The 55883-nt window shown below is 73.5% G+C and carries 53 protein-coding genes and 1 riboswitch (1 of these 54 running past the window's edge); of the genes, 20 read left to right on the forward strand and 33 right to left on the reverse strand.

What is annotated here, in order from left to right; genetic code table 11:
• Window positions 1-96 precede the first annotated feature (96 nt).
• The 4 genes from ACFY7E_RS20940 to ACFY7E_RS20955 all read left to right on the forward strand — a co-directional run bounded on the left by ACFY7E_RS20940 (window position 97) and on the right by ACFY7E_RS20955 (window position 1905).
• Window positions 97-456 (forward strand): hypothetical protein, encoded by a 360-nt coding sequence (locus tag ACFY7E_RS20940; protein WP_389486927.1) that lies wholly within the window; start codon window positions 97-99, stop codon window positions 454-456.
• Between the two features lie 99 nt (window positions 457-555).
• On the forward strand, window positions 556-1029 hold the full coding sequence (locus ACFY7E_RS20945; protein ID WP_389486929.1) for a hypothetical protein: 474 nt from the start codon (window positions 556-558) through the stop codon (window positions 1027-1029).
• 55 nt (window positions 1030-1084) lie between these two features.
• On the forward strand, window positions 1085-1612 hold the full coding sequence (locus ACFY7E_RS20950; protein WP_389486931.1) for an SMI1/KNR4 family protein: 528 nt from the start codon (window positions 1085-1087) through the stop codon (window positions 1610-1612).
• Window positions 1609-1905, forward strand: coding sequence for a hypothetical protein (locus ACFY7E_RS20955; RefSeq protein WP_389486933.1), 297 nt, complete (start codon window positions 1609-1611; stop codon window positions 1903-1905). Before ACFY7E_RS20950 ends, ACFY7E_RS20955 begins: the two co-directional genes overlap by 4 nt.
• A gap of 122 nt (window positions 1906-2027) precedes the next feature.
• Here ACFY7E_RS20955 and ACFY7E_RS20960 read toward each other — a convergent pair whose 3' ends face one another.
• Window positions 2028-3227 (reverse strand): MBL fold metallo-hydrolase, encoded by a 1200-nt coding sequence (locus tag ACFY7E_RS20960; RefSeq protein ID WP_389486935.1) that lies wholly within the window; start codon window positions 3225-3227, stop codon window positions 2028-2030.
• Window positions 3228-3415: 188 nt separating this feature from the next.
• Between ACFY7E_RS20960 and ACFY7E_RS20965 the strand changes: the two genes are divergently transcribed.
• On the forward strand, window positions 3416-4063 hold the full coding sequence (locus ACFY7E_RS20965) for a TetR/AcrR family transcriptional regulator (RefSeq protein ID WP_389486937.1): 648 nt from the start codon (window positions 3416-3418) through the stop codon (window positions 4061-4063).
• Between the two features lie 33 nt (window positions 4064-4096).
• Here the strand turns inward: ACFY7E_RS20965 and ACFY7E_RS20970 are convergent, their stop codons facing one another.
• Complete coding sequence (locus ACFY7E_RS20970) at window positions 4097-4870, reverse strand: SIMPL domain-containing protein (protein WP_389486939.1); 774 nt, start codon at window positions 4868-4870, stop codon at window positions 4097-4099.
• Between the two features lie 372 nt (window positions 4871-5242).
• Here ACFY7E_RS20970 and ACFY7E_RS20975 point away from each other — a divergent pair, with 372 nt between their 5' ends.
• Genes ACFY7E_RS20975 through ACFY7E_RS20995 form a run of 5 tightly spaced genes read left to right on the forward strand, consistent with a single transcriptional unit; the run spans window position 5243 to window position 10432 of the window.
• Window positions 5243-6199 carry an STM4015 family protein gene (locus tag ACFY7E_RS20975; RefSeq protein WP_389486941.1) on the forward strand — a complete coding sequence of 319 codons (957 nt, stop codon included), beginning with the start codon at window positions 5243-5245 and terminating at the stop codon, window positions 6197-6199.
• Window positions 6196-7362, forward strand: a complete 1167-nt coding sequence (locus tag ACFY7E_RS20980; RefSeq protein ID WP_389486943.1) for an STM4014 family protein — start codon at window positions 6196-6198, stop codon at window positions 7360-7362. The genes ACFY7E_RS20975 and ACFY7E_RS20980 overlap by 4 nt, the downstream gene beginning before the upstream one ends.
• Before the next feature lie 11 nt (window positions 7363-7373).
• Complete coding sequence (locus tag ACFY7E_RS20985) at window positions 7374-8213, forward strand: STM4013/SEN3800 family hydrolase (protein ID WP_389487316.1); 840 nt, start codon at window positions 7374-7376, stop codon at window positions 8211-8213.
• A complete protein-coding gene (locus ACFY7E_RS20990; RefSeq protein WP_389486945.1) occupies window positions 8210-9550 on the forward strand; it encodes an STM4012 family radical SAM protein in 1341 nt (446 codons plus the stop codon). The genes ACFY7E_RS20985 and ACFY7E_RS20990 overlap by 4 nt, the downstream gene beginning before the upstream one ends.
• Window positions 9551-9559: 9 nt before the next feature.
• Window positions 9560-10432, forward strand: a complete 873-nt coding sequence (locus tag ACFY7E_RS20995) for an STM4011 family radical SAM protein (RefSeq protein ID WP_389486947.1) — start codon at window positions 9560-9562, stop codon at window positions 10430-10432.
• Here the strand turns inward: ACFY7E_RS20995 and ACFY7E_RS21000 are convergent.
• Both ACFY7E_RS21000 and ACFY7E_RS21005 read right to left on the reverse strand, forming a co-directional pair.
• On the reverse strand, window positions 10410-11213 hold the full coding sequence (locus ACFY7E_RS21000) for an SGNH/GDSL hydrolase family protein (protein ID WP_389486949.1): 804 nt from the start codon (window positions 11211-11213) through the stop codon (window positions 10410-10412). The two genes, ACFY7E_RS20995 and ACFY7E_RS21000, sit on opposite strands and share 23 nt — an antisense overlap.
• 162 nt (window positions 11214-11375) lie before the next feature.
• Window positions 11376-12350, reverse strand: a complete 975-nt coding sequence (locus ACFY7E_RS21005) for a peptidoglycan DD-metalloendopeptidase family protein (RefSeq protein WP_389486951.1) — start codon at window positions 12348-12350, stop codon at window positions 11376-11378.
• A 3-nt stretch (window positions 12351-12353) separates the two neighbouring features.
• A riboswitch (cyclic di-AMP (ydaO/yuaA leader) is annotated at window positions 12354-12513 on the reverse strand.
• A 389-nt stretch (window positions 12514-12902) separates the two neighbouring features.
• Between ACFY7E_RS21005 and ACFY7E_RS21010 the strand changes: the two genes are divergently transcribed.
• Window positions 12903-13724, forward strand: a complete 822-nt coding sequence (locus ACFY7E_RS21010) for a tyrosine-protein phosphatase (RefSeq protein ID WP_389486953.1) — start codon at window positions 12903-12905, stop codon at window positions 13722-13724.
• A gap of 22 nt (window positions 13725-13746) precedes the next feature.
• On the opposite strand, the gene ACFY7E_RS21015 is transcribed toward ACFY7E_RS21010, so the two are convergent.
• From ACFY7E_RS21015 to ACFY7E_RS21100, 18 genes are all read right to left on the reverse strand, one after another.
• The gene (locus ACFY7E_RS21015; RefSeq protein WP_383443644.1) at window positions 13747-13896 is read right to left on the reverse strand and encodes a DUF6126 family protein; all 150 of its coding nucleotides are present in this window, start codon (window positions 13894-13896) and stop codon (window positions 13747-13749) included.
• Between the two features lie 103 nt (window positions 13897-13999).
• Entirely contained in the window at window positions 14000-14626 is a 627-nt protein-coding gene (locus ACFY7E_RS21020) for a helix-turn-helix domain-containing protein (protein ID WP_383443641.1), read from the reverse strand.
• 77 nt (window positions 14627-14703) lie between these two features.
• Window positions 14704-16089 carry an aspartate aminotransferase family protein gene (locus ACFY7E_RS21025; RefSeq protein ID WP_389486956.1) on the reverse strand — a complete coding sequence of 462 codons (1386 nt, stop codon included), beginning with the start codon at window positions 16087-16089 and terminating at the stop codon, window positions 14704-14706.
• Window positions 16090-16096: 7 nt separating this feature from the next.
• On the reverse strand, window positions 16097-17119 hold the full coding sequence (gene hpnH, locus ACFY7E_RS21030) for an adenosyl-hopene transferase HpnH (RefSeq protein ID WP_389486958.1): 1023 nt from the start codon (window positions 17117-17119) through the stop codon (window positions 16097-16099).
• Window positions 17120-17126: 7 nt separating this feature from the next.
• Window positions 17127-17801 carry a 1-hydroxy-2-methyl-2-butenyl 4-diphosphate reductase gene (locus ACFY7E_RS21035; protein WP_389486960.1) on the reverse strand — a complete coding sequence of 225 codons (675 nt, stop codon included), beginning with the start codon at window positions 17799-17801 and terminating at the stop codon, window positions 17127-17129.
• Complete coding sequence (shc, locus tag ACFY7E_RS21040; protein ID WP_389486962.1) at window positions 17801-19891, reverse strand: squalene--hopene cyclase; 2091 nt, start codon at window positions 19889-19891, stop codon at window positions 17801-17803. The genes ACFY7E_RS21035 and shc overlap by 1 nt, the downstream gene beginning before the upstream one ends.
• 108 nt (window positions 19892-19999) lie before the next feature.
• Window positions 20000-21100, reverse strand: coding sequence for a polyprenyl synthetase family protein (locus tag ACFY7E_RS21045; RefSeq protein ID WP_389486964.1), 1101 nt, complete (start codon window positions 21098-21100; stop codon window positions 20000-20002).
• Window positions 21097-22494 carry a hydroxysqualene dehydroxylase HpnE gene (hpnE, locus tag ACFY7E_RS21050; RefSeq protein WP_389486966.1) on the reverse strand — a complete coding sequence of 466 codons (1398 nt, stop codon included), beginning with the start codon at window positions 22492-22494 and terminating at the stop codon, window positions 21097-21099. Before hpnE ends, ACFY7E_RS21045 begins: the two co-directional genes overlap by 4 nt.
• Before the next feature lie 211 nt (window positions 22495-22705).
• Complete coding sequence (gene hpnD, locus ACFY7E_RS21055) at window positions 22706-23656, reverse strand: presqualene diphosphate synthase HpnD (RefSeq protein WP_389486968.1); 951 nt, start codon at window positions 23654-23656, stop codon at window positions 22706-22708.
• Window positions 23653-24564 carry a squalene synthase HpnC gene (gene hpnC, locus ACFY7E_RS21060; RefSeq protein ID WP_389486970.1) on the reverse strand — a complete coding sequence of 304 codons (912 nt, stop codon included), beginning with the start codon at window positions 24562-24564 and terminating at the stop codon, window positions 23653-23655. Before hpnC ends, hpnD begins: the two co-directional genes overlap by 4 nt.
• A gap of 311 nt (window positions 24565-24875) precedes the next feature.
• Window positions 24876-25535 carry a TetR/AcrR family transcriptional regulator gene (locus ACFY7E_RS21065; RefSeq protein ID WP_389486972.1) on the reverse strand — a complete coding sequence of 220 codons (660 nt, stop codon included), beginning with the start codon at window positions 25533-25535 and terminating at the stop codon, window positions 24876-24878.
• Between the two features lie 118 nt (window positions 25536-25653).
• Window positions 25654-26439 (reverse strand): ABC transporter ATP-binding protein, encoded by a 786-nt coding sequence (locus tag ACFY7E_RS21070; RefSeq protein ID WP_383445554.1) that lies wholly within the window; start codon window positions 26437-26439, stop codon window positions 25654-25656.
• Entirely contained in the window at window positions 26432-27361 is a 930-nt protein-coding gene (locus tag ACFY7E_RS21075; protein ID WP_389486975.1) for an ABC transporter permease, read from the reverse strand. The genes ACFY7E_RS21070 and ACFY7E_RS21075 overlap by 8 nt, the downstream gene beginning before the upstream one ends.
• A 50-nt stretch (window positions 27362-27411) precedes the next feature.
• Complete coding sequence (locus tag ACFY7E_RS21080) at window positions 27412-28296, reverse strand: glycosyltransferase family 2 protein (protein WP_389486977.1); 885 nt, start codon at window positions 28294-28296, stop codon at window positions 27412-27414.
• Between the two features lie 8 nt (window positions 28297-28304).
• Complete coding sequence (locus tag ACFY7E_RS21085; RefSeq protein WP_389486979.1) at window positions 28305-29084, reverse strand: CDP-alcohol phosphatidyltransferase family protein; 780 nt, start codon at window positions 29082-29084, stop codon at window positions 28305-28307.
• Window positions 29062-30123, reverse strand: a complete 1062-nt coding sequence (locus ACFY7E_RS21090; RefSeq protein ID WP_389486981.1) for an iron-containing alcohol dehydrogenase family protein — start codon at window positions 30121-30123, stop codon at window positions 29062-29064. The genes ACFY7E_RS21085 and ACFY7E_RS21090 overlap by 23 nt, the downstream gene beginning before the upstream one ends.
• Window positions 30111-30848: a sugar phosphate nucleotidyltransferase gene (locus ACFY7E_RS21095; protein ID WP_389486983.1), complete on the reverse strand. Its 738-nt coding sequence runs from the start codon at window positions 30846-30848 to the stop codon at window positions 30111-30113. Before ACFY7E_RS21095 ends, ACFY7E_RS21090 begins: the two co-directional genes overlap by 13 nt.
• Window positions 30845-32647 carry a DUF5941 domain-containing protein gene (locus tag ACFY7E_RS21100; protein WP_389487318.1) on the reverse strand — a complete coding sequence of 601 codons (1803 nt, stop codon included), beginning with the start codon at window positions 32645-32647 and terminating at the stop codon, window positions 30845-30847. Before ACFY7E_RS21100 ends, ACFY7E_RS21095 begins: the two co-directional genes overlap by 4 nt.
• Window positions 32648-33060: 413 nt before the next feature.
• Between ACFY7E_RS21100 and ACFY7E_RS21105 the strand changes: the two genes are divergently transcribed.
• From ACFY7E_RS21105 to idi, 3 genes are all read left to right on the forward strand, one after another.
• Window positions 33061-34002 carry a cation diffusion facilitator family transporter gene (locus tag ACFY7E_RS21105; protein ID WP_389486985.1) on the forward strand — a complete coding sequence of 314 codons (942 nt, stop codon included), beginning with the start codon at window positions 33061-33063 and terminating at the stop codon, window positions 34000-34002.
• A 200-nt stretch (window positions 34003-34202) separates the two neighbouring features.
• The gene (locus ACFY7E_RS21110; protein WP_389486987.1) at window positions 34203-35531 is read left to right on the forward strand and encodes a GNAT family N-acetyltransferase; all 1329 of its coding nucleotides are present in this window, start codon (window positions 34203-34205) and stop codon (window positions 35529-35531) included.
• Between the two features lie 152 nt (window positions 35532-35683).
• Complete coding sequence (idi, locus tag ACFY7E_RS21115) at window positions 35684-36304, forward strand: isopentenyl-diphosphate Delta-isomerase (protein ID WP_383439754.1); 621 nt, start codon at window positions 35684-35686, stop codon at window positions 36302-36304.
• Here the strand turns inward: idi and ACFY7E_RS21120 are convergent.
• Window positions 36270-36827, reverse strand: coding sequence for an ATP-binding protein (locus tag ACFY7E_RS21120; protein WP_389486990.1), 558 nt, complete (start codon window positions 36825-36827; stop codon window positions 36270-36272). The two genes, idi and ACFY7E_RS21120, sit on opposite strands and share 35 nt — an antisense overlap.
• Window positions 36828-37047: 220 nt before the next feature.
• Between ACFY7E_RS21120 and ACFY7E_RS21125 the strand changes: the two genes are divergently transcribed.
• The 3 genes from ACFY7E_RS21125 (at window position 37048) to ACFY7E_RS21135 (ending at window position 41443) form a co-directional block, all read left to right on the forward strand.
• Complete coding sequence (locus ACFY7E_RS21125) at window positions 37048-37800, forward strand: enoyl-CoA hydratase/isomerase family protein (RefSeq protein ID WP_389486992.1); 753 nt, start codon at window positions 37048-37050, stop codon at window positions 37798-37800.
• A 260-nt stretch (window positions 37801-38060) separates the two neighbouring features.
• Entirely contained in the window at window positions 38061-38927 is an 867-nt protein-coding gene (locus ACFY7E_RS21130; protein WP_389486994.1) for a hypothetical protein, read from the forward strand.
• Between the two features lie 95 nt (window positions 38928-39022).
• Window positions 39023-41443 carry a Tex family protein gene (locus ACFY7E_RS21135; protein WP_389486996.1) on the forward strand — a complete coding sequence of 807 codons (2421 nt, stop codon included), beginning with the start codon at window positions 39023-39025 and terminating at the stop codon, window positions 41441-41443.
• 50 nt (window positions 41444-41493) lie between these two features.
• Here ACFY7E_RS21135 and ACFY7E_RS21140 read toward each other — a convergent pair whose 3' ends face one another.
• From ACFY7E_RS21140 to ACFY7E_RS21165, 6 genes are all read right to left on the reverse strand, one after another.
• Complete coding sequence (locus ACFY7E_RS21140; protein ID WP_389486998.1) at window positions 41494-41898, reverse strand: hypothetical protein; 405 nt, start codon at window positions 41896-41898, stop codon at window positions 41494-41496.
• Between the two features lie 129 nt (window positions 41899-42027).
• A complete protein-coding gene (locus ACFY7E_RS21145; RefSeq protein WP_383439764.1) occupies window positions 42028-43665 on the reverse strand; it encodes an ABC-F family ATP-binding cassette domain-containing protein in 1638 nt (545 codons plus the stop codon).
• Between the two features lie 94 nt (window positions 43666-43759).
• A complete protein-coding gene (locus tag ACFY7E_RS21150) occupies window positions 43760-44236 on the reverse strand; it encodes a hypothetical protein (protein WP_389487000.1) in 477 nt (158 codons plus the stop codon).
• Between the two features lie 169 nt (window positions 44237-44405).
• A complete protein-coding gene (locus ACFY7E_RS21155) occupies window positions 44406-44708 on the reverse strand; it encodes a hypothetical protein (protein ID WP_389487002.1) in 303 nt (100 codons plus the stop codon).
• Window positions 44709-44826: 118 nt separating this feature from the next.
• The gene (locus tag ACFY7E_RS21160; RefSeq protein WP_389487004.1) at window positions 44827-46140 is read right to left on the reverse strand and encodes a M14 family metallocarboxypeptidase; all 1314 of its coding nucleotides are present in this window, start codon (window positions 46138-46140) and stop codon (window positions 44827-44829) included.
• Entirely contained in the window at window positions 46137-48164 is a 2028-nt protein-coding gene (locus ACFY7E_RS21165; RefSeq protein ID WP_389487006.1) for a Xaa-Pro dipeptidyl-peptidase, read from the reverse strand. Before ACFY7E_RS21165 ends, ACFY7E_RS21160 begins: the two co-directional genes overlap by 4 nt.
• Before the next feature lie 225 nt (window positions 48165-48389).
• Here ACFY7E_RS21165 and ACFY7E_RS21170 point away from each other — a divergent pair, with 225 nt between their 5' ends.
• On the forward strand, window positions 48390-49952 hold the full coding sequence (locus ACFY7E_RS21170; RefSeq protein ID WP_389487008.1) for a M1 family metallopeptidase: 1563 nt from the start codon (window positions 48390-48392) through the stop codon (window positions 49950-49952).
• Window positions 49953-50000: 48 nt separating this feature from the next.
• Here the strand turns inward: ACFY7E_RS21170 and ACFY7E_RS21175 are convergent, their stop codons facing one another.
• Window positions 50001-50864, reverse strand: coding sequence for an oxygenase MpaB family protein (locus ACFY7E_RS21175; RefSeq protein WP_389487010.1), 864 nt, complete (start codon window positions 50862-50864; stop codon window positions 50001-50003).
• Between the two features lie 97 nt (window positions 50865-50961).
• The gene (locus ACFY7E_RS21180) at window positions 50962-51447 is read right to left on the reverse strand and encodes a hypothetical protein (RefSeq protein WP_383439775.1); all 486 of its coding nucleotides are present in this window, start codon (window positions 51445-51447) and stop codon (window positions 50962-50964) included.
• Between the two features lie 125 nt (window positions 51448-51572).
• Between ACFY7E_RS21180 and sph the strand changes: the two genes are divergently transcribed.
• Window positions 51573-52598 (forward strand): sphingomyelin phosphodiesterase, encoded by a 1026-nt coding sequence (gene sph, locus ACFY7E_RS21185; protein ID WP_389487012.1) that lies wholly within the window; start codon window positions 51573-51575, stop codon window positions 52596-52598.
• A 22-nt stretch (window positions 52599-52620) separates the two neighbouring features.
• Here sph and ACFY7E_RS21190 read toward each other — a convergent pair whose 3' ends face one another.
• A complete protein-coding gene (locus tag ACFY7E_RS21190) occupies window positions 52621-53109 on the reverse strand; it encodes a hypothetical protein (protein WP_383439778.1) in 489 nt (162 codons plus the stop codon).
• 295 nt (window positions 53110-53404) lie between these two features.
• Here ACFY7E_RS21190 and ACFY7E_RS21195 point away from each other — a divergent pair, with 295 nt between their 5' ends.
• The gene (locus tag ACFY7E_RS21195) at window positions 53405-54142 is read left to right on the forward strand and encodes a MerR family transcriptional regulator (protein ID WP_389487014.1); all 738 of its coding nucleotides are present in this window, start codon (window positions 53405-53407) and stop codon (window positions 54140-54142) included.
• 28 nt (window positions 54143-54170) lie between these two features.
• Here ACFY7E_RS21195 and ACFY7E_RS21200 read toward each other — a convergent pair whose 3' ends face one another.
• Window positions 54171-55883, reverse strand: the 3' portion of a protein-coding gene (locus ACFY7E_RS21200; RefSeq protein WP_389487016.1) for a 3-hydroxyacyl-CoA dehydrogenase NAD-binding domain-containing protein. The gene runs 462 nt beyond the window's last position; the window shows 1713 of its 2175 coding nt (coding positions 463-2175); its start codon lies beyond the right edge, outside the window; its stop codon occupies window positions 54171-54173.

Consider the following 55883-nt stretch of genomic DNA (forward strand, 5'->3'; position numbering starts at 1 on the left):
ATCACGCCGTACCAGGCGAGGGTCCGCTGCCATCAACGGCTGGACCTCGCGGCATAAAACGGAAGTGTCGGGACCTGAGGGGTCACTTCACCCGAGGTGGGGTCCCAGAACCCTGACATCACATGGAGCACGAAGGACTACGACGGCTGGCAGCACACCCTCGACAGGCACCGGATCGGCGGCAAGGAATACGACCCCGAGGACAAGGGTGCCTTCATCGGCAAGGAGAAGAAGGTCAAGGCTTGGATCCAGCAGGTCGTGAAGAACAATGAGGCGCAGAAGAACACCGACGGCCGTGACGGCTGGGTGTACGAGGGCCGGGTCAACGCCGGCACTGACGGTGTCGGAATTCTCAGCGACATGCAGAGTCGCGGCATGTCCCATAAGACGGCATACGGGATCAAGGTCATCCTCAATCCCGACGGAAGTCTGCGGACTGCACATCCCATTCCGTAGTCGCTCTGCTTGATATCGTCTCCTCATACCTGTGCCCGGCGGGGTTCTGCCGGGCACAGGCGGCCGACCGGCCACAGAATCGAAAGGTTTCACCAAGCGATGTTTCTCCTTGAGTTCGATCACGACTCAGTCAGGGAGCCTTCCGAGAAGCAGGCTGCCGACCTGGCAGCGACGAGCGAGATGAACCTGCGCTACGGATACTTCGAAGCGAGGATCTTCATAGCGGCTACGGGATTCGAAACCGAGAGGCTGAAATCCCCCCTGCTCGACTTCGCTCACTGTGCCCTCCTGGCAGCACAGAACGTCTCCGACGGGCAGCCCGGGCGCATCAGCTTCACAGAGAGCAGCCTTCTGATCGAATTTCTCCCTTCGGGCGAAGGCCTGACGGTCCTGCGGTCATGGGATCCCGTTCCCGGCTCATGCTCAGTAAGTGATTTCCTGGAATCGGCCTTCCGATTCTCCGTCGAGGCGCTGAGCAGCATCGACGAACGTCATCCCGAATTCCGGCGAAACGCTTACCACGAGACCCTGAGCCACATGATCGAGGAAGTAAATCCGGCTTCTGGCCGGTGATGCGTACGAGATCGGGCCAGGCGACACGGCACGACATCACGGAGGAGGAGAGGACATGTCGGGGATCGAGGAACTGGAGACCGTGCTCCCGTCGATGACGCGGTGGCGTGCGCCGGGCGCACACCATGTGGACTGGGCCACCCTGGAGGCGAGCCTCGGGACGGCGCTGCCTTCGGACTTCCGCTCTCTGGCGGAGGCGTATCCGGTCCTGTTCATCGACGACTTCCTCATGGTGTCCGTCCCTCGGTCCGGTACCGAGGCGTTGTGGGCGTCCGAGTCCAGGAACGACGAGATCCTTCAGGACCTGTACGAGATGGGTGACACCGAGGACTACGTTCCCTACCCGCGGCCCGGCGGTCTGCTGGGCTGGGCGGGTTCCACCTCGGGGGACTCCTTCTACTGGAGGACGGAACCCTCGGACCCGGACGCGTGGCCGGTGGTCGTCCGCGGGGACAACGGTGATTGGTCGGAGTTTCCCTTCGGTGCCGTCGAGTTCCTGGCCGGCGTGTACCGGCGGACCATCCGCGTACCCGGTATGCCCGGGGACTTTCCCGGTGTTTCGCCCACGGTGCTGGGTCTGTGAGAACAGGCTCCGAGTGCCTCCCCGTCCTGGGTGGACGACACGTCGCGACGACGGGCGGGCCTCACGAGGTGCTCCTCGTCCCGCCGCCCGATTCGGTCCGCGCGGCGGCCGGATTCCTCGCCGGTGCGGACACGGACGCCCTCCTGGCGCGGAACAGGTCGAAGCTGCGGGTCGTGGGCGGCGCCCCGGACTGGAGGGTCGACCGGCTCGTCGCGCGCGTCGAGGCGATGAGGTCCTTCTACCGCGAGACGGCCTCCGCGGGCCAGGCGGTCACCAAGCGCGTGTACGGCTGACGGCGGCGGCGCGGTGATGGTGCCGTTCGGCCTGTCGTGAGCCGGGGCCCGGCGCACGACAGGCCGAACCGTGATGAGATCCGGTCAGCCCACCCGGGACCGTTCCGGCGGCGCGGCCGGCCTCATCGGTCGCCCGCGAGGTCGAGATCGGGCCCGGGGACCTCGGCCTGGGCCCCGCTCGGTCGGGGCGAGTCCCACGGGCGGGTGATCGGGCGGGACACGGCCCGCCACCAGGGCTCCTCCGGCAGCTTCCCGGCCGGTTCGAAGGGCTCGCCGGGGCGGGGGAACGCCACCGCCTGGCCCGCCTCCCCGGCCGCGTCCCCCGTCCACTCCGCCGGCTCGGCCCACGGGTGCGGGGCGAGGTTGAAGGTGCCCCAGTGGATCGGCAGCAGTACGCCGTGCGGGCGCCCGCCCTGGAGGTCGAGGTGGGCGCGCAGCCCCTCGGCGGGGGTCATGTGGATGTCGGGCCAGAAGTCCGCGTAGGCGCCGAGCTGGATCATGGTGGCGTCGAAGGGGCCGTGCTCCGCGCCGATGTCGCGGAAGCCGGAGAAGTACCCGGTGTCGCCGCTGTGGAAGATCCGGTGCTCGGAGCCCCGCACGACCCAGGAGGCCCAGAGCGTGTGCTGCTTGTTGCGCAGGCCCCGGCCGCAGAAGTGCCGGGCCGGGGTGGCCGTCAGGCGCAGGCCGCCGACCTCGGTGGACTCGTTCCAGTCCAGCTCCCGCAGCCGGGAGGCCGGTACGCCCCAGCGCTCCAGGTGCGCGCCGACGCCGAGCGGCACCGCGAAGAGGGTGTCGGTGGCGACGAGCTCCTTGATCGTCGGCAGGTCCAGGTGGTCGTAGTGGTCGTGCGAGATCACCACCACGTCGACCGGGCCGAGCGCGGCGAGCGGGGCGGGCACCGGGTGGAGCCGCTTGGGACCCGCGAACGGGAAGGGGGAGCAGCGGTCGCCCCAGACCGGGTCGAAGAGGACCCGGTGGCCGTCGATCTCCGCGAGGACGCTGGAGTGTCCCGCCCAGGTGAGGCGCAGACCGGTGGCCGGGGGGCGGGCCAGGTCGGCCACGGTGGTGGGGTGGACGGGGATCCGGCCGGCGGGGGCCCGGCTCGCGCGCCCCTCCTTCTCGAAGTAGACCTTGGCGAACTCGACGGCGGAGCCGGACGGGGTCCGCCGCGCCTCCTCGGGGTTCTGGAAGATCCCGTTCCTGAAGTTCGGAGAACGGCGGATGCGGGCGAGACGCTCGCCGGCGGGCTCCGCGCCGAAGGACTCGGGGCGCAGCGCGCGCAGCCGGGCTCGCGGTGAACGATCCGGTCCTGTACCGGTCACAGGGCCTCCTGGTCTCTGGGGGTCGTCCCATTATGGGCGGCCCGCGCGCGGAGGGACGGTGCCGGACCCCCGGATCCCATGGGGGCGGGCGCCGGTGGACGCCTGCGGTGACGGACCGCGCCGGAGCGCGTACGGGTCGGAGCCGTTTTTGGTCATGCTCTTGTCATGTGCTGTGTAGGCTGCCGGGCGTGACGAGAGTGCGGTTGAGCGTGGCCGAGCGGCGGGCGGAGCTGCTGCGGGCCGCGGTGGAGCAGATCGAGGCACGCGGGGTCGCGGCGGTGCGGATCGCCGACGTGGCCTCGGCGCTCGGCGTGAGCAACGCGCTCGTGCTCTACCACTTCGCTTCCAAGGAGCAGCTGGTCGCGGCCGCCTTCGCGCACGCCGCCGAGGCCGACCTCGCCCAGCTGCGGCGGCTGCTCGGCCGGCGCACCACGGCGGTGCGGCGGCTGCGGGCGGCGGTCCGCTGGTACGCCCCGACCGGTCAGGCCAAGGGCTGGCGGCTGTGGATCGAGGGCTGGGCCGCGTCGCTGCGCGATCCGGAGCTGCGCCGGGTCGCCGCCTCCCTCGACCAGGAGTGGAAGGCGGCGCTGACCCGGGTGATCGCGGAGGGGGCCGCCGCCGGGGAGTTCTCCTGCCCGGACCCGGCCGCGGCGGCCTGGCGGCTCACCGCCCTCCTCGACGGCCTCGCCGTCCAGACCACCGCCTACGCCGGTTGCCTCTCCCGCACCGCGATGCTCCGCTGGGCCGACACCGCCCTCGCCCGGGAACTCGGCCTCCCGAACGGGGAAGGGGTCGGCTCCGGCTCCAGGGCGGACGAGCGGTCCCGAGGGGGCTGACCCGGCGGAACGGGCCGGTGGGGCCCCGGCCCGTCAGAGCAGTTCGAAGACCGCCGAGACCGTGACCTGCTCCTCGATCTCGCCGGGGGCCAGCGGAACGCTCGACTCCTCGGCGGCGAAGGCGGGAGCCGCCCCGCCGGGGCCGGGGCGCACGGACTCGCCCTCGCTCAGCGAGACGAGGCGGCCGAGCCGGTGGCCGCTGAGCCGGGCGTGCTGCGCCGCCTTGTGGTACGCGTCCCGGAAGGCGGCCTCCCGCGCCTTGGCCCGCAGCGCCGACGGGTCGGCCACGTCGAACACGACGCCGTTGATCCGGCCCGCGTCCCGGGTGGACTCGTTGACGGCGCCGACGACCTGCCCGGTCCTGTCGATGTCACGGACCTTCACCGAGAAGGCCTGACCGGCCTGGTAGCCGGTCACCCGGCTCTCCCCCTCGGTGCTCTGGGTGTAGACCGGGGCCAGCGAGAGGCTGTCGGTACGGATGTCCCGCTCGGCGATCCCCTGCTGGTGGAGCACCACGAGGAGGGCCTCGGCCGCGGTCTTCTGCGCCGCCATCGCCTCCTTCGCCGTCGCACGGTCGGCCTCGACCCCGATGGACAGGATCGCCAGGTCGGGCGCGGCGGACGCGCGTCCGTGTCCGGCGACGGTGACCGTGGCGGGCGCGGCCTCCCGGACGGCGGCGGGAAGGGCCGTCCTGCCGGGTGCGGCGGCCAGAGCGGGAGCGGCGGCGCCGAGGAGGAGACCGCCGAGCACGGCGGTGGCGGCGAGGAGGCGGGGGGTGCGGGCGGCACGTGGCCGGCGGGTCGTCACAGGCGGTCCCTTCGGGGGTGGGTGCCGGGGCTCCGGCGGGCACATCCCAGCACCCGGCGCCGCCGCGCCCCGCGCGCCACTCCTGACCGGCGTCCCCCTTACCCCTGTCCGTACCAGCCGGGTACCGCCACCGGGGCACCCGGCCCAGGTCCGGACGAGCGGCTCGTACGCCTCCGGGCGGAGGCCGGAGGTCCGGACGGCGTCCTCCCCCGCGGTCCGGGAACGGCGCCGGAGGCCGGCACCGACGATCGCCCCCGGGCCCGTGCGGCGTCCGGGCCGGGCCGTACGGCACCCGGCGGGAGGGCTGTCGGTGCCGCTTGGTAGAACTCAGGGGTTCAGCGACCCACGCCGTCCGTCCTCTGGAGCACCGTCATGACCATCGGCCACCACCTGCAGGAGTTCCACGGCCTTCCCGTCCTCGAGTTCCCGGACGCGGCCGCGCCGGTCGAACTGCCCGACGCGGCCGGGGTCGCCTGGCGGATCTCCGCGCCGACGTACTCCGACCCCGGGGACGAGCACTGGGGCCCGCGCTTCGAGCGGTTCCTGAAGACGGTCGACGCCTCGCGGGTGCGCGCGCTCGTCGTCGGCGGCTGGGACGAGCCGTACGAGACCTCGTCCGCCGACGTCGTCGCCGCCCTGATGGGCGCCAACAACAGGCTCACCGGCCTGGAGGCGGTCTTCCTCGGCGACATGACCTTCGAGGACTGCGAGATCTCCTGGATCGTCCAGTCCGACGTGACGCCCCTGCTCGCCGCCTATCCGGCGCTGCGCGAGCTGGGGGTGCGCGGCGGCACGGACCTGGCCTTCCCGCCGGTCCGGCACACCGCCCTGGAGACCCTGGTGGTGGAGACGGGCGGTCTCGGCGCCGAGGTCGTGCGCGGGATCGCCGGCAGCGACCTGCCCGCCCTGGAGAACCTGGAACTCTGGCTCGGCACCGACGAGTACGGCGGCGACAGCACCCCCGGGGACCTGGCCCCGCTGCTCGCGGGCACGTCCTTCCCCGCCCTGCGCCACCTGGGCCTGCGGAACAGCGTGATCGAGGACGCGGTCGCCGCCGCCGTGGCGGACGCGCCGGTCGTCGCCCGGATCGAGCGGCTCGACCTGTCCATGGGCGTGCTCACCGACGAGGGCGCGGCGGCCCTGCTCGACGGGCAGCCCCTGACCCACCTCTCGCGCCTCGACCTGTCGCACCACTACCTCTCGGAGCCGATGCGGGAGCGGGTGCGGGCCGCGCTCGTCCCGCACGGCGTGACCGTGGTCCTGGACGACGCCCAGACGGGAGAGGACGACGGCGGCGAGGTCCACCGGTACGTCGCGGTCGCCGAGTGACCTCCGGCCCGCGCCCCGTGGTCGTCGGCGTTCCGGCGGGCCGCCGCGTCGCGTTCTTCCAGGACGCGCTGCGGTCCGCCGGGCTGCCCGGGGCACGGGTCGTGTCCTGGCCGGACGTGCTGCGGGGCCGGGCCCGGTTCGCGGCGGGCGAGACCGTGCGCCTGGACTCGCCGGGCGAGGAACCGGAGACCGACCGGCTGCTGCGCGGAATGGACGATCCGGCCCGGGTCGAGGGCACCGGCCGCTGGTACGCGCGGTTCACCGCGGCCGTGGCCGACCTCGCCCGGAACGTCGGGGAGGCGGGCGCGGTCCTCGTCGACGACCCCGCCGAGCTGCCGGTCCTGTTCGACAAGCGGCTGACCCACGGCCGGCTGCGGGCGGCCGGCGTGCCGGTGCCCGAGTCGCCGACCTCCGGCGCCGCCGCGCCGGCCGTGCGCGGCTGGGCGGGCGTCCGGGCGCTGACGGCCGGGGCGGGGATGCGCCGGGTGTTCGTGAAACTCGCGCACGGCTCCTCCGCCTCGGGGGTCCTCGCGGTGGAGACGAACGGCGCGGGCCGGGTCCGGGCGACCACCTCGGTGGAGCGCGATCCGGACGGGCGGCTCTTCAACTCCCTGCGGGTACGCCGCTACACGAGCGAGCGGGAGGTCGCCGCGATCGTGGACGCCCTGGCCCCCGACGGCCTGCACGTCGAGCGGTGGCTGCCGAAGGCGACCCAGGACGGGCGGGCCGCCGACCTGCGGGTGGTGGTGATCGACGGGCGGGCCACCCACGCGGTGCTCCGCACCGGCCGCTCCCCCATGACCAATCTGCACCTGGGCGGGGCCCGGGGCGACCTGGACGCGGCCCGGGCCGCGATCGCCGCCGCCGGCGGACGCTGGACGGACGCGCTCGGGGTGTGCGAGCGGGCCGCCGCCGCGTTCCCCGGCACCCGGTGCGTGGGCGTCGACCTGCTGCCCGCGTCGGGCTGGCGGCGCTTCGCCGTGGGCGAGGTCAACGCCTTCGGCGACCTGCTGCCCCGGCTGACGGGCCTGCCCGGCGGCGGGGCGGAGGGTCTCGACACCTACGCGGCCCAGGTGGCCGCGCTGTTCCCCCGCACTCCCCGCGACTCAAGCCCCACAAGCACCACCCGCACCACCCGCACCACAGGAACGAGCCCCGCGTGAACCAGCCCGACATGAACGCGATCGTCGGCAGCCACGACCTGCTCCTGGTCACCCTCGACACGCTCCGGTACGACGTGGCCGCCGAGCTGGCGGCCGAGGGCCGCATCCCGAACCTGGCCCGGCACCTGCCCGGCGGGGTCTGGGAGCGGCGGCACGCGCCGGGAAGCTTCACCTACGCCTCCCACCAGGCGATCTTCGCCGGCTTCCTGCCGACGCCCGCCGCGCGGGGGCCCCATCCGCGGCTGTTCGCGGCCCGGTTCGCGGGGAGCGAGTCGACCGCCGACGGCACCTGGGTCCACGACACCCCGGACTTCGTCTCCGCCCTCGCGGCCGAGGGCTACCGGACGGTCTGCGTCGGCGGGGTGGGCTTCTTCAACGGACAGCCGCCGCTCGGCTCCGTACTCCCCGGCCTCTTCCGGGAGAGCCACTGGGAGCCCTCCTTCGGCGTCGCGTCCCCGACCTCGTTCGAGTCCCAGGTCGAGCGCGCCGAGGAGGTCGTGGCCGGACTCCCCCACGAGGAGCGGCTCTTCCTCTTCGTCAACGTGTCGGCGCTGCACCAGCCCAACTGGTTCCACCTGCCGGGGGCGACCCCCGAGGCGGGCGACTCCCGGGAGACGCACGCGGCGGCCCTGGAGTACGTCGACCGGCACATCGGGCGCCTCTTCGCCGCGATGGGCTCCCGGCGCCCCTGTTTCGCGATCGTCTGCTCCGACCACGGCACCGCGTACGGGGAGGACGGCTTCACCGGTCACCGGCTCGGCCACGAGGTCGTGTGGACGGTGCCGTACGCGCAGTTCGTCCTGCCGGGCCCCGACGGACCCGACGGACCCGACGAGGAGGCCGCCGCGTGAAGACCGCCGGAACCCCCGCCCCCCGCCCGTACCGCAGCTACGTCTACGCCTACCCGCACAAGACGGCGTACCGGGAGCTGCCCGATCCCCCCGGGCTCGCCGCACTCTGGGCCGGGGAGCCGAAGGACGCGCTCTCGCTCTACGCGCACGTGCCGTTCTGCGAGGTCCGCTGCGGCTTCTGCAACCTCTTCACCCGGATCGGCGCCCCCGGCGATCTGACCACCCGTTACCTGGACGCCCTGGACCGGCAGGCGACCGCCGTGCGCGAGGCGCTCGGGGACGCCGAGCCGGTGCGGTTCGCCACGGCCGCGTTCGGCGGCGGCACGCCCACCTTCCTGACCGCCGCCGAGCTGGAGCGGCTCTGCGACATCGCGGAGAAGCGCATGGGCGCGGACCTGCGGGCGGTGCCGCTGTCGGTGGAGACCTCGCCCGCGACCGCGACCGCCGACCGGCTCGCGCTGCTCGCCGAGCGGGGCGCGACCCGGCTCAGCATCGGGGTGCAGAGCTTCGTGGAGGCCGAGGCGCGGGCGGCGGTCCGGCCGCAGCGCCGCGCGGACGTCGAGGCGGCGCTCGGCCGGATCCGGGACACCGGCGTCCCGGTGCTCAACATCGACCTGATCTACGGGATCGACGGGCAGACCGAGGAGTCCTGGCGGTACTCGCTGGACGCGGCCCTGGCCTGGCGCCCGGAGGAGCTGTACCTCTACCCGCTGTACGTCCGGCCGCTGACCGGTCTGGGCCGCACGCCCCCGGAGGACGACCGGGAGTGGGACGAGCGGCGGCTGCGGCTCTACCGCCACGGCCGGGACCACCTCCTGGACCGCGGCTACGAACAGGTGTCGATGCGGATGTTCCGGCGGCGGGACGCGGCGCCGCTCGGTCCCGACGACCACGCGTGCCAGACGGACGGGATGATCGGCCTGGGCTGCGGGGCCCGTTCGTACACCTCGGCCCTGCACTACTCCTTCGACTACGCCGTCGACATGCGGGAGATCCGCTCGATCGTCGACGCGTACACGGAGACCGGCGACTTCTCGCGCGCCCGGGTGGGCCGGTGGGTCGACGCCGGGGAGGCCCGGCGCCGCCATCTGCTCCAGTCGCTGCTCCAGGCCGGGGGGATGCCGGTGGCCGGGTACGAGGAGCGGTTCGGGTCCTCGCCGTTCGCGGACTTCCCCGACGAGCTGGGCCGGTTCGAGGCGCTGGGCTGGCTGGACGGGGAGGCGCCGGCGGGGCTGCTGCGGCTCTCGCCCGAGGGGCTCGCGCACTCGGACGGGCTCGGCCCGGAGCTGTTCTCCCCCGGGGTGCGGGCCGCGATGGCCGCGTACGAGCCGAAGTAGGGGGCGGCCGTGGACCTGACGCTGCTCTACCGGGGGCCGCTCTCCTCCTGCGACTACGACTGTCCGTACTGCCCCTTCGCCAAGCGCCGGGACAGCCGGGAGCAGTTGCGCGCGGACCGGGCGGCGCTCGAACGGTTCACCGGGTGGGCCGCCGCGCAGACCGGGGACCGGCTGCGGATCCTGTTCACGCCGTGGGGCGAGGGCCTGGTGCGCTCCTGGTACCGGCGGGCACTGGTCGAGCTGTCACGGCTGCCGCACGTCGAGCGGGTGGCGATCCAGACCAATCTGAGCTGCCGGACCGACTGGCTGGCCGAGGCGGACCGGGAGAGCGTGGCGCTCTGGTGCACGTACCACCCCGGGCAGACGCCGTACGAACGCTTCCTCGCCAAGTGCCACGACCTGGCGGGGCGGGGCGTCCGGTTCAGCGTCGGGGTGGTGGGGCTTCCCGGGCACCGGGAGGACGCGCTGCGGCTGCGGGAGGCGCTGCCGCCGCACGTGTACCTGTGGGTGAACGCGGCCGAGGGGCACACGTACACCGACGCGGAGGCCGACGGGTGGACGGGGCTCGACCCCCTCTTCCCGTACAGCCGGCATCCGCACCGCTCGGCGGGGCTGCCCTGCCGCACCGGGGAGTCGGTGGTGTCGGTGGACGGCGGGGGGACGGTGCGGCGCTGCCACTTCGTCAAGGCCGAACTGGGGAACCTGTACGACGGTTCGTACCGCGCCGCCCTGCGGCCCCGCGCCTGCCCCCTCGCCGTCTGCGACTGCCACATCGGCTACGTCCACCTGGAGACGCTGCCGCTGTACGACGTGTTCGCGGGCGGGGTCCTGGAGCGGATCCCCGCCGCCGTACCGCCCGCTAGACCCGCTGGAGGGGCATGAGGTCGGGGCGCTTGGCCTCGACGTGGTCCCCGGAGCTCTCGCCGCGCAGCCGGCGCCCGATCCAGGGCACGAGGTACTCCCGCGTCCACTGGATGTTGTCGCGGCGCACCTCGAGCGAGCCGCGCGGCGGGATCGGCGGCCACGCCTGGTCGGGGTCGGCGGGCACCGGCAGGCCGAGGACCTGGGCGGCGCGCAGGGCGACCCGGGTGTGTCCCTCGGGCGAGAGGTGCAGCCGGTCGCCGTCCCAGGCCCGCCGGTCCTGGACGGACCTGAGCGACCAGAGGTCGAGGACCGGGCAGCCGTAGCGGTCGGCGACGGCGCGGACGTGCGCGGTGTAGGTGGCGATCTTGCCGCGCAGGTGCCGGAGCACGGGGACGTCGCGGGTGTCGAAGCCGGTGGTCACCATGACGGTCCCGACGGCGGAGGTCAGGTCGGCGACGGCGCGCTCGAAGCGCTCGGCCACGGCGTCCGGGTCGCTGCCGGGGCGGATGATGTCGTTGCCGCCCGCGCAGAAGGTCACCAGGTCGGGGGCGAGTTCCTTCGCCCGGGGGACCTGTTCCGCCACGATCTGGTCGAGGAGGCGCCCGCGTACGGCCAGGTTGGCGTAGCGGAAGGCGTCGTGCTCCGGCAGCTGGTCGGCGAGCAGGACCGCGAAACGGTCCGCCCAGCCGACGTACGTCCCGTCGGGGCCGGGGTCTCCGACGCCCTCGGTGAAGCTGTCACCGATCGCCGCGTACGACCCGAATGCGTTCTTGTCTCTTGATCTCGAATCGTCTGCCACGGGGGCACATCCTTCCCTTTCGCGTGTGGCCTACGCGACCGTAAGGAGGGGTTGACGACGGGTGACATATGCCACCGATAAAGATTGCCCCAAGTCGGAATAGGCCCACGGCCCGGCGTGTGCACGCCGGGCCGTCGGAAAAAGGGTGTCCCTTTCGGGGCGTCAGACGGAGACGCCGTGCTGGCGCAGGTAGGCCAGCGGGTCGATGTCCGAGCCGTAGCTCGGCGTGGTGCGGATCTCGAAGTGCAGGTGCGGGCCGGTGGAGTTGCCGGTGGAGCCGGAGAGGCCTATCTGCTGCCCGCCGTCGACGCTCTGCCCGGCCGAGACCGAGAGGGAGGAGAGGTGGGCGTACTGCGAGTAGTTGCCGTCCTCGTGCTTGATGACGACCTCGTTGCCGTACGAGCCGCTCCAACCGGCGGAGACGACCGTGCCGGCGCCGACGGCGCGGACGGTGGTGCCGGAGGAGGCGATGAAGTCGACGCCGGTGTGGTAGCCGGAGGACCACATGGAGCCGGAGGCGCGGTACGGGGTGGAGAAGCCGCCGCCGGCGACGGGGGCGACCCAGCCGGAGGAGGAGGCGGTGGAGCCGGTGGAGGACGAGGAGCCGGTGGAGCTCTCCGAGGTCTTCGCGGTGTCGGCGGCCGGGGCGGCGGCGCGGCGGCTCTCGCGGGAGGCGCGCGGGGCGTCGTCGCCGTTCTTGCCGGAGGCCTGGGCGCCGGTGGTGCTCTTCGGGGCGGCGGGGGCGGAGCCCTTGGCGCCGATGGTGAGCTTCATGCCGGGCAGGATGAGGGAGGGGTCGGCGCCGATGGTCCGGCGATTGTCCTCGTAGATCTTCTCCCAGCCGCCCGCGAGGTGGTGGTCGTCGGCGATCTTCGACAGGTAGTCGCCGGAGACGACGGAGTATGTCCGGGGGGCGGTCTCCTCGGTGGCCTTCGCGGGGGCGGTCTTCGCCGCGACGGGGTGCGCGGTGACGACGGACTGGACGGAGGCGGCGGCCGGGGCGGTCTGCTCGGCGGCGTGGGCCCCGGTGGCGCCGAGGAGCGGGAGGGCGACGACGGCGCCTCCCGTGCCGGCGACGGCGAAGCCGCGGGTGAGGGGGTTGTTCTTGGGACGGCGGTGCTTACCCTTCGCGGGCATGGCGAATCCTCTCCGGCGCCTGCGAGGTGAGCTGTCGGGTTCGGACTGGAGATGCCCGGCCGCGCTCTCGCGCGGCTTCACCCCGAGCCGTCCTGCATCGCGGGACCGGCGTACTTCCTGGGTCCCCCGCTCCTGCCACGCATGGGATGGGTGGAATTCCGGGCGGTGGCAGGATTCGGCGGTCCGTCCGGATTGAGCGTGACGCTAGACGAGCGGGGTCGGCGCGAACAAGCCGTTGTTTTGTCCCGGGATTCCGCCCTAGATCGTTCCTCCGGGATTCCGGTCACCCTCCGTGGAAGACGCTCCTCCGATTTCCTTGCCCCGTAAGGAGATTGTGCCGGGGATCCGGCCACGATCCGTCACCTCTATGACCCTGCTCACGCGCCGAATCCCATCTCGCCCGCAACCAGGGCGCGTTATACCCAAAACCTCAATTCGGACAGATCGCTCATTACCGTCCGAGGGGGTGCGCCGCGCGCCTCTCACCCGGATGATTGCCCCAGGAACCGATGTCACGTCGGGCATCCGCACGCCAACCTTCCAGGAGCATCCGTGACGCAGCAGTTGCCGCAGGTCCCGCCCGTCGAAGCCGCCGAGCCCGAGCTGGCGGAGGTCCGCAACTTCCGGGACGTGGGCGGCCTGCCGACGACGGACGGGCGCGCGGTCCGCCCCGGCCGCCTCTTCCGCAGCGGTCACCTCGCCCACGCGACCGAGAGCGACGCCGCCTTCCTCGCCGGCCTCGGGCTGCACACGGTCTTCGACTTCCGCAACGAGGCCGACCGGCGGGTCGAGGGCCCGGACGTCGAGCTGCCCGGGGTGCGGAACGTGAACATACCGCTCAACGACCCGGCCGAGGGCAAGGAGTTCTGGAGGCTGGTGCGCGACGGCGACACCGCGCAGCTGCGGGAGATCCTCGGCGACGGCAGGGCCGCGGCCCGGATGTCCGATTCGTACCGCCGGATGGTGGTGGAGCGCACCGCCGAGCACAGCCGGATCCTGCACTCCATGGCGGAGGAGAGCGTCCCGGCCCTAATGCACTGCGCGGCGGGCAAGGACCGCGCCGGGCTCGCCGTCGCGATCACCCTGCTCGCCGTCGGGGTCGACCGGACGGCGATCGAGGCCGACTACGTGAAGTCGAACGAGCCGCACCGCCGCTACAAGGTGCGCCGCAGCTCCACCGCCCCGGACGCCATGGGGCCCGAGGTGATGGAGCTGCTGAGCCCGCTCTTCGACGCGCGGGCGGAGTACCTGCGGGCCGCCTTCGAGACGATCGAGGCGACCTGGGGCTCGGTGGACGCCTACTTCGCCACGGGCCTGGAGCTGCCCCCGGAGACCCGCGAGCGGCTGCGGGAGCGCCTGCTCACCGAGGCGTAGGAGGGCGCCCCCCGGGAGGGTCCTACTTCGCGCCCATCGCGAAGAGCAGGTAGAGGAAGCCGGCGAAGAGGTGACCGGCGATCAGGTAGGCGAAGAGGCGGAGCACCAGGCCCTTGGGGAACTTGCCTTCCCCGCGCTCCTCGCCGGTGACGGCTGAGGACTTCTCGGACATGTCGTCCCTTTCCTGAACATTCATCACGGGGGAATCGTCACGGAAGAATCGTTACGGCGGTCTCACCGGGGGTCTTGCGGCCTTACCGGGGGTCTCGCGTCGGTCAGCGCCGGTGCGGGGTCCCGTCACCGAGGCACAGTTCGGCGGCGGGGCTCTGCAACAGCGTGTGGACGAAGAGCAGCTCGGCCCCGCCGGGAGTGGCGGCGCCGATCCGGTGCGGGGTGAGCGAGTCGAAGTGCGCGCCGTCCCCGGGGTCGAGGACGTGGACCGCCTCCCCGAGCGCGAGCCGCACCCGGCCCTCCAGGACGTGGATCCACTCCTCGCCGGGGTGGACGCGCACGATGTCGGCCCGGGTGGCGTACGGCACGTGGACCCGCAGGCACTGGAGGGCGCGTCCGGCGCCGCCCGCCTGGCGGTAGATCCAGCCGTCGGCCTCGACGGGTTCGGAGCGGTCGCCCCGGACGACGGGATCGCGTTCGGGCGGGGCCTCTCCCAGGAGCTCGGAGACCGTCGTACCGTAGATGCGGGACAGGGCGAGCAGCATCGGCAGCGAGGGCTGCCGGTTCCCCGTCTCCAGGCGCGAGAGGTGGGCCGGCGAGAGGCCGGCCCGCCGGGCGGCGGCCTCCAGGGTGAGCCCCCGGCGGCGGCGCAGGGCCCGCAGCTGCGGGGCGACGTCCGGCAGGACGTCGGTGGCGGGGGCCGGGGAGGTGTCCCCGGGGACGTGGTCCATGCCTCCATTCCGCCAGGAACATGCCTCTGAGGCAAGTTTCTTGCCTCAGAGGCAAAACCCGTGCGGGACGTACTGCGTCAGCGCTGGGTGACCGCCTGCTTCACCAGCGTCTTCCCGAAGTCCCACATCAGCCCGCCCCCGCCGTGGGCCTCGTCCATGACCGCCGTGAAGGCGGTGACGAACCGGTCCACGTCCGCCTCGTCGAGGACGAGGGGCGGAATCAGCTTGATCACCTCCAGGTGGTCCCCGGAGACCTGGGTGAGGATCCTGTGCCGCTGGAGCAGCGGGACGACGACCATCTGGGCGAAGAGGCCCTTGCGGGCCGCCTGGAGCATCGTCCAGCGGCCGCGCAGGCCGAGCGAGGACGGCCGGCCGAACTCGATGCCGATCATCAGGCCGCGCCCGCGGATCTCGTGGAGCAGCTCGTAACGGGGCACCAGCTCCTTCAGGCGGCCGGAGAGCAGGTCGCCGATCCGGCGCGCACGGGCGACCGTACCCTCCTCCTCCATCACGGAGAGGACGGCGAGCCCGGCGGCCATGGCCTGCGCGTTCGATCCGAAGCTCGCGGAGTGGACCAGGACCCGGTCCATGGACGAGTAGACCTTCTTGAAGATCCAGTCCTTGCCGAGGGTGGCGCCGACCGGCACGTAGCCGCCGGAGAGCGCCTTGGCGACGCAGACCAGGTCCGGCTCGACGCCCTCCTCGTGCTGGTACGCGTAGAAGTCGCCGGTCCTGCCGAGGCCGGTCTGCACCTCGTCCGCGATCAGCAGGGCGCCGTGCAGGTGCAGCAGCTCCCGGGCCCCGCGCAGGAAGCCGGGCGGCGCCTCGTGGACGCCCTTGCCCTGGATCGGCTCCACGACGAAGCCGGCCACGTCCCCCTTCCGCAGCTCCCGCTCCAGGGCGTCGAGGTCGCCGAGGGCGATCGCGGTGTCCGGCAGGAGCGGGGCGAAGCCGTCCCGGAAGGCGCGCTCCCCGTTGACGGAGAGGGCGCCGGTGGTGAGCCCGTGGAAGGCGTGGGCGCAGTAGACGATCCTGGGCCGCCCGGTGGCGTACCGGGCGAACTTGAGGGCGGTCTCCACGGCCTCGGTGCCGCTGTTGCCGAAGAAGACCCGGTCGAGGTGGGGGCTGTGGGCGAGGAGCCGCTCGGCGAGGAGGCCGGGCAGCGGCGGGCAGTCGAAGCGGGTGAGGTCGGCGAGGCCGGCGTCCAGGACGTCGTGGAGGGCCTTGCGGACGACGGGGTGGTGCCGTCCGAGGCCCATCACGCCGAACCCGCCGAGCATGTCCAGGTGGTCGTTCCCGTCGGCGTCCCAGAAGTGGGCGCCCTCGGCCCGCTCGTACACCTTGTCGAAGCCGATGGTGCGGAGCATGCGCGGCAGCTGGGGGTTGAGGTGCCGGGAGTGCAGCTCGTACCGCTCGCCGCCGCGCTCGGCGAGCAGCGCCCGCAGGTCGAACCCGCCGGTCACGCGCCGCTCACCTGCTGTTCCCGGAGGCGGTCTCCCGGACCGCGCGCAGGGACTCCTTGAGGGAGCCCATGGTGGCGAGGACGGCGGTGGGCTCGTAGCCGCAGTGCGCCATGCAGTTGGCGCAGCGCGGGTCCTTGCCCCGGCCGTACTTCTCCCAGTCGGTCTCCTCCACGAGCTCGCGGTACGTGGGGACGTAGCCGTCGCTCATCAGGTAGCAGGGGCGCTGCCAGCCGAAGAGGGAGTAGTTGGGGATCGCCCAGGCGGTGCAGGGGAAGTCCGCCTTGCCCTCCAGGAAGTCCAGGAAGAGCGGCGAGTGGTTCAGGCGCCAGCGGCGCCGGTTCCCGCCGGCGAACGCCTTCCTGAAGAGCTCCCGGGTCTGCTCGACGCCCAGGAAGTGCTCCTGGTCGGGGGCCTTCTCGTAGGCGTAGGCGGGCGAGATCATCATCTCGTCGACCTGGAGGTCGTCGTTGAGGTAGTTGAGCACCTCGATGATCGTCTGCGGGGTGTCGGTGTTGAAGAAGGTCGAGTTGGTGGTGACCCGGAAGCCGCGCCGCTTGGCCTCCTCGATCGCCGCGACAGCCTCGTCGAACACGCCCTCCTTGGCCACGGACTCGTCGTGCCGCTCGCGCAGCCCGTCGATGTGCACGGCGAAGGCGAAGTACGGGGAGGGGGTGAAGTCCTTCAGCTTCTTGCGGAGCAGCATCGCGTTGGTACAGAGGAAGACGTACTTCCTCTTCGCCACCAACTGGCGCACGATCTCGTGGATCTGAGGGTGCATCAGGGGCTCGCCGCCCGCGATGGACACCATGGGGGCGCCGGACTCCAGGACCGCGCCGACCGCCTGGGCGACCGGCATGCGCTGCTTGAGGACACCCGCCGGGTGCTGGATCTTCCCGCAGCCCTCGCACTTGAGGTTGCAGGCGAAGAGCGGTTCGAGCTCGACGATCAGCGGGAACTTGTCACGCTTGCGGAGCTTCTGTTCGAAGAGGTAGGTCCCGACCCGGATGGACTGACGGAGCGGCATGGCCATAACTCGCTCACCTCCTGGGGAGCAGCAAAGAACGGTGCCATTCGAAGAAAGCGGGAAGGACGGCACGAAGGACGCGAAAGGCTGATATTCCCCCGCGCACCGTGCCAATACGGACCAGCTCATGCTCTGGAGCGTCCACGACCACCCGGACGGCCGCAACCGGACGCGCGCCCGGCCCCTCCCCGAAGGCTCCGGCGGCCCGGGCGGTACGCAGGGTCGCGGCGGACTCCATGTCGACGGCGATCGCGCCGGTGCCCCGCAGCGCGGCCCGCTCGGGGCCCCGCACCACGTGGTCGGAGCCGCTCAGCGGGCCGAGGTGCACGGCCCGGCCCGGCACCGCCCTGACCAGGGCCTTCACCAGGAGCTCCGGGCCGGTGCACGCGGTCGTTCCGTCGGGCCCCCGGGTCTCGTCGGCGACGACCAGGTCCCCGGGGTGCATGCCCGGGGCGAGCCCCGCGCAGAACCCGGAGGCGATCACGGCCGCGTCCCACCGGTGCCGCTCCCCCAGCGCCCGGGAGACCGCCTCCCGGGCCCGGTCGGGCCCCATGCCCGTCCGCAGCACGGTGACCGGGCCGGGGGCGCCGCCCCGGTCGCCGCTGCGCAGGGCGAGCTGCTCGATGCCGAGCGCGCAGGCGATCAGGAGCGGCGGGGCGGCGGCGCCGGGGGTCGGCGCGCGGCCCATCAGCCCTCCTTGCGGGGCGTCGGCTCCCCGTACACGTAGCGGCCGAGCGCCGTGAGGGGGAAGACCTGGCGGTAGAGGTGGTAGTTGATCGAGAAGTCCCAGGGGAAGCCGGTGCCGGTGAAGTACGGCTCGTCCCACGAGCCGTCCGGGAGCTGGGTCGCGGTCAGCCAGGCGATGCCCCGCCGGACCGGCTCGGACTCGCGCTCGCCCGCGGCGAGCAGGGCGATCAGCGCCCACGCGGTCTGGGAGGCGGTGGAGGCGCCGTGCCCGATCCACTGTTCGTCCTGGTACGAGCGGAGGTCCTCGCCCCAGCCGCCGTCCTCGTTCTGCACGGAGCCGAGCCAGGCGACGGCCCGGCGGACCGCCGGATGGGAGGCGGGGATCCCGGCGGCGGCGAGGGCGGGGAGCACCGAGCCCGTCCCGTACACGTGGTTGACGCCCCAGCGGCCGAACCAGCCGCCGTGCGGCTCCTGTTCGGCGAGCAGCCACTCGATCCCCCGTTGGGTGCGGGGGTCCTGCGCCAGGCCCTCGTAAGCCAGCATCTCCACCACGTGGGCGGTGACGTCGGCGGAGGGCGGGTCGACGACCTCGCCGAAGTCGCAGAAGGGCAGCTTGTTGGGGAAGGGGCTGGTGTTGTCGGCGTCGAAGGCTCCCCAGGCGCCGTTGCGGGACTGCATGCCGAGCGTCCAGCGCGCGCCCCGGGCGGCGGCGGCCTCGACCCGGGCGGGGTCGGGGTGCCGGACCCGGCGCAGGGCGAGCAGGACCTCGGCGGTGTCGTCGGTGTCGGGGTAGTTGTCGTTGTGGAACTCGAACGCCCAGCCGCCCGGCGGGAGTCCGGGCCGGCGCACGGCCCAGTCCCCGGTGCGGGTGATCTCCTCGTCGAGCATCCAGTCGACGGCCTTGACCAGGGCGGGGTGGTCGGGGGGCAGGCCGGCGTCGGCGAGGGCGACGGTGGCGAGGCAGGTGTCCCAGACGGGCGACTGGCAGGCCTCGACCATCCGGGAGCCGTCCTCGCCCCGGACGGCGAACCGGTCGAGCGATTCCAGGCCGGCCCGCATGACGGGGTGGCCGAGGTCGTAGCCGAGGAGGTGGAGGGCGATGAGCGAGTAGACGGCGGGGGGCTGGATGCCGCCCCAGCAGCCGTCGTTCTCCTGGCGCTCGACGATCCACCGCGCGGCGAGGTTCATGGCCACCTCGCGCACCGGGCGCGGCGCCACCCGCCGGTAGAGGTGCAGCGCCTTGTCGAGGCGCTGGAAGATCCCGTCCCAGCCGGTCGCCGGGGCGAGGGGGCGGGGCGGGTTCGGGCGGGCCGGGTCGGTGTGCAGCTCGTCCAGCGGGAAGGGCGCGGGGCGGACCGGGCGCTTCGCGGAGACCACGGTGAGCGGCACGATCGTCTGGCGGGCCCAGCAGCCGAAGTCGTAGATGTTGAGCGGGAACCACTTGGGCAGGAAGAGCAGCTCCGGGGGCAGCTCGGGCAGGTCCTCCCAGCGCCACCAGCCGAAGAGGGCGAGCCAGATCCGGGTGAAGACTCGGGCGGCCGCGATGCCGCCGCGGGCGCGGACCCACGCGGAGGCGCGCGCCATGTGCGGGGCCTCGGGCGGGTCCCCGGCGAGGCGGAGGGCCACATAGGCCTCGACGGTGGCGGAGAGTTCGCCGGGCCCGCCGTAGAAGGTGGCCCAGGCGCCGTCCTCACGCTGTTCGCGGCGGATGTGGAGGGCCGCGGCCCGGGTGGTGTCGGGGTCGAGGATGCCCAGGAACTGGCGGAGGAGCAGGTCCTCGGCGTCCATGGTGACGTTGGTCTCCAGGTCGCCCTTCCACCAGCCCGCCGGGTCCTGGCGGGCGAGCAGGTGCTCGGCGGCCCGCGCCGCGGCCCGCGCGGCGGTCTCGTCGAGTCGTCCCGGGGGGCTTTCCGGGGCGGGCGCGGCGGCCCCCTCGGGGAGGGCTCTTCCCGAGGCCGGGGCGCCCCCTTCCGGGAGGGCTCTCCCCGGGGCGGTGGCGGTCTCTTCCGGGAGAGCGGTGTCGGTCGGCTCTCCGGCCACGGCCGTCCGGGGGCCCACGGCCCCGGCGTTTCCGTCGGTCGTCGCTGTCATGGCTTCCCCTTCGCGCAGTCTGTTTCCTTCTGCTCCTGCGGGTCTGCCGTCGGCCGGCGCCGGGTGGCACCGGCCGGCGACCGCGAACTCATATCAGGGTGATGGTGATCATCTCTTCCGTACGACCACGAAGTCGGCGAGGGCGACGAGCTGGTCCCGCACCCGGGCGGGCATGTCCACCTCGTCCAGGGCCGTGATCGCGACGGCGTGCTGGCGGCGGGCCTCCTGGGAGGTCCACTCCCGGCCCCCGGCCTCCTCGATGAGGGCGGCGCGGGCGGCGAACTCCTCCTCGGAGAAGGAGTCGAAGTCGCTGGACTTGGCGTCCGCGGCGAGCAGCTCGCCGAGCCGCTCGGAGGCCGGGCCGCCGGCGGCGAGGGCGGCGACGACGGGCAGGGACTTCTTGCGCTGGCGCAGGTCGCTCCAGGTCTGCTTGCCGGTGGACTCCGGGTCGCCCCAGATGCCCAGCAGGTCGTCCACGGCCTGGAAGGCGAGGCCGAGGTGGTAGCCGTACTCCTCCAGCTTGTCGGCGGTCCGGTCGTCGGCCCCGCCGAGGACCGCGCCGATGGAGACCGCGCAGGCGAGGAGGGCGCCGGTCTTGTTGCCCTCCATCTCCAGGCACTCCTCGACGGTGACCCGCTCGCGGTGCTCGTAGGAGATGTCCTGGGCCTGCCCGTCGATGAGCTTGCGGGTGGCCGTGGTGAGCCGGCGGGTGGCCCGGCCGGCCTCGACGGTGCCGAGTTCGAGGAGCAGCTCGTTGGCGAGGGCGAAGAGGGCGTCGCCGACGAGGATGGCCTGCGCGGGGCCGTGCACCTTCCACACGGTGTCGCGGTGGCGGCGCTGCTCGTCGCCGTCCATCAGGTCGTCGTGGAGCAGCGAGAAGTTGTGGACGAGCTCCACGGCCACGGCGCCGGGGACCCCGACCTCGGGCGCGGCGCCCGCGGCCTCGGCCGACAGCAGGGCGAGCGCGGGGCGGACGGCCTTGCCGCCGTCGCCGTCGGCGGGGTTGCCCTGCGCGTCGATCCAGCCGAAGTGGTAGGCGGCCACGGTGTCCATGGGCGGCGCGAGGCGGTCGACGGCCGCCCGCAGTACGGGGGTGGACAGGGTCCGTCCCCGCTCCAGCAGTGCGGACACGTCCGCGGTGTCGACGGCCGGGTGTCCCGGCGGCGCTGTCGGCACGGTCTCTCCTCTTGTTCCGGTACTCACACTCATACCGCCTCCTGCAGCGGATGGTCATGGCGGCGGCCGAGGGCGGAGAGCGCCGAGCCCGCGGCGCTGAGACCACTGCGGACGGCTCCCTCCATGGTCGCGGGCCAGCCGGTGGCGGTCCAGGCTCCGGCCAGGTGGAGGCCCGGCGCCCGGGTGCGGGCTCCGGGGCGGAGCCGGCCGACGCCCGGGGTGGGGGCGAACGTCGCCGTCCGCTCCCTGGTGACGAAGAAGTCGCGCACCCCGGCGCCGCGGGCGGCGGGCAGCAGCCGCTCCAGCTCCGGGAGGTAGCGCTCGCGCAGGACGGCGACGGGCTCGTCGATGTCGTCCTGGGCGGCGGACTGGGAGACGGCGAGGTACTGGCCGCCGCCCTTGAGGCCGGAGGATTCGGTGCGGTCGAAGACCCACTGCACCGGGGAGCCGAGGGCGGTGAAGAAGGGCCGCTTCAGCACCTTGCGGTCGTAGACGACGTGCAGGTCGATGATGGGGGCGGTGCCGATGTCCAGGAGCCGGTCGGGGTCGTCGAGGGCGCCGTCGGGCAGCAGGGCGTGGGTCTCGTGCTGCGGTACGGCGAGGACGACGGCGTCGGCGTCGATCGTCCCGCCCGGCACCTCCACGGCCCAGCGCCCGTCGTCGGTGCGGGAGATCCGCTCGGCCCTGGCGCGCAGTTCGGTGCGCACCCCGAGGGCGGCGAGGGCCTTTCCGGCCAGGGTGTCGTGGAGTTCGCCGAGCGGGACGCGGGCCCAGCCGATGTCGGCGGCGCCGGGCTCGGAGAGGAGTCCGGTCTTGAAGACCATGGCGGCCAGGCCCATGGAGGCGTGCGGGGCGACGGCGTTGAGGGTGGCGACGCCGACCAGGTCCCACAGGGCCTCGACGGCGCGCGGGGACTGTCCGTGGCGGCCGAGCCAGGTGGCGAAGTCGATGCCGTCCAGGGCCGGGTCGGCGGGGTCGAGCCGGCTCAGGGCGAGCGCGGCCCGGCCGACGCTCACGCGCTCGACGGCGCTGAGGTGCGGGTAGGTCGCCAGGCTCCGGGCGAGGTGGAACGGGACGGGCAGGTCGTCGCGGCGGATCCGGCCGAGCCGGGGGCCGCGGCGGTGGCCGACGTCGAGGACGGGCACGTCGAGGCGGTCCTGGACGGGGGCGAGGTGGGCGCCGCCGATCCGGTCGAGGAACCAGCGGTAGGCGGTGCAGCAGCGCAGGTAGACGTGCTGGCCGTTGTCGACGGTCAGGTCGCCCCGGCGGAAGGAGAAGGCGAGGCCGCCGAGCCGGGGCCGGCCTTCGAGGAGGGTGACGCGGACGCCCGCGTCGGCGAGCCGGAGCGCGGTGGTGGTCCCGGCGAGCCCGCCGCCGACGACGACGGCGTGGGGCCGGGCGTCCGGCCCGGTTGCGTCCTGGGTCACGCGGCCTCCGCTCGGTTCGTCGTGCCCGGACCCGTCACGGACGGGGCCGGCGGGGTCGGGATCGGTCGCGGGCCGTGCGCGACGTCCCCGATCGGGGACGCCGGAGCGGCGCCGCGGGTTGCCACGGGGGCGGCGGCCGTACGGAGGCCGGTGCCGGCGGTCGTACGGAGCACGGCTCGGGGTGCGGCGCGGAGGGCCGGCGCGTACGGGCTCATCGGGTGCGCCTCCCGGCGTCGCGCCGGGCGACGTGGCGGGTGTCGAGGCCGGAGAGGCCGCGCACCGCGACGTACGCCTTCTCGTGGCCCGGCAGCGAGACGCGGCCGCGCAGGACCGCCTCCGGGTCGCGCTCGATCCGGTCGAGCAGACGCCGGTAGATGCCGGCCATGGCGGCGACGCAGGCGCCGCTGCGCCGGTCGAGCATCGGGAGGAGCCGGTAGCCCTCGGCGAACAGGGCGCGGGCGCGCCGCACTTCGAAGTGGACGAGTCCGGCGAAGTCGGCGCCCTCGGGCGGGGGGCCGCCGAAGCCGTCCCCGCAGCCGAACTTGGCGAGGTCGTCGGCGGGCAGGTAGGTGCGCCCGTTCTCCGCGTCCTCGCGCACGTCCCTGAGGATGTTGGTGAGTTGGAGCGCGAGCCCCAGGGTGTCGGCGTACTCGGGGGCGCGGTCGGCGCCGTGGGCGCCCGGGTGGGTGCCGAAGACGCCGAGGGAGAGGCGGCCGATGGCGCCGGCGACGCAGCGGCAGTAGGCCTTGAGGTCGTCCCAGGTCGCGTAGGTGGCGCCGTGGACGTCCATGAGGACGCCGTCGATGAGCTCGTCGAGGCCGTCGAGCGGGATCGGGAAGCGCCGGGCGGAGTCGGCGAGGGCGACGGCGACCGGGTCGGTGTCGTCCTCGTCGACCTTGTCGGAGCGGATCCGGTCGAGCAGGTCCCGGGTGGCCTCCAGGCGCTCCTTCTTCTCGCCGGGGGCGAGGGTGCCGTCGCCGATGTCGTCGACGCGCCGGGAGAAGGCGTAGAGCGCGGACATCGCCTGGCGCTTCTCGGCCGGCAGCAGCCGGATGCCGTAGGCGAAGTTGCGGGCCTGCTGCCCGGTGACCGCCTCGCAGTAGCTGTAGGCGGCCTGTACCGGTGCGGACGGCCGGTGCTGTCCCTCCACGGTCACGGTCACCCCTCTCTCCGCGCCCGGAGCAGGACCGCTCCCGCCCGGCGCGTCAGGCTCGGCTTGGTGGGTTTGGGCGGGCCGGCCAGCACGTCGTGTCCGGCGTCGGCGATCGCGTCGAGGGCCGCCAGTCCCCCGGCGGTGAATCCGGCGAGGAGGAGGCGGAGGCGGCCGCGGACGCTGCCGACGAGGGGGGCGCCCGCGTGGAGCAGCGCGCGGGCCCGCTCGGCCTCGAAGGCGATCAGGGCGCGGACGGAGGCGCCGGCGGTGGGCCGGGCGAGGTCGCTCTCGGTGACGTGGAACCGCTTGAGGTCCTCGGCGGGCAGGTAGACCCGGTCGCGGGCGAGGTCCTCGGCGACGTCCTGGAGGTGCTCGACGATCTGGAGGGCGGTGCAGATCTCGTCGGAGCGCCGGATCCGCTCGGGGGTCTCGGTGCCGGTGATCCCGAGGACGAGGCGGCCGACGGGGTTGGCGGAGAGCGCGCAGTACGCGAGGAGGTCGTCGTACGTCTCGTAGCGGCCGACCAGCTGGTCCTGGCGGTTGGCGGCGATCAGGCCGAGGAAGGGCTCGGGGGTGAGTCCGCGGCGCTCGACGGTCGGCCGGAGGGCGCGCAGCAGGGGGTGGCGCGGGGTGGAGCCGAAGACGCGGTGGAGGTCGGCCTCGAAGGCGTCGAGGAGGGCGAGCCGGTCGTCGGCGTGCTCGGGGGCGACGCCGAGGTACCGGGCGTCGGCCCCGCCGGGGGCGAGGTCGCCGTCGCCGATGTCGTCGACGAGCCGGGCGTAGCCGTAGACGGCCATGAGGTCGTCGCGCCAGGCGCGGGGCAGGAAGAAGGGGGCGACGGGGAAGTTCTCGTCCGCAGCCTTGCCGAGGGTGGCACGCGAGGTGGCGCCGGGGCGCGCCCGCCGGGGGTCCGTCACCGGTCGCTGTCCGACGAAGGGACGGCGACACCCTCGTGGAGCTGGAGATTCTGCGTCATGGCCGTCACGTCTCCCGTTCTACACTGCTGACCCAATCCATCCCATTTCGGACACGCCGCCGACCCCTGCCCGTAGGGCCCCCACCCGGAGCCCGATGGCCGTGGGGTATCGCCCTACTTGCCGCGAAACAGACCGGTCCAGCTTACGTTGTACGACGACCGTCGCCGTTCCGGGGTGGCACGCGTCGGCGACCTCATCCGTACGAGTCGTCAATCCGCCTTCCCCGCAAGGGAGTTCGGGCCGGGCGGAGGTCAGGGAGCGCGTGTCCCGGTGACGACCATGGCGAGGGTGGACTCGACGACGGCGTTCCTGCGCTGCGCGGGAAGGCGCCGAAGGGGCCCTTCGAGCAGCAGAAGTGACAGTCCGTGCACGGCCGACCACGCGGCGGCGCCGGCGGCGGGGCGGACGGGCCGCTGCGGGGCGTTGCTCCGGGCCAGGGCGTCGAGGGCGTCGGCGAGCAGGGCGAAGGCCCGCACCTCGGGCTCGTGCGGCTGCCGCTCCGGCACCGCCGCGTCCGTGCCACCGCCCGTCCCGGCCGGACGGGGCGGGCAGAACGCGGCCCGGTACAGCCCCGGCTGCTCCACGGCGAAGCCGACGTACCCCCGGCAGAGGGCGGCGAGCCGGCGCTCGGCCGCGAGGACGGGGTCGTCGGCGCCGGGCTCGCGGGCGGCGGCGCGTTCCATGGAGTCGGCGAGCATCCGCCGGGCGCGGTCCCCGACCGTACGCAGGAGCTCGCCCCGGCCGTCGAAGTGCCGGTAGGCGGCGGTGGGCGAGACGCCGACCCGGCGGGCCGCCTCGCGCAGCACGACCCGCTCGGGGCCGCCCTCGGTGGCGAGGCCGACGGCCGCGCAGATCAGCGCGTTCCGCAGATCGCCGTGGTGGTAGGTCTTTCCCCCCGAGATCGCTGCCATGAGCCCATCCTGCCCGATGTTGACCGCATGAACATTCCGGGCGGGCGCCCGGAGCGCGGGAACGGCGCCGCCCCCGGCGCGGGGGACGCGACGGGGGCGGCGGCCCGGGCGGGGGCGCTCAGCGGGCGGTCTCCCGCTCGTACGCCTTGAGGACCTCGTCCGTGGGGCCGTCCATGAGGAGCTGACCCTTCTCCAGCCAGAGCACCCGGTCGCAGGTGTCCCGGATGGACTTGTTGCTGTGGCTCACCAGGAAGACCGTTCCGGCCTCCTTGCGCAGCTCGCGGATGCGCTCCTCGGAGCGGATCTGGAACTTGCGGTCGCCGGTGGCGAGGGCCTCGTCGATGAGGAGGACGTCGTGGTTCTTGGCGGCCGCGATGGCGAAGCGGAGCCGGGCGCCCATGCCGGAGGAGTACGTGCGCATGGGCAGGCTGATGAAGTCGCCCTTCTCGTTGATGCCGGAGAAGTCGACGATGCCCTCGTAGCGGGAGCGGACCTCCTCGCGGCTCATGCCCATGGCGAGGCCGCCGAGGATCACGTTGCGCTCGCCGGTGAGGTCGTTCATCAGGGCCGCGTTGACGCCGAGGAGCGAGGGCTGGCCGTCGGTGTAGACCTTGCCGCTCTCGGTGGGGAGCAGGCCGGCGACGGCGCGCAGCAGGGTGGACTTGCCGGAGCCGTTGGAGCCGATGAGGCCGATGGCCTCGCCCCGGTAGGCGGTGAAGGTGACGCCGCGGACCGCGTGGACCTTGCGGACGCCCCGGGAGACCTCGGCCTTGCCGCGGCCGACGATCCGGCTGAGCGCCGCCGTGGCGCTGCCCTTGCCCCCGCCGCCGGCGTTGACCCGGTAGACGATGTGGACGTCGTCGCAGATGACGGTGGGGACGTTGCTCTTGGTCGGGTCAGCCACGGCCGTACCTCTCCTCGGCCTTCCAGAAGTAGACGAAGCCGCCGACGCCGAAGACGACGGCCCAGATCAGGGCGGTCAGCCAGACGTGGGCGGGCAGGTTCTCGGAGCCGTAGCCGTCGATGAGGGCGAAGCGGATGAGGTCCATGTAGACGGCCGCCGGGTTGTACATGAGGACGTCGCCGATCCACGCCGGCTTGTCGGCGAGCATGGTGCGGAGCGAGAACATCACGCCGGAGGCGTACATCCAGGTGCGCATCACGAACGGCATCAGCTGGGCGAGGTCGGGCGTCTTGGAGCCCAGCCTGGCCATGATCATCGCGAGGCCGACGTTGAACACGAACTGGAGGAACAGGCCCGGGATCACCAGCAGCCACCGGAGGGAGGGGTAGCTGCCGAACGAGACCGTGATCGCGACGAGCACGATCATCGAGAACAGCAGCTGCTGGAGCTGCTGGAGCGAGAAGGAGATCGGCAGCGAGGCCCGCGGGAAGTGCAGGGCCCGGACCAGGCCGAGGTTCCCGGAGATCGCCCGGACGCCGGCCATGACCGAGCTCTGGGTGAAGGTGAACACGAAGATGCCGGTGACCAGGAACGGGATGTAGACGTCCTTGCTCATCCCCTGGCTGGCGCCCAGGATCAGCCCGAAGATCAGGTAGTAGACCAGGGCGTTCAGGAGGGGGGTCGCCACCTGCCACACCTGGCCCAGCTTCGCCTGGCTGTACTGGGCGGTCAGCTTGGCGGAGGAGAAGGCCATGATGAAGTGGCGGCGGCTCCACAGCTCACGGACGTACTCGAACAGGCCGGGCCGGGCACCGCTGACCGAGAGGCCGTACTTCGCCGCGAGGTCGGCCGGGGCCAGGCCCTCGTCGACGGACGGGGGCGCGCTCGTCGCGACCGCCCCGCCCTGGTGTGTGTCACTCACAAGTCGAAACTTTCGTGTTCAAGATGCGCGGCACGTCGAGTACCACGATGTCAGACGACCGGGGGGCGACCCAGCCGGGTCAGCCGCCACACCGTACGCCACCTCATGGGGCGGCGCGGTCCGCAGGGGGTGGTCCAGCCCGCCCGGAATCCGCCGCACCACGCCTTCAGCGCGGAGAGCGGGGGCCGCCGGGCCAGAGTGAGCAGCAGCCAGACGCCGAGGTAGACGGGTACCAGGGGCGCGGGCAGGTTGCGACGGGCCAGCCACACGCGGTTGCGAGCCACGTTGAAGTGGTAGGAGGCGTGCCGGGAGGGTGCTGTCGTGGGGTGCAGCAGCACCATGTCCGCACGGTAGTCGATCATCCAGTCGGCGTCGAGCGCGCGCCAGGCGAGGTCGGTCTCCTCGTGCGCGTAGAAGAACTCGTCGGGCAGACCGCCGACTTCGGCGAAGACCTTGGTGCGGACGGCGTTGGCGCCGCCGAGGAAGGTGGTCACGCGCGAGGAGCGCGCCGGGTCGGCGGCGCGCAGGCGCGGCACGTGCCGGCGCTGGGTGGCGCCGGTCTCCGGGTCGGCGATGCGGAAGCCGATGATGCCGAGGCGCGGGTCGGCGGTGAAGGCCTGGCGGACCAGCTCGGCGGTGTCGGTGTGGGCGAGCCGGCCGTCGTCGTCGAGGAAGAGCAGGACGTCGACGTCGGTGCCGCCGGGGCCGAAGGCCTCGATGCCGACGTTCCGGCCGGCGGGGATGCCGACGTTCTCGGGCAGGTCCACGGTGCGGACCCGGTCGGGCACCCCGGTGACCGGGGTGCCCTGGCCGACGACGACGATCTCGACCGGGTCGCCCTCCTGCGCGGCGACCGAGTCGATCAGCGCGCGCAGCTCGTCGGGGCGGTCGCCCATCGTGATGACGACGGCGCCCACCTTGAGCGGCGTACTCACGGCAGGCCTCACTTCAGCCTGCTGGAGACCATGATCGACACCAGGTGCAGCACGGTCTGGAGCAGGGCGATGCCGGCGAGGACGGCGACGCCGAGCCGGGAGAAGAAGAGGTCGCCCCTGACCTGGTCCGCGATCGCGAGGACCAGGACGAGCAGGGAGGCCTCGATCCCGAGGATCAGCCGGTGGAACTTGAGCGCGGCGGCGGCCCGGCGGGCCAGCGCCATGCCGGAGGAGCGCGGCTCGGCGGCGGACTCCTGGACCGGCGGGAGGCCGCCCTGGTGCCGGGCGACGCCGACGAGGTCGGTCTCGGCCTTGATCAGGATGGCGCCGAGGGCGGCGAGGGTGCCCAGGAAGGCCCACAGCCAGTCGATCCGCCCGGTGCCCCAGAGGTCGGCGGCGCGCAGGCCGAAGCCGACGAGGACCGCCGCGTCGCACAGGTAGGCGCCGACCCGGTCCAGGTAGACGCCGCCGAGCGAGAACTGCTTCTTCCAGCGGGCCAGCTCGCCGTCGACGCAGTCGAGCAGCAGGTAGAGCTGGACCATGAGCACGCCGAGGACGGCACCCGGGATCCCCGGCACGAGGAGCGCCGGGGCGGCGAGCACGCCGAAGAGCGTCATCAGGTACGTCAGCTGGTTGGGCGTGACCCGGGTGTTCGCCAGCTGCCGGGTGATCCGCAGCGAGATCTCCCGCATGTACAGGCGGCCGCCCCAGTGCTCGCCGCTCCGCCGGTCCTTCACGCCCGGGGGGTGGACGACCGGCCGGAGTTCAGCTACCGATGGCTTGTGCATAGTCGGCGTACGCGTCCCTGATCTCGTCGTCGGACAGGTCGAGGTGTTCCAGGATGGTGAAGCGGCCCGGCCGGGTCTGCGGGGCGAAGGACACCACCTGGACGAGCTCGTCCACGGTGAAGCCCATCTCCTCCGGCGTGACGGGCAGGCCGTGCCGGCGCAGCGTCTCGACGATCAGCCCGGACTCCTCGCGGGCCCCGCGCAGGTGCATGGCGAAGGCCGCTCCGAGACCGCACTGCTCGCCGTGGCTGGCGGCGCGGGCCGGGTGGAGCAGGTCGAAGGCGTGGCTGATCTCGTGGCAGGCGCCCGAGGAGGGGCGGCTGTCGCCGCTGATCGACATGGCGATGCCGGACATCACCAGGCCCTCGGAGAGGGTGACGAGGAAGTCGTCGTCGCCGATGCCGCCGGGGTGGCGGAGCACCGCCTCGCCCGCACTGCGGGCCATGGCGGCGGCCAGCCCGTCGACCTTCTCGCCGGTCTCGCGGTGGGAGAGCTCCCAGTCCGCGATGGCGGAGAGGTTGGAGATCGCGTCGCCGATGCCGGAGCGGACGAAGCGCGCCGGGGCGTCCCGGATCACGTCCAGGTCGATGACCAGCGCGATCGGGGTCGGCACGCCGTAGGAGCCGCGCCCGTTGTCGTTGTCCAGGGTGGAGATCGGGGAGCAGATCCCGTCGTGCGACAGGTTGGTGGCGATGGCCACCAGCGGCAGCCCGACCCGGGCCGCCGCGTACTTGGTCACGTCGATGATCTTGCCGCCGCCGAGGGCCACCACCGCGTCGTACCGCTTGCCGCGCATGGCGTCGGCGAGCTTCACGGCCTCGTCGATGGTGCCGCCGGCGACCGGGTACCAGTCGGCGCCGGGCAGCTCGGCGGCGAAGCGGTCGCGCAGCTTGAGGCCGGAGCCCCCGCTGATGGCGACGGCGATCTTGCCGTTGCTGGAGATCCGCTGGTCCGCGAGGAGCGCGGACAGGTCGTCCATCGCTCCTCCGCGGATGTCGACGACGACCGGCGACGGGATCAGCCGGGTCAGTACTGGCACGCGATCTCACGGCCCTTCGCGAGGTCGTCGTGGTTGTCGATCTCGACCCACTTGACGTCGCCGATGGGGGCCACGTCGACGGTGAAGCCGCGGTTGACCAGCTCCTGGTAGCCGTCCTCGTAGTAGAGGTCGGGGTCGCGCTCGAAGGTGGCCTTGAGGGCGTCGGCGAGCTCCTCGGCGGCCTCGGCCTCGATCAGGGTGACGCCGATGTACTCGCCGGTGGCGGTCGCCGGGTCCATGAGCTTGGTGATGCGCCGGACGCCCTCGCCCTCGGCGGTGATGACCTTCATCTCCTCGTCGGCGAGGCTCTTCACCGTGTCGAGGGCGAGGATGATCTTCTGCCCGTCGCCGCGGGCGGCGAGGAGGGTCTTCTCGACGGAGACCGGGTGGACGGTGTCGCCGTTGGCGAGGATCACGCCGCGCTTGAGGACCTCACGGGCGCACCACAGGGAGTAGGCGTTGTTCCACTCCTCGGCCTTGTCGTTGTCGACGAGGGTGATCTTGAGCCCGTACTCCGCCTCCAGGGCCTCCTTGCGGTCGTAGACGGCCTCCTTGCGGTAGCCGACGACGATCGCGACCTCGGTGAGGCCGATCTCGGCGAAGTTCTTCAGGGTCAGGTCGAGGATCGTGGTGTCCCCGTCGACCGGCACGAGGGCCTTCGGAAGGGTGTCGGTGTAGGGGCGCAGACGCCGTCCGGCACCGGCGGCCAGTACGAGACCGATCATGCTGTTTCTCCTTCGTCGTGAACGGCGGGTGCTCCGGCGGAGACCCAGAAGCGGATGGACTCCACGAGCACCACCAGCGCGACGGCGACCGCGAGGGCGGTCAGTGCCAGGGTGAAGTCGTCGCCGCGGCCCGCGAGGAGGGCGGCGAGGACGGTCACCAGGAGCGTGCGCCCCTCGTGTCCGCCGGTGACGCGCACCAGCCAGGCGGGCGGCGCGCCGGTGCCGCCGCGGATGCGGTACACCGTGTCGTAGTGATGGTAGGCGACCGCCGCGACCAGCCCGAACGCCGCCGGGAGGGCCCCCGGGGAGTCGGAGCGGGCGGCCAGGACGAGGACGGTGGTGTACTCGGCGGCGCGGAAGAGCGGGGGTACGAGCCAGTCGAGGGCGCCCTTGAGGGGGCGGGCGACGGCGGCGCCGGCGAAGATCGCGTAGACGCCCGCGGCGACGACGGTTCCCGCGTCCCCGAAGGGGCGGCCGAGGACGGCGGCGATCAGGGCGCCGGTGCCGGCGAGGGCGGCGACGACCCCGGGGAGCAGGTGGAGTCCGGCGCGGCCGAAGAGCCGGCCGGCGATGTGGGCGAGCGGGCCGGAGTCCGCGAGGTCGGCGAGGGCCCGGGCGGCCCGGTCGGTGCGCTTCGCCTTGCGGGTCAGGGAGCGCAGGACGCGGCCGGCGGTGGTGTAGCAGGCGCCGAAGGCGCAGCCGGCGATCAGCGCCCAGAAGACGATCCGGGGGCTGGTGACGGCGGTGAGGACGGCGATCATCGCCCAGCGCTCGCCGATCGGCAGGATGATCATCCGGCGGGCCCAGACGGTCCAGCCGACGCCGTCGAGCCGGCTGGAGAGGGCCAGGCTGGTCTTCGCGGTGGCGCCCGTGCTCTCGGCGTTGGCCTCGTTGAAGGAGAAGTCCACGACGTGCCGGCAGGTCATCAGGACCATGGCGCCGAGCGCGAGGGCCCAGACGTCGTCGCCGTCGCGGGCGGCGCCGAGGGCGAGGCCCGCGTAGAAGGCGTACTCCTTGGCGCGGTCGAAGGTGGCGTCGAGCCAGGCGCCCATCGTCGAGTACTTCAGCGCGTAGCGGGCGAGCTGCCCGTCGGTGCAGTCCAGGACGAAGGAGACGAGGAGGAGGACGCCGGCGGCGACGTAGCCGCCGCGCTCGCCGGTCGCCGCGCAGCCGGCCGCGATCAGGGCGGTGAGCAGCGAGGCGGTGGTGACCTGGTTGGGGGTCAGTCCGCGGCGCGCGCACCAGCGGGCGATGTGGCGCGAGTACGGGCTGATGAAGAAGGTGGTGAAGAAGCCGTCGTGCGCCTTGACGGCCGAGCGGAGGCGTACGGCCTCGTCGTCGACGGCCTCGACGGCGGCGCGCGCCGCGTGCCGGGCCTGGGCGTCGGTGGGCACGGTGGCGACGAGGGTGCCGAGCGGGGGCCGGTGCACGGCGACGCCGTCGGCGTCCAGGGCGTCGGCGAGGGTGCCGGGGAGGTCGTCGGCGGGGGCGCCGGACGGCACGGAGACCTCGCTCAGGGCGCGGGTCAGGGCGGGGCGGGCCCCGCCCTGCGCGGCGAGCGCGCCGGGGATCCCGGCGGCCGGGAACCGGGGGTCGGTGAGGGCGAGGCGCAGCGCGTGCAGGTGGCCGACGAACCGGGGGTCGACGAGCGCGACGCGCTCGCCCGCCGGGACGGCGGCCAGCAGGGCGCCGGTCTCCTCGGCGCCGGAGGCGATCCGGACGTCGAAGCCGAGCGACCGCAGATCACCGTCGAGCGAGGATCCGGGTGCCGGCGGGCCGGTGAGGATGGCGGTCGACAGACGAACTCACTCCTTGGAGCTGACGGAGGGGCCGGCGGGGCCCATGGCGGCCCCGGGCGCGGCGGTGCGGCCCGGCACCGGGCGGCGACACGTCGGCTGAGGCTATCCGATGAACAGAAGGACGAGTTCACCGAGGCTTCGCGGGCAGGACCCCTCCGGGCCCGCTCGCGTCCGCCCCGGTGCGCACCGTCCGCCGGGGGTCACGATGGGTGATCGTCCGCCCGCCCCGCGGGCTCCTGCCCCGCGCCTCGGCGGGAGGCGCCCCGGGGGCTTCCCCGTACAGCCCCTCCGGGTTGTATCACCGCAGGTCAGAGCATATGACAACGGTGTTCAGTACCGTGTTGCACATACCCCCCACCCGTAGTTGACTTGCGCATCGGGGCACACGGGCGACACGACCGGGAGGCCATGCCATGGGGGCTGGACACGATCACGGGCACGGCCACGGAGGCCCGCCGCCCACGGGCACCGCGGGGGCCGCGTACCGGAGCCGGCTGCGGATCGCGCTCGGCATCACGCTCTCCGTGATGGTGGTCGAGATCGTCGGCGGCGTGGTCGCGGACTCGCTCGCGCTGATCGCGGACGCGGCCCACATGGCGACCGACGCGGTCGGCCTCGCGATGGCGCTCCTGGCGATCCACTTCGCCAACCGGCCGCCCTCGGGCAACCGCACCTTCGGGTACGCGCGGGCCGAGATCCTGGCGGCGCTCGCCAACTGCCTGCTGCTGCTCGGCGTGGGCGGCTACGTGCTGTTCGAGGCGATCCAGCGGTTCATGGAGCCGGCCGGGACCAGGGGCGGCCTCGCCATCGCGTTCGCGGCGGTCGGCCTGGTGGCGAACGTGATCTCGCTGTCGCTGCTGACGAGAGGTCGACAGGAGAGCCTCAACGTGCGCGGCGCGTACCTGGAGGTCCTGGCGGACGCCCTCGGCTCGGTCACCGTGATCGTCGCGTCCGGGATCATCCTGGCCACGGGCTGGCAGTACGCGGACCCGATCGCCTCACTGGTGATCGGCCTGATGATCGTCCCGCGCACGGTCAAGCTGCTGCGCGAGACCCTGGACGTGCTCCTGGAGGCGGCCCCCAAGGGCGTCGACATGGCCGAGGTGCGGGCGCACATACTGGCCCTGCCGGGGGTCGAGGACGTGCACGACCTGCACGCCTGGACGATCACCTCGGGGATGCCGGTCCTCTCGGCGCACGTGGTCGTCGACCAGGGAGCGCTCGACTCCGTGGGGCACGAGAAGATGCTGCACGCGCTCCAGGGCTGCCTGGGCTCCCACTTCGACGTGGAGCACTGCACCTTCCAGCTGGAGCCGGTCGGCCACGCGGAGCACGAGGCGAAACTCTGCCTGTAGCGCACGGGGATCCTGTTAGTCTTTTCGTACGAACGTGTGGTGAGAGGAGCTGGGGTCGATGACCGTCGCCATGGAGGCTGCCCGTTGCGGCAGCGCCCGGTCGTCCCTCAGCCTCCGGGTCTCCGGCTGACCTGATCCCGGTCCTCGCACCGGTACGTCACGTCGTCGGCCGGGGCCCTCTCACCCAAGGGTTTCCCACGTTGTCCGACAACGCTTCGCACGATTCCTTCTTCGCCCTGCACCACGGCCTGCCGCGCCAGGGTCCGGGCTCCGACACCACCACCCGCCGGCTCCTCTCCCTCGCGGGGCCGCTCCCCGCGCGCCCGCGCGTGCTCGACCTGGGCTGCGGCCCCGGCCGCTCCGCGCTGCTCCTGGCCGCCGAGGCGGGCGCCGAGGTGACCGCCGTCGACACCCACGAGCCGTTCCTCGCCGAGCTGCGGGAGTCCGCCGCCGCGCGCGGACTCGACGGCTCGACCCCTGGGAGCGGTTCGGCCCGTGAGGACGGCGGTTCCGTCCACGAGAACGGCGGTTCGGTCCGCGAGGGCGGCGGTTCCGTCCGGGCCCTCCGCGCCGACATGGGCGCCCTGCCGTTCCCCGACGGCTCCTTCGACCTGGTCTGGGCCGAGAGCTCGGTCTTCGTGCTCGGTTTCGACCGGGCCCTCGCCGAGTGGCGCCGCCTCCTGGCGCCCGGCGGCACGCTCGTGCTCACCGAGTGCGTGTGGACCACCGGGGAGCCGGGCCCGGCGGCCCGCGCCTTCTGGGAGGAGCACTACCCGCTCCGCACCGTCACCGGGAACGCGGCGGCGGCGGTCGCGGCCGGCTACCACGTCCTGGGCACCTTCCTCCAGCCGGAGGGCGACTGGGACGAGTACTACGGTCCGCTGGCCGCGCGCGCCGAGGCGGCGGACACGGGCGTGCCCGGCATGGCCGAGGCGGTCGCCGGGGCCCGCGCCGAGATCGCGCTGCGGCGCGCGCACGGCTCCGACTACGGCTACGCCGGTTTCGTCCTGCGGCCCGCCGATCCGCGCTGGCGCACCCGGCCGGAGGCGCCCGGCGAGGAGGCGGAGGTCCGGCGGGTCGAGAGGGCGGCCTTCGGGTCGGAGGCGGAGGCCGATCTGGTCGACGCGCTCCGGGCGGACCCCGACGCCTGGCTGCCCGGCCTGTCGTACGTGGCCGAGGCCGCGGACGGCACGGTCGCGGCGCACGCCCTGATCACCCGCTGCCGGGTGGACGGCGCCCCGGCGGCGGCGCTCGCGCCGGTCGCGGTGGCGCCGGAGCACCAGCGGACGGGGGCCGGGCAGGCCGTCGTCCGGGCGGTCCTCGACGCGGCCCGGCTGCGGGGCGAGACCCTGGTGCTCGTGCTGGGGCACCCGGAGTACTACCCCCGGTTCGGGTTCGAACGGGCGTCCGCGTACGGAATCAGGCCAGGTTTCGAGGTCCCTGACGAGGCGATGAGGGCGCTCGTCCTGGACGACTCCGCTCCCGTTCCCGCGGGTGCGCTCGCCTATCCCGCCGCTTTCGGGGTGTAGTGCCCCCTCGGACCCCTCCCGCTCCCGCCGCCCCGGTCGTACTCCGGTGCGGTGGGAGCGGCCGCGTCCGGACGTCGAAGTGCGGACAAGCCGCTTTTGTACGGCAGACTGAGGGGGCCCCACCGGGCCGAGGACCGAAGCGAAGGATGGGTATGCCGACCACACCAGCCACCGCGGCTCAGATCGCGCCGGAGATCGCGTCGAACGGTGTCCAGCCGTCCGGAGACCCGGCCCCGATCATGCTCGAACTGGTCGACGAGGACGGGAGGACCATCGGTACGGCGGAGAAGCTCGCCGCGCACCAGGCGCCGGGGCTGCTCCACCGCGCCTTCTCCGTCTTCCTCTTCGACGAGTCGGGCCGGCTGCTCCTCCAGCGGCGGGCGCTCGGCAAGTACCACTCCCCCGGCGTCTGGTCGAACACCTGCTGCGGTCACCCGTACCCGGGCGAGGCCCCGTTCGCGGCGGCGGCCCGGCGCACCTTCGAGGAGCTGGGCGTCTCGCCCTCGCTGCTCGCGGAGGCCGGGACGGTCCGCTACAACCACCCGGACCCGGCCTCGGGCCTGGTGGAGCAGGAGTTCAACCACCTCTTCGTCGGCCTGGTGCAGGCCGAGCCGCGCCCGGACCCGGAGGAGATCGAGGACACCGTCTTCGTGACCCCCGCCGAGCTGGCCGAGCGGCACGCCGCCGCGCCGTTCTCCGCCTGGTTCATGACGGTGCTCGACGCGGCGCGTCCGGCCGTCAGGGAGCTGACGGGTCCGTCCGGGGGCTGGTGACCACCGGCGCCCGGGGCGCCGCTCCCGGCCCCGGCGCCCCCGGGGCCAGGGGCAGCGCCGCCCAGATGATCTTGCCGCCGCTCGCGGTGTGCTCGACGTCGCAGGCGCCGCCGGCCTCCTGGGCGATCTCGCGCACCAGGAGCAGCCCCCGGCCGCCGGTCTGACCCCAGTCGGCCTCCAGGGCCTTGGGACGGTAGGGGTGGTTGTCCTCGACGGACACCCGGATCCACTCGGGGCCGATCGCCACCTCGACCGCTATCTCCGGGGACAGCAGCGCCGCGTGCCGCACGGCGTTGGTGACCAGCTCGGAGACGATCAGCAGCAGGCCGTCCATGATCTCGTCGTGGAGGGGGACGCCCTGGCGGACCAGCAGGTCGCGCACGGCGTGCCGGGCCTGCGGGACGGAGACGTCGACCGCGGCAGCGGTGAAGCGCCAGACTCCTTCGTAGGACGGGTGCCGGGTGGGGCCACCTTCGCGGGGCTCCACCGTCCGGTTTCCACCCTCGTGCTCGATTCTCGCCACGGATCGAGTCTTGGCAATGTGCGGGGGCGGACTCACCTACTGACCAGAAGTCGACACTTATCGGCCGCCTTCTGATCGGGTGAGCGTGCCGATGCCAGTTGTTCGACTGGTCGCGCACGCTTTCTGAGGACTCCGGAAAGGTCCCCGAAGGGGCTCCGGCGACGGGCCCCGCAGGGAGGCCGGAGACATGCGTTCGAGTGTGCCGGATAGCATCCGGCCCATGGAGCCGCAGCTGCAGGACAGCGTCACGGACGGGATCGCCACCGTCGTCATCGCCAACCCGGCCAAGCGCAACGCGATGAGCGCCGGCATGTGGCGCGCCCTGCCGGGCGTCCTGGAGCGGCTCGCCGCCGATCCGGCGGTCCGGGTCCTGGTCCTGACCGGCGAGGGGGACACCTTCTGCGCCGGGGCGGACATCTCGGCGCTGCGGGAGCCCGGGGACGAGCAGCAGCGCCTGGCGGTACGGGCGGAGGAGGCGCTCGCGGCCTTCCCCAAGCCGACCCTGGCGGCCGTCCGGGGCTTCTGCGTCGGAGGCGGCAGCCAGCTCGCCGCCGCCTGCGACCTGCGGTTCGCCGAGGAGGGCGCCCGCTTCGGGGTCACTCCCGCGAAGCTCGGCATCGTCTACCCGGCGTCGTCGACCCGTCGCCTCGCCGCCCTCGTGGGGCCCTCGGCCGCCAAGTACCTGCTGTTCTCCGGCGAACTGATCGACGCCGAGCGGGCGTTGCGGACGGGGCTCGTGGACGAGCTCCACCCGGTGGGCGAACTGGACAAGCGGGTGGCCGAGTTCTGCCGGGTGCTCGCCTCCCGTTCGCTGCTCACCCAGGCCGCGGCCAAGGAGTTCGCCGACGGGCGGACGGACCGGGACGCCCACTGGACGGAGCAGGCGCGCGGCAGCGGCGACACCGCGGAGGGCGTCGCCGCCTTCCTGGAGCGCCGCCCGCCCCGCTTCACGCACGGGCTCGGAACGCCGTAGGGGCCACGCGCTCCGGCTCCGTGGCCGGTTCCGCTCCGTGAGCGGCACACGCCCGGTCCAGCGCGGGGCCGGCCGTCCGGAGCCCGGCGCCCGGCCCCGCGCGAGCCACCCGACGATCCTCCCGGCCCTCGGACGCCACTTCGTGACGAGTTCGGCCGGGGCCTTCGCGCCGGGTCCCGCCGACGGCGGAGCGTCTCCGTTCCCGCCGGCGGCCGGTGCGCCTGTTCCCGTCGTACCGACCAGTCGGTAACGTTCAGGGCATGACGAACATCCTGCCGCCGCGCGCCGGACGCCGCTGCCACAACGCCCTGAACTCGCTGCACTCCTCGCTGTACTTCTCGCCGGACCTGGACCGCGAGCTCTCCGCCCTCGGCATCACCGACCAGAGCGCGGTGCGGCTCGCCGCCCGGAGCGCCCCGCTCGGCGCGGTGGGGGCGGGCACGGTCGCCGCGACCTTCTACAACTACAACCATGAGCTGCTGGCCCGGCACCTGCCCGCCGTGTGGGAGACCGCCTCTCCCGCCGAGGTCCTGGCCGCGCGGCTGCGTGCCGTCGACAGCACCCTGCGCCGGCTGCTCGGCGAGGACGTCGTCGCCTCCCCGGAGATGGCCGAGGCGGCGGAGCTCGCGCTGCGGGCCGCCGAGGCCTGCACCCGGCACGCCCGGCCCCTGTACTCGGCCAACGCCGACCTGCCGGTCCCCGAGGAGCCCCACCTCGCCTACTGGCACGCCACCACCCTGCTGCGCGAGCACCGGGGCGACGGGCACCTCGCGGCCCTGCTCTCCGCCGGGCTCGACCCCGTGGAGGCCCTCGCCTCCCACACCGCCACCGGCAGGGGCATGGCTCCGCGCTGGGCCCTCGGCTCCCGGGGCTGGCGGCGCGTCGACTGGGAGGGGGCGGTGCAGCGGCTGCGCGACCGGGGCCTGATCGACGCCGAGGGCGAGCTGACCGAGGCCGGGGCGGCCCTGCGCGCCGAGATCGAGGAGCACACCGACCGGCTGGACTCCGCCCCGTACGAGCACCTCGGCGCGCCCGGCGTCGAGCGCCTCACCGAGCTGGGCCGTGGCTTCGTCTTCGCGGCGGCGGCCGCGGGCGCCTTCCCGGAGGACCTCGTCGGCAAGGGCTGAAGGACGCGCGGGACGGGTCGGTTGCCGCGCACGGGTGACCGACCCGGCACAATGCAGTCGCAAGCTTGAGGCACGAGAAGGCGAGTCGGGACACCGTGACGACGTCCATCGAAGCAAGGATCGCCGAGGAGCTCGGCGTACGCGAGCGACAGGTGAGGGCAGCCGTCGAGCTCCTCGACGGCGGTTCGACCGTGCCGTTCATCGCGCGCTACCGCAAGGAAGCGACCGAGACGCTCGACGACGCGCAGCTGCGCACCCTGGAGGAGCGGCTGCGCTACCTGCGCGAACTGGAGGACCGCCGGTCGGCCGTCCTCGACTCGGTCCGCGAGCAGGGCAGGCTGACGGAGGACCTGGAGGCCCGCATCCTGGCCGCCGACACCAAGGCGCGCCTGGAGGACATCTACCTGCCCTTCAAACCGAAGCGCCGGACCAAGGCGCAGATCGCCCGCGAAGCCGGTCTGGAGCCGCTGGCGGAGGGGCTGCTCTCCGACCCGTCCGTGGAGCCGTCGGCCGCCGCGGCGGCCTTCGTGGACGCGGACAAGGGCGTCGCGGACGCGGCGGCGGCCCTGGAGGGCGCGCGGGCGATCCTCGCGGAGAAGTTCTCCGAGGACGCCGACCTCATCGGCGAGCTGCGCGAGCGCATGTGGGGCCGGGGCCGTGTCGTGGCGAAGGTCCGTGAGGGCAAGGAGGAGGCGGGGGCGAAGTTCGCCGACTACTTCGACTTCGCCGAGCCGTTCACGGCGCTCCCCTCGCACCGGGTGCTCGCCATGCTGCGCGGCGAGAAGGAGGACGTGCTCGCCCTGGACCTGGAGCCGGAGGAGCCCGTCGAGGGGCCTTCCTCGTACGAGGGGATCGTCGCGCACCGCTTCGGCGTGGCCGACCGGGGGCGCCCCGGGGACAAGTGGCTCCGGGACACGGTCCGCTGGGCCTGGCGGACCCGGATCCTGGTCCACCTCGGGATCGACCTGCGGCTGCGGCTGCGGACGGCCGCCGAGGACGAGGCCGTACGGGTCTTCGCGGCGAACCTGCGGGACCTGCTGCTCGCCGCGCCGGCCGGCACCCGGGCGACCCTGGGCCTCGACCCCGGGTTCCGCACGGGCGTGAAGGTCGCCGTCGTGGACGCGACCGGCAAGGTCGTCGCCACCGACACGATCCACCCCCACGTCCCGGCGAACAGGTGGGACCAGTCCCTGGCGACCCTCGCGCGGCTCGCGAAGGAGCACGCGGTCGAGCTGGTCGCGATCGGCAACGGCACGGCCTCCCGCGAGACCGACCGGCTGGCGACCGAACTCATCGACAGGCACCCCGAGTTGAACCTGACCAAGGTGATGGTCTCGGAGGCCGGCGCCTCGGTCTATTCGGCCTCCGCGTTCGCCTCGCAGGAACTCCCCGGCCTGGACGTGTCGTTGCGCGGCGCCGTCTCCATCGCCCGGCGGCTCCAGGACCCGCTGGCGGAGCTGGTGAAGATCGACCCGAAGTCGATCGGCGTCGGCCAGTACCAGCACGACCTGGCCGAGGTGAAGCTCTCGCGCTCGCTCGACGCGGTGGTCGAGGACTGTGTGAACGGTGTCGGCGTGGACGTCAACACCGCCTCCGCGCCGCTCCTCTCGCGCGTCTCGGGCATCAGCTCGGGCCTCGCCGAGAACATCGTCGCGCACCGGGACGCCAACGGCCCCTTCCGCTCCCGCCGGGCGCTCAAGGACGTGGCCCGGCTCGGCCCGAAGGCGTACGAGCAGTGCGCGGGCTTCCTGCGCATCCGGGGCGGTGACGACCCGCTCGACGCCTCCTCCGTGCACCCGGAGGCGTATCCGGTGGTGCGCCGGATGGCGAAGAGGACCGGCGGCGAGGTCGCGTCGCTGATCGGCGACACGGGCACGCTGCGCTCGCTGCGCGCGGACGACTTCGTGGACGAGAGCTTCGGCCTGCCGACGGTGACGGACATCCTGCGCGAGCTGGAGAAGCCGGGCCGCGACCCGCGTCCGGCGTTCCGGACGGCCACCTTCAAGGAGGGCGTCGAGAAGATCGGCGACCTGGCGTCCGGGATGGTCCTGGAGGGCGTGGTCACCAACGTGGCGGCGTTCGGGGCGTTCGTGGACGTCGGCGTGCACCAGGACGGTCTGGTGCACGTGTCCGCGATGTCGAAGACCTTCGTGAAGGACCCGCGCGACGTGGTGAAGCCCGGCGACGTGGTGAAGGTGAAGGTCCTGGACGTGGACGTCCCCCGCAAGCGGATCTCGCTGACGCTGCGGCTCGACGACGAGCCGGGCGCGGACGCGGCGGGCGGTGGCGCCCCGAGGCGCGACCGGGGCGAGCGCTCCGGCCGGCCGCCGCAGCAACGGCAGGGCGGCGGTGGCGGTGGCGGTGGCGGTGGCCGCCGGGCCGAGCGCGGCGACCAGGGGGGCCGGGGCGGCGGTGGCCGGGATCGCGGCGCGGCCCCGGCGCCCGCCAACAGCGCCATGGCCGACGCCCTCCGCAAGGCGGGCCTGCTGGGCGAGGGCGGCGGCAAGCGCCGGTAGGTAGTGCCGGTGTACGGGAAGGGGCGCGGCCCCTTCCCGTACACGTGCTTCTACGGCAGGAAGCGCAGGGCCCAGTCGGCGCGGTGGGCGACGGTGAGGTCGTCGTCCTCCGTCAGGGGCCGCAGCAGGCCCTCGGCCTGCTGCGGGTCCGCCTGGACCAGGTCGACGATCTCGGCGGCCAGGCCGTCCTGGTCGTCGCCGAGGTCTACGGCGGAGGCCCGCACCAGGACCGGGAGGCTGCCAGTGCCGCCGACGCCCGCGACGACGCCGCCGAGCAGCTCGCGGGCGTACCCGTTGCGCTCCTCGACCGCCCGGCCGAGCTCGGCCTCCAGGCGCGGCAGCAGCTCCGGACCGCCCGTCGCCGTGATCTCGTCGGCGAGGTCGATCGTCGCGTCGACGTCCGCGTCGAGGTCGTCCAGCATCGCGAGGAGCCGGGTGATGCCGTCGTCGGTCATGTGGTGCCTCCTGAAGAGTGCCGTCCGCGGGGACGGGGCCGGCCGCGCCCCCGCGGAGAGCCGTCGTGCGTACAGTTCACGGCCCGGGTCGCGCCCGTGCAGGGCGGGCGGCCCGGGCCGGGGGGTGTCTCAGAGCTCGGTGACCCTGCCGTCCGCGACCTCGACGCGGCGGGTGGTGCGGACGGCGTCGAGCATGCGCCGGTCGTGGGTGACGAGCAGCAGCGTGCCGGTGTACGAGTCGAGGGCGGACTCCAGCTGTTCGATCGCCGGGAGGTCCAGGTGGTTGGTCGGCTCGTCGAGGACCAGCAGATTCACGCCCCGGCCCTGGAGCAGGGCGAGGGCGGCCCGGGTCCGTTCGCCCGGCGAGAGGGTGGTGGCGGGCCGCAGCACGTGGACGGCCTTCAGGCCGAACTTGGCGAGCAGGGTCCTGACCTCGGCGGGCTCGGTGTCGGGCACGGCCGCGCAGAACGCCTCCAGGAGGGTCTCGGTGCCGTGGAAGAGCTTGCGGGCCTGGTCGACCTCGCCGACGACGACCCCCGGGCCGAGCGACGCGTCGCCCGAGTCCAGCGGGAGGCGGCCGAGGAGGGCGGCGAGCAGGGTCGACTTCCCGGCGCCGTTGGCGCCGGTGACGGCGACCCGGTCGGCCCAGTCGATCTGGAGGGTGACGGGGCCGAAGGAGAAGTCGCCGCGGCGCACCTCGGCCTCGCGCAGGGTCGCCACGACCGAGCCGGAGCGCGGGGCGGCGGCGATCTCCATGCGCAGCTCCCACTCCTTGCGGGGCTCCTCGACGACGTCGAGGCGCTCGATCATGCGCTGGGTCTGCCGGGCCTTCGCGGCCTGCTTCTCGCTGGCCTCGCTGCGGGCGTTGCGGCCGAGCTTGTCTCCGTCGGTGGCCTTGCGGCGCGCGTTCCTGACGCCCTTGTCCATCCAGGACCGCTGCATGTGGCCGCGCGCTTCGAGGGCCGCCTTCTTCCCGGCGTACTCCTCGAACTCCTCGCGCGCGTGGCGCCGGGCGGTGTCCCGCTCCTCCAGGTAGGCCTCGTAACCGCCGCCGTACAGGGTGATCTGCTGCTGGGCGAGGTCGAGTTCGAGGACCTTGGTGACGGTGCGGGCGAGGAACTCGCGGTCGTGGCTGACGACGACCGTCCCGGCGCGCAGCCCCTTCACGAAGGCCTCCAGTCGCTCCAGGCCGTCGAGGTCCAGGTCGTTGGTGGGCTCGTCGAGCAGGAAGACGTCGTAGCGGGAGAGGAGGAGGGAGGCGAGGCCTGCACGGGCGGCCTGGCCGCCGGAGAGGGAGGTCATCGGCTGGTCGAGGCCGACGGTGAGCCCGAGGGAGCCCGCGACCTCCTCGGCGCGCTCGTCGAGGTCGGCGCCGCCGAGGTTCAGCCAGCGCTCCAGGCTGACGGCGTACGCGTCGTCGGCGCCGGGGGTGCCGTCGACGAGGCCCTGGGTGGCCTCGTCCATCGCGGTCTGGGCGGCGGCGACGCCGGTGCGCCGGGCGAGGAACGCGCGCACGGTCTCGCCCTCGCGCCGCTCGGGCTCCTGCGGGAGGTGGCCGACGGAGGCGGTGGGCGGGGAGAGCCTCAGCTCGCCCTCCTCCGGGGTGTCGAGCCCGGCGAGCAGCCGCAGCAGGGTCGACTTGCCGGCGCCGTTGACGCCGACGAGGCCGATGACGTCGCCGGGGGCGACGACGAGGTCGAGCTGGGCGAAGAGGGTGCGCTCGCCGTGGCCGGCGGCGAGGTCCTTGGCGACGAGGGTTGCAGTCATCAGGAAACGAATCCTAGGCGACGGGAGGATCCACCGAGGGGGCCGGGGCGCGGCGGGGGCCGGGGCACGGGCAGAGGGGGCGGCGGGGGCCGGGTCAGCCGCGGGAGGCGCCCACCGGGACGGGGGCGGTCCCCCGCAAGGTTCCGTCGAGGAGCCGGAGGAGCACGGCCCGGTGGGTGGGGCCGTGGAAGCGGTACGGGCCGGTGCCGGGGTAGCCGTCGCGCGCGAGGTCCACGGCGGGGCCGGTCCACCAGGCGAAGTCGCGCCAGACGACGTCGTCGCCGTCGCGCTCCACGACGGCCGTGACGGCTCCGCAGCCGGGGTCGTCGCAGTCGGGGCAGGAGTGGATCACGTACCGGCCGCCCGGGAGGCCGTGGTCGCCGGCGTCGAGGAGGCGGCGGACGCGCTCGGCCCGGAGGACGGGCGGGAGGTCCGACGTCAGGGGGGAGACCGTGTCCGCGCCGTCGGCCCCGTCGAGCCGGTGGAGCAGGGGCCTGCCGCCGACCAGGAGGTCGGTGGGGGCGGGGTCGGTCGCGGGGGTGAGGTCGAGGCTGGTGTACGCGGACGGCATGCTTCGAGTATTTCCCCGCGGAGCGGCCCGTTCCATGGCTGATCCGTCCTGGAAATGTCCTGGTCCGGGTACGGACACCGGTCCTGGTCCGTGAACCGCCGGACCGCCGGACCGAACGGCCGCGGGGCGGTCGCCCTCCTTTCGGACGGCGGCCGCCCCGCGTGGGGTGTTACCTGCCGAACGGCGGGCGGCTGTCGTCGTCCGCGTCGGCGCACTGCTTGGCGCGCTTCTCCAGGGCCGCGGCCCTGGAGAGGGCCTTCCTGGCCTCCGTCGTGGCGCCGAGGCGCTCGAGCTTGGCCGCGCGGTCGCGCTCCTTGCGGGCGTCGGCCTTCAGCTTGCCGATGTCGCAGGTGATGCCGCCGGCCGCCGCGGGCCCGGCGGTCGCCGTCTGGCCCGCCAGTACACCCCCGGCCAGCAGTGCGGCGGCGAGCAGGGCCGGCAGGACGCGGCGCGCGGTCGTGGTGGAACGCATGGTGTCTCTCCAACTTCCGGGCCGGGACGGCCCGTTCGAGGCATGGTCAGTACCGGCGGGTAACTTTACCTCGGCAAACGGGGAAGACACGGCGTGGGCCTCCCGGCCCACAGGGTCGTCAACACTCCTCCACAGGACTCCCACCGACGAGGTGATGGGCGGCCCGCCCGTCGAGCAGGAGCGGGACGAGCGCGCGCTGCGACTGCCGCAGCGGCACGAACGCCCCCGCGCCCTCCCGGCGCACGGTGACGCCGTGCAGGGCGAGTTCGTCGCCGGCCTCGGCGTACTGCGCGGCGTCCAGGCGGTAGCCGCAGGGCGGGTCGGTCAGGATCTCCTCCGGCTCCGGCGGGTCGTTGTCGGCGCCGCCGAGGAAGACCGGGCCCCGGTCGGCGAGGCCGGCGAGCCGGGCGCGGGCGGTGGCCGCCGCCAGCGGGCCGCGCCGCTCGTCGAGGTAGGCGAACATCCCCTCCAGGGCGGCGTGCTGGGTGGCGACCCGGCGCCGGTGGTTGCGGGCCGGGTCGTCCTTCTCCGCCCGGTCGAGCGCGTCCACCCGGGTCTCGACGAGCAGGCCGGCCGCGTGCTTGATGCCGGCCGTGTTGCGCAGGATCCGCTCCTGGCCGTCGCCCGCGACCTGCCGGACCGGTTCGCCGGTGAGCGGATCGGTCCAGATGCCGTAGATCCCGGTGGTGTACCCGGCGAGTCCGGCGGCGGGACGGACGTACGCCTCGGAGAGCGTCCGGGACTCGTCGTGGACGTGCGGGTCGGCGTCGAGGCTGCGGGGCCAGAGCGCGAGCAGGTCCTTCTCGTAGTACCGGGGGGTGGCGCCGTACTCGTGCAGGTCGTACACGAGGTGGGGGCGCCGGTCGCGGACGAGGGCGGCGACCGCCCGTGCCTCGGCGGTCCGCAGGGCGATGTGGTCGCGGTTGACGTCGATGCCGTCGGCGTTGCCCCGGGTGTCGGCCTCCCGGCCGTCGGGGTTCGCGGTCGGGACGACCAGGACGGTGGTGCGGTCGAGGAAGCGGCGGGTCTCCGGGTCCCGGGCGAACGCGAGGTCGCGGACCGTGCTCAGACAGGCCTCGCGGCCGGCGGGCTCGTCGCCGTGCTGGCTGCACACGAGGAGCACGGTCGTGGCGGCCCGGGCCGCGCCGAGGGTGGCGAGCCGGAGCGGGCGGCCCTGGGCGGTCGTGCCGATCTCGCGCAGCGACACCCGGTCGCCCGCCCGGTCGACGGCGGCGAGGAAGTCCCGCTCCTCGGCCTCGGTGGTCCACCGGGCGCCCCGGCTCGTCTCGAAACCGGTCCGCGGCGGCGGTTGCGCGGGGGCGCTTCCCGCGGTCTCGGCGGGGACGGCGACGAGCGGCAGGGCGAGGGCGGCGGCGCCCGCCACGAGGGCGAGCGCGCGCCGTGAACCCCGCCGTGCGGTACGGGTCCTCATCGGGCGGCCCCCGCTCCGGGCAGGCGCGGCCCGGCGACGGCGGCCGGCGGTGCGGATCCGCCCGGGGGCAGGAGGTCGGACGGCGGCGCGGAGAGGGCCGGGGCCGGTCCCCTCGTGGCCCGGACGAAGGCGCCCGCGCCGCCGACCAGGGGCAGTTCCGCCCGGGTGCGGGCGAGGTCCAGGGTGAGGGCGGGGGTGGTCGACGGGGGGTCGAGCAGGTCCCGGTCGGTGCCGCCGACGATCAGGGCGAGCCGGTGGCCGGCCGGGACGACGTGGTCGGTGGCGGCGAGGTCCAGGGTGAGGGTGTACGCCCTGCCGGGGGTCAGCGGGCGTTCCTTCCTGGGGTCGGCCCAGGTGCCGAGGTCGGCCCAGCCGCGGCTGACGACCGTGTGTCCGACGGCGGTGGTGCGGGCCGCGGTCTCCCGGTAGCAGGCGCTGTCGCCGGGTGTGCTCGCGCCCCAGCAGGTGCGCTCGTCGAGGGTGGTGATGCCCTCCCCCGCCGCCGTGTAGTCGCGGATGGTGGCGGGGCCGAGGTCGACGAGGACGGCGGAGAGGTGGGCGGTGGCGGTGGTCGGGGTGGCGGTGACCGTCACCCGGGAGGAACCGGCGATCCGCAGGTCGCGGGAGAGCGGCCGGGTGACGAACCCGGCCTTCTCGGGGGTCGCGGTGTCGATCCGGGCCGCCCAGTCCAGTTCGCCCAGGGCCGGGTCGTCGGTGAAGGTCGCGGTGGAGCCGGGGGCGGCGGGGGCGCGGCCGAGGACGCCGGGGCCGTCGGCGGGGCCGGGGGCGGGGCGCAGGGTGGTGGTCGCGGTGCCGCGCGGCGGCCAGTGCCGGTCGGTGGTCCAGTGGTCCGGTGCGCGCTCGACGTCGGCGACGGGCTCGCGGTCGATGCCGTTGTCGTGGCCGAGGAGGTAGTGGTCGAACCAGCGGTGCAGGGTGCGGACCCAGTCGGCGCGCCGGAAGTCGAAGGGGTCGACGTGACCGGTCTGCGAGAGCCAGACCTTCCGCTCGACGCCGTGGGCGGCGAGCGCGTCCCACCACCGGCCGAACTGTCCGGCCCGCACGTTGAGGTCCTGCAGTCCGTGCACGGCGAAGACGCTGGCCTTCACCCGGCCGGCGTCCTTGACGTGGTCGCGCTCGCTCCAGGCGGCGGTCCAGTCGCCGCTGTAGGGGGTGGCGGCGGTGATGCGGTCCTGGACGGCGCCGCAGCGGGCCCGTGCCTCCGGGCTGTTCACGTAGTCGGAGAGCCAGCTCGGGTTGGCGTTGTAGAGGGGGGCGCCCTGGGAGTGGAAGTAGTCGTACCAGGAGGAGATGGCGCCGATGGGGACGATCGTTTTCAGCCCTTCGACGCCGGTGGCGGCCACGCCGTTGGCGACGGTGCCGTCCCAGCTCTTGCCGATCATGCCGACGTTCCCGGTGCTCCAGCCGGTGGCGCGGGCCGGGGCCGTGCCGGTGCGGGTGGTGTAGCCGCGGGCTCGTCCGTTGAGCCAGTCGACGACGGCCTTGGCGGACCGCACGTCGGAGCGTCCGCCGACGTCGTCGCAGCCGTCGGAGCGGTTGGTCCCGGCGAGGTCGACGGCGACGAAGGCGTAGCCGCGCGGGACGAAGTAGTTGTCGTAGTACAGCGGGAACCGGACCGGCTTCCCGTCGGCGTCGTAGGTCTTCCTCTGGCTCTCGTTGCCGCGTCCGCAGCAGGCGTAGTACGGGCTGGCGTCCATGATCACCGGGATCTTCCGGCCGGCCGCGGCGGGTTCCCGGGGGCGGACGACGTCGACGGCGACCCGGTCGGCGCGCCCGTCGCCGTCGCCGTCGAGTCCGGTGTCGACCCAGACGGACTCGCGGACGGCGTCGGCGTACGAGTGGACGGGGCGCGACTCGCGCACGGACCCGGCCGCGGGCGCGGCGGGGTCCGTCCGGGCGCCGGCCGGGGTGACGAGGGTCGCGAGCAGCGCGGCCGTGGCCGCCGCCACGAGGGTTCCGTACGGCGCTCGGGCTCCGCGGGTGATCCGCTTTCGCATCGGCATGGGCGGGAACGTACCCCGGTCAACTCCCGTGCAAAAGAGCGCCGGAGGTAATCAGGGTTCCTTCGGGGTGGTCCCGTGGGTGGAGGGGTTCGTGTCGGCCGAATGGCGATCGTGTGACAGGAGGTCCTCTGGACGTGACGGTCCGTCGGGGCGCTGAATAGTGTCGCGGTTAAGGACCGACGACCACCCGCGCGTCTTACGTTTCTTATGACTTGGGGAGCACCTGTGCACCGCAGAATCATCGTTCCGAGCGCCCTCGCGGCCTCCCTGCTGCTGGCGATCCCGGCATCGGCGGCCGACTTCGTCCCCGGGGCCCCGGGCATCGGCGACTCCTACTACCCCGCCAGCGGCAACGGCGGCTACGACGTCTCCCACTACGACCTGCGCCTGAGGTACGAGCCCGCCACGGACCTCCTGGAGGGCACGGCGACGATACTCGCCACCACCAAGCAGAACCTGTCCCGGTTCAACCTCGACCTCGGCCTGAAGGTCAGCGAGGTCCGGGTGAACGGCCGCGTCGCGAAGTTCACCGCTTCGGGCGACCACGAGCTGGAGGTCACCCCGGCCGTCCCGCTGGAGAGGAACAAGGAGATCTCGGTGGTCGTCCGCTACGCGGGCAAGCCCTCCGAGTTCAGGATCGACGGCTGGTCGGCCTGGGCCCGCACCCCGGACGGCGGCGTCGCCGCGCAGGAGCCGGACTCGGCCGTGTGGTGGTTCCCGTCCAACGACCACCCGCTGGACAAGGCCACCTTCGACGTCTCGGTCTCGGTGCCGTCCGGTCACCAGGCCATCAGCAACGGCGTGCTGCAGTCGCAGTCCACGTCGCTGGGCCGGACCCGTTTCAACTGGCGCTCCGACAAGCCGCAGGCGACGTACCTGGCCACGCTCGCCGTCGGGAAGTTCGACATCACGACGGACCGGACGGCGAACGGCCTGCCGGTCCTCAACGCGTACAGCAAGGACCTGGGCGCCAACGCGGGCGCGGCGCGCGCCTCGATCGAGCGCACCACCGAGGTCGCGGAGTGGCTGGAGTCGGTCTTCGGCCCGTACCCCTTCAACGCGCTCGGCGGTTACGTGCCCAATGTGACCAGCGGTTTCGCGCTGGAGACGCAGACCCGGCCGTTCTACAGCCCGCGGCAGTTCGCCAACGGCGCGAACGTGTCGGTGGTCGTCCACGAGCTGGCGCACCAGTGGTACGGCGACAGCGTGTCCGTCCGGGACTGGAAGGACATCTGGATCAACGAGGGCTTCGCCCGCTACAGCCAGTGGCTGTGGTCGGAGAAGGAGGGCGAGGGCACGGCGCAGGAGTTCGCGGACTACGTGTACGCGCTGCGGGGTGCCGACGACCCGTTCTGGACGGTGAAGCCGGGTGACCCGGGTCCGGAGAACCAGTTCCACGGCGCCGTCTACGACCGGGGCGCGCTGGCGCTCCAGGCGCTGCGCAACGAGATCGGGGACGAGGACTTCTTCGCGATCCTGAAGGGCTGGCCGAAGCAGTTCGCGTACGGCAACGCGCGGGTGGCCGACTTCGTGCGGTACGCGGAGCGGGTCTCCGGCGAGCCGCTGGCCGAGCTGTTCGACACCTGGCTGTACGAGCCGTCGAAGCCGGCCGCTCCGGCGGCGGCCGAGGCCGGCCCGTCCGCCCCGGCGACCGCGCGGCAGACGGCTCCGCAGGCCGGGACGGAGGCCGCCGCGAAGCCGGTGCGGCCGAAGTCGTGGAAGAAGGTCGCGGCGACGAACACGATCCACGACCACGAGCGCGGCCACGGGGGTCACGGCGGTCACTGAGCCGGGCCGAGCCGTACCGAGCGGTGGAGTGGTCCCGGGGGCCGTCCGTCAGCGCTTCGCGCGGCGGGCGGCCCTCCGCGCCTCCCTGGCCAGGGGGAGGTAGCGCAGCCGCTCGGGCAGGACGGGGACCACGGCCCGCAGGGCCCGGCAGAGCCGGCGCAGGGCGCGCTCCTGGGCGTCCGTCCACTCCAGGCCGATGGCCTCGCGGGCGTCCGGGGGCATGAAGCCCGCGGTGAGGAAGGCGCGCAGCCTCAGGAAGGGGCGGCGCAGGAGGGGCCAGAGGAGGCGGAGGGCGAGCCGGAGCGGCAGCGGGCCCCGGTCGGGGGCGGGGACGGGCAGGTCGGTGTCGAGGAGTTCCCGTACGACGGCGGTGGCCTCCAGCTCCTCGGCGAGGACCTTCCGGTAGTACGGCCAGAACTCCTCGATCGTCTGCGGCATGTCCCGGTCGTGGATGCCGAGGACGCGGCCGACCTGGAGCCACTCGGCGTACAGCTGCCGTTCCTGGGCCGCGGTGAGGGGGCGGGCGAGCAGGCGGAGGCCGTGCCGGTAGACGGGGAAGCCGGTGGCGTGCACCCAGGAGTAGAAGGAGGGGGTGAGTGCGTGGTAGCGGCGGCCGTGGGCGTCGGTGCCCCGGATGGCGCGGTGCAGCTCGCGGAGCCGGCGGCCCTCGCGGGCGGCCTCCTCGCCGCCGTAGACCCAGAGCTGGACCGAGCGCAGGGAGCGCTCGCCGCGGCCCCAGGGGTCGGTGCGGAAGACGGAGTGCTCGTCAACGCCGGCGCCGATCGCGGGGTGGGCGACCTGCATGGTGAGGGCGGCGGGCAGCATGAGGAGCGCCCGGACGTCGCCGGCGACGCTCCACAGCACCCCGCCGGCGGGCGGCGGCGCGGGGTCGGCCTGCCTCACGCGTTCCATGTCCTTCTCCTCCGCGGTCGTCTCCAGGGTGCACCCGTGGCGGCGGGCACGACGAAGGGGCCGTCGCCCGGGCGACGGCCCCTTCCGGGTGTACGGGTCAGGCGCGGTCGGCGCCGACCGGCTCGCCGACGATGCGGGCGGCGAGGGCGTGGGCCCAGGCGTCGACGTCGGCGTTGAGCTCGCGCTCGGCGACGGCGCGCTCCTCGGCGATCTTCGCGGTGCCGGTGGCGAGGATGGCGTCGCGCTCGGCGGTGCCCTCGGCGCGGGCGGCGGCGATGGCGGCGGAGCCCTCCTCGACGGCCTTGGAGCGGATGCGCGCGGCCTCGTGGCGGGCCTCGGCGAGCTCGGCCTCGTACTGCTCACGGACCTGGGCGGCCTCGGTGCGCAGGTCGTCGGCGCGGTCGGTGCCGCCCTCGATGGCGTCCTCGCGCTGGTCGAGCGTGCGCTTGATCTTCGGGAGGATCCCCTTCGCCAGGATGAGGAAGGTGATGCCGAACAACACCACGCCGAGGATGAGCTCGGCCCAGACGGGGTTGAGCGGACCGAGGTCCGTCTTGAAGATCTGCGAGTTCGCGAGGGTCATGCGCGCATTCTACCTGGAGCAAATGGGTGCAAATACGGCACCGGAGTGAGAGTTGGCACGCTCGTGCGGGTCCGGCCAGATTCCCGGCACCCAGAGGCTACCGGAAGGTAACCACGGCTGATTGTATGTGCGGCGCCAGGCCAATCCCCCACGTCTCCACGGGAGTTCACGTGTCGTTCGCCGCGCTCCGCCGCGTCCCCGGCGCCGCTCTTTCCCTCGCGCTCGCCGCCGCCACCCTGACGGCGACGGCCCCGGGCGCCTCCGCCGCGACCACCGAGGCCCCCCGGCTGAAGGTGCTCACGTACAACGCGTTCCTGTTCTCGAAGAGCCTCTATCCGAACTGGGGGCAGGACCACCGGGCGAAGGCGGTCCCCACCGCCCCCTTCTTCCAGGGGCAGGACGTCGTGGTCCTCCAGGAGGTCTTCGACAACTCCGCCTCCGACGCGCTCAAGGCGAACGCCGCCGGGCAGTACCCGCACCAGACCCCGGTCGTGGGCCGGAGCAGGAGCGGGTGGGACGCCACCGGCGGATCCTACTCCGCGACCACGCCCGAGGACGGCGGCGTGACGATCCTCAGCAAGTGGCCGATCGTCCGCAAGGAGCAGTACGTCTACAAGGACGCGTGCGGCGCCGACTGGTGGTCGAACAAGGGCTTCGCCTACGCCGTGCTCGACGTGAACGGCAGCCGGGTCCACGTCCTCGGCACCCACGCCCAGTCCACCGACCCGGGCTGCGCGGCGGGCGAGGCGGCGCGGACGCGCAGCCGCCAGTTCAAGGCGATCGACGCCTTCCTCGACGCCAAGGCGATCCCGGCGGGCGAGCAGGTGATCGTCGCCGGCGACATGAACGTCGACTCGCACACGCCCGAGTACGACACCATGCTCGCCGACGCGGGCCTGGCGGGGGCCGACGCCCGCACCGGCCACCCGTACTCCTTCGACACCGAGCTGAACTCGATCGCCTCCGAGCGCTACCCGGACGACCCCCGCGAGGACCTCGACCACGTCCTGTACCGCGCGGGGAACGCCCGGCCGGCCGGCTGGACCAACCACGTGGTCCTGGAGAAGAGCGCGCCGTGGACGGTCGGCAGCTGGGGAACCGGCTACACGTACACGAACCTCTCGGACCACTATCCGGTCACCGGCTTCTGACGGCCGGGCCGGGGGCCGCGGCTCAGTAGCCCCGGCCCCCGAAGAGGCTGTAGAGCCAGGCGCCGAGCACCGCGGCGACGCAGATCATGACGAACCAGGAGGCGGCGCCGGTGTGCCGCTCCTTCCGGGGGCGGCCGGAGCGGGGGGCGCGGGCCTTCCGCTCCGGCCTCTCGCGCTTCCCGGCCCTTCCCCCGCGGTCCGGCGCGGGCGCCGGCTCGGCCATCGCGGCGACGTCGGCGAGCAGGCCGCGGCAGACCGCCGCCAGCTCCGCCGTCCCGGCCGTCAGGTCGACGACCACCTCCGTGCGCGCCGGCGCCGTCGTCCCGCCGTCCAGGATCCGTCCGGCCCGCAGCAGCGCCCGGTCCTTGCCCCCGGTCGGGGCCAGGCTGATCCAGCGGCGCACGTGCTCGCCCCGGATCACCACCCCGCCGCCCCGCTCGCGGTAGACGGTGTGCTCCCGCCACAGGATCCCGGCCAATTCCCCGGCCGTGTCCCTGAGTTCCGCGTACATCGAACTCCCCCCTGCTTCTCTGTCCCCCGCCTTGCCGGCGGCCGACTCTAGCCCGCGCTCCCGCGCCCCCTCACCACGCCCCGGCCCCGCGTCCCTTACGGGCCGAAGTCGTATGCCGTGACCGGTATCCCCCGGTACACGAGGCGCCGGGGAGAGCGAGGGCCCCGTTCATGACGATCACGCTACGGGTGACCACCGACAATCGCGCCGGTCTTTTACACGGGTGGTGAGACAGCAATACTGTTCAAGCGGTCCGGACACGCGGGCCGACGGCTGGGGAAACGAGGCGGCTCGGATGGACGTCGGGAGTGACGTGGAGCTCGGACCGAGCTACACCGTGGACGAGCTGGCCGCGCGGGCCGGGGTGACGGTGCGGACCGTGCGGTTCTACGGGACCCGGGGGCTCCTTCCGCCGCCCGTCATCGGGGCCCGGCGGGTCGGGCACTACGGGCCGGAGCACCTCTCCCGGCTCGCGCTCATCGAGGAGCTCCAGCGGCAGGGCATGACGCTCGCCGCGATCGAACGCTACCTGGAGCAGCTGCCGCCCGACCTCAGCGCGCGGGACCTCGCGGTCCACCGGGCGCTCGTGGCCTCGTGGGCGCCCGAGTCCGCCGAGTCGACCACCCGGCGGGAGCTGGAGCGGCGGGCCGGGCGGGCGCTGACCGAGCGGGACGTCGACCGGCTCGCCGCGATGGGGGTCCTGGAGCGGACCGGCGACGCCGACACGTACCGGCTCGACGGCTCGCTGCTGCGGCTCGGCGTGGAGATGCTGGACGTGCCCATCGAGCACGAGACGATCCTGGCCTCCCGGACCGTGCTCCTGGAGCACGCGCGGACCGCCGCCCAGGAGCTCGCCCGGCTCTTCCAGGAGCAGGTGTGGAACCCGTACCGGGAGAGCGGCGAGGACCCGGACCACCTGACGGCGATGAGGTCGCTCTCGGCCCACATGCAGCCGATGGTGATCCAGGCCCTCGTCACGGCCTTCCAGCGCTCGCTGAGCGAGGAGCTGAGGACGGCGTTCCGGAGTCCGTGAACGACCCCACGGACTCCGGAGCCACCGGTCAGGCGTCGGTGAAGACCTCGCCCCGCTCGGCCTTCTCCACCAGGAGGGCCGGCGGGGTGAAGCGCTCGCCGTACGTCTCCGCCAGCTCGCGGGCGCGGGCGACGAAGCCGGCGACGCCACCCTCGTAGCCGTTGACGTACTGGAGGATGCCGCCGGTCCAGGCCGGGAAGCCGATGCCCATGATGGAGCCGATGTTGGCGTCGGCGACCGAGGTCAGGACGCCCTCCTCCAGGAGGCGGACGGTGTCGATGGCCTCGGAGAACAGCATCCGCTCCTGCATGTCGCGGAAGGGGATCTCGTATCCCGGCTCGGTGAAGTGCTCGCGCAGGCCGGTCCAGAGCTTGCCCCGCCTGCCGTTCTCGTCGTACTCGTAGAAGCCGGCGCCGCCGCTGCGCCCGGGGCGCCCGAACTCGTCGACCATGCGGTCGATCACGGCCTCGCCCGGGTGGGTGGCCCAGACGCCGCCGGCCTCCTCGATCGCCCGCTTGGTCTCGTTGCGGATCTTGCGCGGGAGGGTCAGGGTCAGCTCGTCCATCAGGGAGAGGATCTTCGCCGGGTAGCCGGCCTGCGCCGCCGCCTGCTCGATCGAGGCGGGCTCGATGCCCTCGCCGACCATGGCGACGCCCTCGTTGAGGAACTGGCCGATCACCCGCGAGGTGAAGAAGCCGCGCGAGTCGTTGACGACGATCGGCGTCTTGTTGATCTGCCGGACCAGGTCGAAGGCGCGGGCCAGGGCCTCGTCGCTCGTCCGCTCGCCCTTGATGATCTCCACGAGCGGCATCTTGTCGACGGGCGAGAAGAAGTGCAGGCCGATGAAGTCGGCCTGGCGCTCCACGCCTTCGGCGAGGACGGTGATCGGCAGGGTGGAGGTGTTGGAGCAGAGCAGCGCGTCGGGCTCCACGACGGACTGGATCTCCTGGAACACCTTGTGCTTGAGGGCGGTGTCCTCGAAGACGGCCTCGACGACCGCGTCGCAGCCCGCGAGGTCGGCGGCCTCGGCGGTGGGGGTGATGCGGGCGAGGAGGGCGTCGGCCTTCTCCTGGGTGGTGCGGCCGCGCGAGACGGCCTTGGCGCACAGCTTCTCGGAGTACGCCTTGCCCTTGGCGGCGGACTCGGCGGAGACGTCCTTGAGGACGACCTCGATGCCGGCGCGGGCGCAGGAGTAGGCGATGCCGGCGCCCATCATGCCGGCGCCGAGGACGGCGACCTTGCGGACCTCGCGGCGCTCGATCCCCTTGGGGCGGCTGGCGCCGGAGTTGACGGCCTGGAGGTCGAAGAAGAACGCCTGGATCATGTTCTTCGCCGTCTGGCCGGTGACCAGCTCGGTGAAGTAGCGGGACTCGATGACGGACGCGGTCTCGAAGTCGACCTGGGAGCCCTCGACGGCGGCGGCCATGATGGCGGCGGGCGCCGGGTAGGGCGCGCCGTTGAGCTGCTTGCGCAGGTTGGCCGGGAAGGCCGGCAGGTTGGCGGCGAACTTCGGGTGCGAGGGGGTGCCGCCGGGGATCTTGTGACCGGGCACGTCCCAGGGCTGGTGCGACTCGGGGTGGGTGTCGATGAAGGCGACGGCCTTCGCGAACATCTCCTCGGGGGTGGCGGCCAGCTCGTGCACCAGGCCGTTGTCCAGGGCCCGCTTGGGGTTGTACTGGGTGCCCTGGAGCAGCACCTTGAGGAGGGCGTCGGTGATGCCCATCAGGCGCACGGTGCGGGT

This window comes from Streptomyces sp. NPDC012825 (assembly GCF_042900925.1).
Lineage (GTDB): Bacteria > Actinomycetota > Actinomycetes > Streptomycetales > Streptomycetaceae > Streptomyces.

Coding starts and splice junctions, on each gene's coding strand:
- ACFY7E_RS20945 (WP_389486929.1), top strand. CDS start 556: ATGTTTCTCCTTGAGTTCGATCACGACTCAGTCAGGGAGCCTTCCGAG.
- ACFY7E_RS20950 (WP_389486931.1), top strand. CDS start 1,085: ATGTCGGGGATCGAGGAACTGGAGACCGTGCTCCCGTCGATGACGCGG.
- ACFY7E_RS20975 (WP_389486941.1), top strand. CDS start 5,243: ATGACCATCGGCCACCACCTGCAGGAGTTCCACGGCCTTCCCGTCCTC.
- ACFY7E_RS20985 (WP_389487316.1), top strand. CDS start 7,374: ATGAACGCGATCGTCGGCAGCCACGACCTGCTCCTGGTCACCCTCGAC.
- ACFY7E_RS21005 (WP_389486951.1), bottom strand. CDS start 12,350: ATGCCCGCGAAGGGTAAGCACCGCCGTCCCAAGAACAACCCCCTCACC.
- ACFY7E_RS21015 (WP_383443644.1), bottom strand. CDS start 13,896: ATGTCCGAGAAGTCCTCAGCCGTCACCGGCGAGGAGCGCGGGGAAGGC.
- ACFY7E_RS21020 (WP_383443641.1), bottom strand. CDS start 14,626: ATGGACCACGTCCCCGGGGACACCTCCCCGGCCCCCGCCACCGACGTC.
- hpnH (WP_389486958.1), bottom strand. CDS start 17,119: ATGGCCATGCCGCTCCGTCAGTCCATCCGGGTCGGGACCTACCTCTTC.
- ACFY7E_RS21035 (WP_389486960.1), bottom strand. CDS start 17,801: ATGGGCCGCGCGCCGACCCCCGGCGCCGCCGCCCCGCCGCTCCTGATC.
- shc (WP_389486962.1), bottom strand. CDS start 19,891: ATGACAGCGACGACCGACGGAAACGCCGGGGCCGTGGGCCCCCGGACG.
- ACFY7E_RS21045 (WP_389486964.1), bottom strand. CDS start 21,100: ATGAGTGTGAGTACCGGAACAAGAGGAGAGACCGTGCCGACAGCGCCG.
- ACFY7E_RS21065 (WP_389486972.1), bottom strand. CDS start 25,535: ATGGCAGCGATCTCGGGGGGAAAGACCTACCACCACGGCGATCTGCGG.
- ACFY7E_RS21085 (WP_389486979.1), bottom strand. CDS start 29,084: ATGCACAAGCCATCGGTAGCTGAACTCCGGCCGGTCGTCCACCCCCCG.
- ACFY7E_RS21095 (WP_389486983.1), bottom strand. CDS start 30,848: ATGATCGGTCTCGTACTGGCCGCCGGTGCCGGACGGCGTCTGCGCCCC.
- ACFY7E_RS21105 (WP_389486985.1), top strand. CDS start 33,061: ATGGGGGCTGGACACGATCACGGGCACGGCCACGGAGGCCCGCCGCCC.
- idi (WP_383439754.1), top strand. CDS start 35,684: ATGCCGACCACACCAGCCACCGCGGCTCAGATCGCGCCGGAGATCGCG.
- ACFY7E_RS21125 (WP_389486992.1), top strand. CDS start 37,048: ATGGAGCCGCAGCTGCAGGACAGCGTCACGGACGGGATCGCCACCGTC.
- ACFY7E_RS21130 (WP_389486994.1), top strand. CDS start 38,061: ATGACGAACATCCTGCCGCCGCGCGCCGGACGCCGCTGCCACAACGCC.
- ACFY7E_RS21140 (WP_389486998.1), bottom strand. CDS start 41,898: ATGACCGACGACGGCATCACCCGGCTCCTCGCGATGCTGGACGACCTC.
- ACFY7E_RS21145 (WP_383439764.1), bottom strand. CDS start 43,665: ATGACTGCAACCCTCGTCGCCAAGGACCTCGCCGCCGGCCACGGCGAG.
- ACFY7E_RS21150 (WP_389487000.1), bottom strand. CDS start 44,236: ATGCCGTCCGCGTACACCAGCCTCGACCTCACCCCCGCGACCGACCCC.
- ACFY7E_RS21155 (WP_389487002.1), bottom strand. CDS start 44,708: ATGCGTTCCACCACGACCGCGCGCCGCGTCCTGCCGGCCCTGCTCGCC.
- ACFY7E_RS21160 (WP_389487004.1), bottom strand. CDS start 46,140: ATGAGGACCCGTACCGCACGGCGGGGTTCACGGCGCGCGCTCGCCCTC.
- ACFY7E_RS21165 (WP_389487006.1), bottom strand. CDS start 48,164: ATGCCGATGCGAAAGCGGATCACCCGCGGAGCCCGAGCGCCGTACGGA.
- ACFY7E_RS21175 (WP_389487010.1), bottom strand. CDS start 50,864: ATGGAACGCGTGAGGCAGGCCGACCCCGCGCCGCCGCCCGCCGGCGGG.
- ACFY7E_RS21180 (WP_383439775.1), bottom strand. CDS start 51,447: ATGACCCTCGCGAACTCGCAGATCTTCAAGACGGACCTCGGTCCGCTC.
- sph (WP_389487012.1), top strand. CDS start 51,573: ATGTGCGGCGCCAGGCCAATCCCCCACGTCTCCACGGGAGTTCACGTG.
- ACFY7E_RS21190 (WP_383439778.1), bottom strand. CDS start 53,109: ATGTACGCGGAACTCAGGGACACGGCCGGGGAATTGGCCGGGATCCTG.
- ACFY7E_RS21195 (WP_389487014.1), top strand. CDS start 53,405: ATGGACGTCGGGAGTGACGTGGAGCTCGGACCGAGCTACACCGTGGAC.